Here is a 57671-nt window from a genome sequence, read left to right as displayed (position 1 = left end):
AAATGGCTCTTCCATTCATATCGAACAAGAAGTCTTCTTTTCGTTCCTCACTATACTCCCTAGGATGAATCATCGTTCCACCGCCACGAATTTCTGATAAATGCGCACCAGAGCTATATGTTTCCATATGGGAAGCAATAATAGAAGATGAATGATCGCCTTTTGTTATGACAACAGCTGCCGCACCGTCACCGAATAAAATACTGCTTTCATTTTGTCCCCAATTTAATCCAACAGAAGAAATTTCAGAAGAAATAATAACAACATTTTTGTATCTCCCGCATTCAATTGCGTATGAAATTGTATCAAGTGCTGTTATGAAACTTAAACATGTTGAATTGATATCAAAACATGGAATACCAGAATGCTGTAGCCCGAGCTGTTCTTGAATAAGTGATGCAGTAGAAGGAATCGCTTGTTGAATCGTTCCACTTCCGCAAATAATACAATCGATATCATCCCAAGTTAACTTCGCATCTTCTACAGCTTTTTTTGCAGCTTCTGCCCCCATATAAGAAGACGTTTCCCCATCAACAAAATATCTTGTTTTCACCCCAGCTTTTTTTAATGTCCAGCCTTCTGGTACATGTAGCATGCGATCTATTTCAAAAGATTCTACCTTTCGTTTTGGAAGATATGTGCCAATCCCTTTTATACTAATATATCTTTTCATTCTCTATCGCCTCTTAATCTTTTTATAAATTTAAAAATCCTTTACATCTAAACATTGCTGTGGATACATACAGAAAGTCTTTTTATAACATTCTGCTATCCCCTTATGTACTTCTAATCCTATTTTTCTTCAAAAAAGAGCAAGCTCTCTACTTGAGAACTTGCTCTTTTTGCATGAGAATTCTTCAAATACATACTCTAGAAAAAAACTTTTATATCAATTTAATTATATTATAACAATTATCCGAAAATATTTAATAGTATTTTTTGTAAATAAAAGTGAAAATGTAGTATAAATTTACGTGAGATGGTAGTTTATTGAGCAGCAAATATACACATATGGAGTGTACATACAACTCATTTCAACATCTTCTTTTCCCTTTTTGTTTCCACAAAAAAATGATTTCTATAATTAAATTGGCGGAGCTTTAAGTGATACTGCAAAAGACAAATATATTTACCATCACTAAACTTGATTTCCTTTTCTTTCATAAATACATCACTATGCCCTATAATACTTTCCATTCCTGCGATTTATATCTTCCGCTCCATACAGAGCCCTCTTTGGATTTATAATAATCAGAAAAACTGCAACTACTAAATAAAAAATCGCGTTATACATAATTAAATCGATTAAGTTTCCTTTTATAATACCAATAAAGAAATTAAAAAATTGATGAATGATGATTGGGATAATTAAATTCTGATTTAAATTATAAAATGCAGTCATGACGATTTTTATAGATATGATAGAGATCATAAAAAATAGAATATATTTAATTAGGTCCATGCCTACAAATCCTGTAGTAAACCAAATAGGTAGATGCCACATCCCCCACCAAAACCCTATAATTAGCGAAGCTTTTAGTGGTGAATGCCTCTTTTGAAGCTCAATTTGTGCAAAGCCTCTCCATCCTAGTTCTTCTCCTAATGGCCCCGCAAGAAAGTTTTTAGCAAAGAAATAGATTAGCATTCCCCATGAAGTGACAGTGAAAATAGAATCTACTTCACTATTTTTAGACACGACAAACAAAATCATTAAAAATATGAAAGTTTGAATCATACTCACAATAAGAATTATAGAAACTTTAAGTTTATTCTTGAACTTGTCTTTTACAAACTGTATAAAGCTCTGCCCTGGATAGATTTTTTTAAATAACACGGCAAAAGCAAAAGTTGAGGACCAAGACGATATACAAAACATTACATCAAAAACCCATGCTGGGAATCCTAGCATACTTATAGCTCCTACAAGCAAAAAAAGTGGCAGAAAAATGATATTGGTTAGTACAATAAAACTCGCTACTGGTTTTTTTAGTTTCTTTTCCCTATTCATGCGCAATCCCCATTTCAAACTAAGTATTTCGTAAACATAATAGTATTTATATTTACAGATACTCTCAGCTTAAACCTGGGGGTTACTCACAGGTCAATACATGTCAGCATTATTTTACAGGCGCATAAATTTCTAAAAATATACGCTCAAGTCCCTCTTCATATGTGGTAAGTAATATATTTATATACACTAGCCCCAAAAGTTCATGTCCTTGTTCTATTGCTGCTTTTCTTAAACTGGATTCCACATTATGATCAATACTTTTCCCACCAGTTGCCCATCTTCCATCTTCAATAACTGTATAAATACATTTTGGATGCGATAGAATTTCCCCTTCTAATTCTTTATCAAAGTCCTCTATCTTTCTTACAATTATAAATTTATCTTCTATAATACCTTCTTCGTTGAAATTTATAACTCTTCGTAAAGATGTTAAAGTAACTGCTTTTTTTAAACTATCCGTATTCTTTTTCAAAGATTCATATTCATCATACGCAGTAAAATGCTCTATTTCTCCGTTTACTTCTAAAGGTTTCATTTCTTTTATTACGTATTTCCCTAAAAATTTCTTTATTTTTTCACAATCTTCTTGTACATTTTGAACCTTTTTTAAAAGAAGCTTTTTATATTCTATCTCCTCTAAAACTTCTTGTTCTTTCTCTTCCAACAATGATTTTATTCCCTCTATACTCTTACTTTTTCTTAATTCCTGAATTTTTTTTATTTCGATATCCATTTCCCTATAGAAATTAACCGTTGTTATATCATATATATCAAAATGATTATATTTTCTATACCCATTCTCGATATTTTGCTTCGGCTTGACCAAATCTTTCTCCTCATAAAACTTCAAAGTATCTCTAGATACATCTAAAAATTTAGCAACTTGTCCAATTGTATACATTACGTTCTCCTTTATCATTGCTACTTCATCTTTTACATTCATACTGCATATTCTGTGAACTATCGAATTCTCCTTCCAACAGTCATATCTTTTTTCATAAAAAAAGACACAGAGATTTCTCCCCATGCCTACTAATTCCTACTTCTTCACCGCATGCACATAATGCACCGTCTCAAAAGCTTTTAAATAATCGTTTCGTCCTTCGAAATATAATTTATTTATGTCTTCTGGTGATAAATGCTCATAAATGAGTAAGCCCGCGTTCTCTAACAGTGCTTCCATTTCCGTATAAGAAAAACACGATTTCATCGTTTCCCCGCCTACTGCAGCCATTTTTACCATATTTTCAACTCGATTGGACAATCCTTTTTCCGTAAATAAGTTTTCATCCGGATAATCGAATACGATAGAGCTCCCCTCTGGAACCATCTCGAATAAATTTTCTATTAAACTAGAAAGCTCCTCCTTCGTTAAATAGTACGTAACACCTAATAGGCTAAAGAAAGTCTTTTTATTTTCAAATCCTTCATTTACTAATTTTTGCTTCGAGAAATCTTTAGTAAAATCCATCGAAATAAAATGAAGGTTGTTTGGAATTTCATACTCTATTTCTTTCACTCTTTGTATTTTAAACGCTTGCGTATAAGGGTGATCCACTTCAAATATTTCAATTTTATTTTCTAATTCTCGATGTCTAAAACTAAATGTGTCTAAGCCCGCACCGAGTATGATGTATTGCTTTGCGCCTAATGCAATTTCATGTAGTAATACTCTTTCACAATATGCTGCGCGTGCCAAAGGTGTTGGTGATAACTGTACTTGTGTAATCCATTTTAATATTTCTTGTGGATTATTTTGAAACTTTTGTGCAATGTCTGTATTGAAAAAATGTATTCCTTGAACCATATTCGTTTCAATATCATTACGTTCTTTTTGTGGAATAAAATCTTTAGCTACATAATCATCAAAGATTTTAGGACAATCAAATTCACTATGATATGCCCTGCTGAAAGCTGATACTAACGACGTTACACTTGCTTCACCTTTTTTCATGCACATACACTCCTTCATTTTCACAACAAAAATAGGGTTCCCCTGGCCAGGAGAACCCTATTATACACTTTATTTTTATATTGGTAAATTATAGCATAAATAAGTTTTTTTGTCAAGTTTTCAGCCTACTATCACTCCAATTCTTTGTATATTCTCTGGCAGGAAAATTGTCGATTCACACCGAATACCCCAAATGATAACAATACATATGGAGGCCAATATGAAACGATTAGTGATCATTACCGTAGGAAAAACACACAGCGGAAAAACTACATTTGCTAAAGAACTAGAAAAAAAGTTACCCCACTCTTTCGTTATGGATCAAGATAACCAAGCTGAATTCATTAACACGCATTATGAAAAATTACAGCCGGACGAAGGCCCAAATACATTTAAGCACGGTCTTTCGAAATTCATTGTTGATTATGCAAAAGAACATACAAATTTACACCTTATTATTTGCAACTCAAATAGAAGCCGAAACGGCCGGATGTATTTGCTAAATAAATTATTTCAGATAGAGAAATACGTACGCATACTCGTTCACTTTGACATTCCAGATGATGTACTTTACGAGAGAGTGGCTCGAAGCACGCGAAGTACCAATATTTTTAGAGGTAGTTATTCTAGTTTCAAAGAAGTTCTGAATCGCCAACAGGCCGAGTCACTTCACGAAGATGTCGTAGATCCTATAGAAAACGAAGCTGACTATTTGTTTGTAATTCGTAATAGCAAAGATGTAAACTCTATTATCGAAGAAATTATTCATCTAGCTAAAGATTTGTCCCCTACTCCAAAATAAGAGAATTTCATAATTACATAATCATAGATTATTATGCAAATACTTCCTCTAAGCGCCGAACATGGTATATAATGATAAGATAATCTACTTCTATATGCTCAACTCTACACAAAACAACTCATGCATATGAAAGAAAAGAGGTACAAAAATATGAAAACAAAACAAACAATCGCTGCGTCTACACTAGCTTTAGCAATGATTGCTGGCGCAAACTCTGCTCATGCGGAAGTAACTGATGCTACTCCTCAGCAAAGTACGGGAGATCGATTAGCTGAACTTAAGCAACATAGACAAGAGTTAGATGCGAAATTGCAGCAACACAAAGAAAACGTGGATCAAACATTGAATGAACTTAACCAAGTTAAGGAAAATGTTGATACGAAGGTTAATGAACTACATGAGCGTAAACAAGTTGCTGATGAAAAAATTAACGAAATGAAACAACGTAAACAAGAGTTAGATGCAAAACTTCAGCAAGACAAACAAATTGCCGAAGATAAAATCGCTGAAATTAAAGAGCATAAAAAACAAGTAGAAGACAAAGTTGCTGAAGTTAAAGAACATAAGCAAAATATCGATAATAAGGTTAATGAAATTAAAGAACATAAACAAACTGTCGATGAAAAAGTGAATGAAATTAAGCAACATAAAGAGAACATTGATCAAAAGGTTAATGAACTTAAGGAAGTTAAAAAACAAGTAGATGAAAAATTAGCTGAGTTAAAGAAAGCAAAACAAACTGCTGAGGACAAACTTGCTGAGCTAAAAGAAAATAAGCCGAATACTGGGAACACGTTAGAGGAACTTAAGAAAATTAAAGGCAATTTAGATAGTCTTTCCGCTAACTTAGAACTAGCTAAACAAGATGTAAAAAACAAACTAGCTGAATTACAAAAAGCTAGAGAAGATTTACTAAATAAAATTAACGAAATAAAACAAGCGAAACAAACTGTTTCAGACGATTTAACAAAGAAAAAACAAGACTTAGATATTAAAATCAACGACTTTAAACATACTGAGAAAAAAATTGATGACAAATTAGCTGAGGTACATACAACGAAGCAAAATGTAGATAACAAAATTAATGAAGTATCTCAATCGAAACAAACTGAAACAAAGACTGGTACTACAAATGCAAACAACAATGCTAGAGAACTTCCTAACGCTGGTAGTGAGCAATCAAATAATATGGCTTTAGGTATGTTATCTGTATTAGGTGGCGTTTTATTAGTAACACGAAATAAAATTAAAGCGTTATTCTCAAAATAAAGCACTTATACAAAAGACAACCGCACACTTGTGCGATTGTCTTTTTTCTTTATATTAACTTCCCATCTCGAAGTGTCAATATACGATCACATACATCAAGCATTCTTTCATCATGCGTAATCATAATTGCTGCTTTTTGACTTTCTTTCACTTCACGTTTCATCATTTCTACAACTTCACGTGCGCGTTTTGAGTCTAAGCTTGCAGTTGGTTCATCCGCTAATATTAAATCCGGGTTGTTCATGAACGCGCGAGCGATTGCTACCCTTTGTTTTTCCCCGCCAGATAGTTGATTTGGATAATGACTTTTTCTTTCTCCTAATCCAAATGCCGCTAATAAATGATCCGCACGCTTTTCTGAGTCTTGTTTACTTTCTTTTTTTAGCTTTGCAATGTAAAGCAATTGTTCCTTCACATTTAAATATGGAACGAGATTTGCGAACTGGAAAATGAAGCCGATTTTTTTCAAACGAATATCTGTCATTTCCTTTTCTGATAACTGCGTAATATTTTGCTCACGAATGTAAATATCCCCTTTTGACGGTGATAATAAAGCACCCGCGATTGATAATAATGTACTTTTCCCTGATCCAGAAGGACCAACGATTCCGATAAACTCTCCAGCTTTCACATCAAGCGACATCGGATGAAGGGCTGTTACTTCCGTATTCCCTTCTCCGTACACTTTACTTACTTTATCTAATTTCAATAATGAAGTCATTACATCCCGCCTCCAATTGCTTCTAATGCATCAACTTTTAATACTTGGTATAACGAAATAAGTGTTCCTAAAATACTAATTACGATAAAGATTGCTGCGTATTGTGCAATCATCGGTGTGGTTAATAAGAACGGCATACCCGCTGGTAAAATTTGTTCTAATCCTTGTACAAGAACAATACTAATTACCATCGCAACGACTGATAAGAATAACGCCTGCACGACTAAGCTATTTGCTAAATAAGAATTCTTTGTACCGATTGCTTTTAATACACCTAATTGCTGTGTTTTTTGCAGTGTAATGACGTAGAAGAATACACCGATTAGTAACGCAGCGATAACAAGTAAGAATGCAATGATCATCGTTAATGTTCCTTGCTCTTCTTTAAATCCTGGAATACTTTGCAGTACTTCTTTTTTGTCGATAACATGTGCATTTTTAATTTCTTTATCTGTATTCAGTGCAATTGCACTATAATCTTTTTGGTTTGGTTGTGAGATAGCGCTCCATACATCTTCATTTACATATACAACTGGTGTATGGCTAAACATTTGGTCTTTCGTAAATCCAACGATTGTAAATTCTTTCTTTGAAACAGGGTCGATAATTGTATCGCCAATATCGATTCCTTTTTCTTTAATTGATTCATCAGCAACCATTTCGTTATTTGCTGTACTTAATTTCTCACCTTTTACAATTTTCGGTTCTAAAAATGAATCACGTTCACTTGAGAAAATAGCAACATCCACTTTTTTCGAACTATCTTTCTTTTCATACGTCGAAACTTTCACACGAAACGGAACGGCCTCTTTCTCGCCTACTTGATTTACTACGTTATCTACATCGTCTTTCTTAATTTGTGAACGAAGTAATTTATTTTCCGCATCATCTGCTAAAACGAACTTATTTGCCTCCATATTTTGAATCGATGAAGCATTATCATATGATAGTCCATTTGCTAATCCTGAAATCACAAGGACTAAAAATGATAATAACACCATAATCAATCCGATTAATCCGTATCTTAATTTTGATTGTTTTAATTCACGCAGAGCTAAAAACATTTCGCTCGCTCCTTCCTCTTTCTTTCTATGCACTTATCATAAAAAAGAAATATGAACGGAATATGAACAGAAGATTACAGAGGAGAAGATTTAATTTTCGGAAAGTATTGAAAATAATCAGAATCCTTGATACAATTCAGTCAAATAATCTTGACCGAGTAATTTTATTTGAGGAGTTGATCATGTTGAAGCCCATGTTAACACTAACGACTTATAGCCAACTAAAAGCAATAAGCGATCCACTACGTGTCGAAATGATGATGCGTCTATGCGAACGTCCCTATACAGGACAACTACTATCTGAGAAATTCGGCATTTCAAGGGCGAAAATTCATTATCATTTAAAAGAATTAGAGAAGAATGGTTTTATAGAAATCGTTTATACAGAAGAGAAAAATGGTATCATTCAAAAATTTTATCAATCTGTCGCTAAAGGCTTCACCCCTGCCGCAGATCTATTACCTCATTTAGGAATGTTAAGCGAATCAGGTCGCCAAATCTTTTTACAAATGACAGAAAGAACGAAAAGCCATATTCTCGCTGCACCAGAAGAAGCTTTTACATTACGAAAAGTAAGCGAAGACCCAGCTGAGTGGAATTACGTTTCATCTTGCTGGGAGTTTGATGCTACGCCAGAACAATTTCAAGTGTGGGTGAAAAAGTTTTATGAATTAATGGCTGAATTAAATGAAATCACAAAAGACGCAGAGAACGATTCAAATAGTAAATCGTATTACATTTCTACTACTGCACTGCAAATCGATGAGCGATCAATGCAACGCTATGTGAAAAAAGAGGAAAAATCGTAATACGATTTTTTTTACACCAACGGTCAATTTTATTTTACCGAATAAATTTTTTATAAAGGAGTAGATTAAATGGATATATTGAAAAACCGGAATTTCCTCTTATTGTTTTTAGGGAGAATTTTTACAAACATAGGAGATAGTTTGTATTATGTAGCCGCGATGTGGCTCGTATATGAGCTGAGTGGTAATCCTTTTTATTCTGGATTAGCAGGTTTTCTTACGTTATTACCTTCTGCACTTCAATTTTTTACCGGTCCATTCGTTGATAGATGGTCAATTAAAAGCACCCTCGTCATCACACAAATTCTGCAATGCATCCTTATATTAATCATTCCTATTACACACTACTTCGATCTATTAACAGTTCAACTACTACTTATCATCATGCCCATCGTAGCCTTTATCGAACAATTCGCCTATCCCGCGCAATCAAAAGCTTTACCACTTCTACTGCATAAAACACAATTATTAAAAGGAAATTCACTCTTTTCATTTGCGTATCAAGGCATTGACTTAATTTGTACGACGCTTTCTGGCATATTAGTAGCACTACTTGGTGCCATTACTTTATATGTGGTCGATTCCTTAACATTCGCGATTACTGCCCTGTTGTTCTTTTCATTAAAAATGCCAAAGCAAGCAGAAACCAATACATCACTTTCAACTAAACAATATTTCTCTGATTTAAAAGAAGGTTTTTCGATCGTCTTCCGTTCATTAATGGGCGTATTCTTAATCGGTTCGGTTGTCGCTAATTTTTCTATCGGTATGACGATGGCAATACTCCCTTCTTTCGCTGATTCTTTAGGAGGCGTGAAATCATATGGCTTCTTCCTAGCTGCTATATCAGCAGGTAGTCTCATCGGTGCATTATTCAGTTCATGGGTTGGCAAACGTAATGTTGGCCGTGTCTCTATTATTAGCTTTGCAGCCGGTGCTATCTTTTGGTTTCTCTCTACGATCGTACCGTTTCAATGGCTGTCTATTCTCTTATTCGGTCTAGCTTGGATTCCAATTGGTGCGACCAACATATTATTTGCAACAATTAGCCAAATTGTAATTCCAAATCAATATATTGGACGGATCAATTCAGTCATGCGAAGTATGGGCACAATTGCTATGCCGTTCGGTTCTTTAATTGGCGGATACACCGCAAATGTATTTAGTAGTCAACTTATTTTCGCGCTCGCTAGCATCGGGATTTTATTCATTTCTCTCGTATGGCTACTTCATCCGAAATTACGTTCATTGCCGAAAGCTGATGAAATTACAGCGGATACTTTTGGGGTGCGGTTTAAAGAAGAGTGCGGGAAAGGTGCGGTTTTATAGCGGAACCAACATAACCCCGTTCTAAATTTGGGACGGGGTTAAACATACAGTTATTTAATTTTGGATGTAAGATACTTTACTAAAAATATAACAATAGCACCAACTAAAACGTTCAGTTAACGCTTTGATGGCCATGCCCCCTGCATTTTCCTTAATTGAATAATTTGTCCTGTATGGTAAGCATCATGAAGCATGATGTCCAGTAATTTCCCCTCTAGTGAATTTTGCTCAAGCTCTCTTTCGGAAATTGCACTTAATACCTGTCTTAAATTACGTTGAGCATCTTCAGAACGTTCAACGACTTGTTTCCATTCCATATCATCATTAGATTGCTTAGTAAGATAAAAGGTGTCATTACCGTCAAGATTATGTGTCCATTCACGGCCTTCCAAGTTTGCAGCAAGTCTCTCTTTGTAATAAATGAGATGATTAACGTTCTCCCAAATGGTATTCGTTGCATCACCAGATGGTTTCCACATAGCCTGTTCAGCTGTAAGCCCTTCTATAGCATGTTTAAACGGTGCATACCAACTCTCTTTATCGAATGTTGAATCTAGTACGTTTAATAACAAGTCAATTCGTTTCAAAGTAATTTCCTCCCTAAATAGTTAAAGTCTCAATGAAATCCTTATAACTCTGTAGAGATTCTACATGTTTAAATAAACTTCCTCCTGAGCTCACTCCACAAACTCGTCCGATTATGTAATGAAAATGACTCACATTTTTTCACTTTACACGTATACTAGAAACCAAAAAAAAGAGGCCCTTCCGAAGCAGCCTCTTCCATCTATTTCGGAAGCTCAACCTGAACGGTCGTCCCTTCCCCTTTCGTACTATACACTGAAACATTTCCATTATGCAGTTCCACAATCTTCTGCACAATCGATAATCCTAAACCACTACCTTCTACGTTTCTTGCTCTTGCTGTATCTACTTTGTAAAAACGTTCAAAAATACGATCCATTTCTTCTTGCTCCATACCGATTCCGTTGTCTGATATAGAGATCATCACACTTGATTCTAATTCTTCTACAACAAATTCAATTGTTCCACCATCGTTTGAAAACTTAATACTATTCGTGAAAACATTACTCCATACTTGATGAAGTAAGTTTTCATCACCTTGAATTGTAATATCCGGCACATCAAACTCAACAGCGATATCTTTCTCACGCCATTTCCATTCGAGCATAAAAATGACGTCTTTAATTTGTTTTTGTAAATCGAATTCTTTTATTTGTAATACTTTCTCTTCTTTATCTAAAGAAGCTAGCGTAAGTAACTGTTTACATAAACTAGACATTCGCTTACTTTCGTCCTCAATAATTTGTAAGTAATGGTTTCTTTCTTCCGCACTCATCTCTTCTGACTGTAACATTTTTGAGAACCCTTGTATGGAAGAAAGCGGCGATTGAAATTCATGAGAAACATTTGAAACGAATTCTTGTCTCATTTCATCTAGTTCCTTAATACTTTTCGTCATCTTTTGAAAGCTTGTAGATAACGTTCCTATTTCATCTTTTCGTTTTACGTCTAATTCGATTTCATATTCACCACTCGCAATTTTTTGCGTAGCCTTCGTAAATTTACGAATTGGACGCACGATATATCCTGCTGCAATCGCAATAAAAATAATACTTAATAAAACGATAAACCCAAGCAATACCGCTAAGAAAATTCGCATCTCGCCAAATTGGTTCTGAATGTCAGGACGAATAAATAAAGCGTACTGTTTATCACCGTGTTGCACTGGTACACCGACACTATTTATTAATTCATTATCGAAAAAACCTGTAATAAATAGGCGAGTCGGATATGTAGAAACGCCATTAAACGTTTCGCCATTCAATACTTTATGAACGGTATCATCACTTATTGTCGTCTTACGAAACGCATTACCGATACGTTTTCCATTCTTTTTGTCGTCGACAATATAAATTTCATATCCTAATTTCGCAATAGAATGCAAGTACGCCTCTTGATTTCCTTCACTTTGCTTTTCATATAATGACTTAACTTCTTTCGCATACGTTAAAATCTTTTCACTATTATACGGTTTCAACTTCACTTGATAATATACGTTCGTTAATAAAAAACCGATAATACTACTAAGAAGCATGATCCCAACTGTCATAAAAACAAATCTAGAATATAGTGATTTCATCTTATTTCAGCTCCAACTTATAACCGAGTCCGCGCACTGTCGTAATTTGAAAATCATCAGTTCGTTTTGAGAAACGATCTCTCAGTCGCTTCACATGAACGTCAACCGTTCGTTCATCTCCTTCAAAATCCATTCCCCATACTAATTCAATTAGCTCTTCTCTTGAAAATGTTCTTCCAGGATAACTAGCAAGTTGTGATAATAACTCAAATTCCTTTAACGGAAGTAAAATCGTTTGACCGTTACACTTCACTTCAACACCTTTACGATCAATTGTCGTTCCGTGAAGTGTAATAATGTCAGCACTCAGCATTTGATAACGACGCAATAGTGCTTTCATACGGAAAATGACTTCAGCTGGTTCAAATGGCTTTACAATATAATCGTCCGTACCAGAAATGAATCCTTTTTCTTTATCGACTAACTGATCCTTTGCTGTTAATAAAATAACAGGGATATCATGATACTTACGAATTTCTTCACATAACGTATAGCCATCAACGAACGGCATCATAATGTCTACTATCGCAAGATGAATGTTTTCCTTCTCTAATACTTCTTGCGCTACCTTCCCATCTTCCGCTTCAAAAACTTTAAACCCCTCTTTTTGTAAATGGTAATGTAGTAACTCTCTAATATGCTTATCATCATCAGCTAATAAAATATGTATCATCTTCATTAAACCCTCTCTCGTTCATCCTTCTACATCCTTACCTTAAGAAACAATTGGATTTTTTGCAAGAAAAAGAAAAACAAACCAACATTTTAAGATAAATAAAAAGAATCTATTTTGAAAAAAGATTATTCAAAATAGATTCTTACGTTTTAGTATTAAGATTATTTTAATGAAAAGTAATTTCTATGCTTTAGAAATATCAACGAATCCTTCTCCAAATACGTCACGAACATCGTGTATAGCGATGAACGCAGCCGGATCTGTAGTTTGAACAATCCGTTTTAGCTTCACTACTTCTTGCTTATTAATAACAACATAAAGAATTTCCTTCGGAGTTTTCGTGTAATAGCCATGACCTGAGTACACAGTAACCCCTCTGCCCATTAAGGTAGTTACCTTCCCGGCAATTTCATTCGGGTTATCAGAAATAATCGTAATGGCTTTCTTCGGATTTAAACCTTCAATTACAAACTCCATCACTTTCGTTGCTACATATAGCATAATAATTGTTATCATCAGTTTTTCTGCACCAATGATGAAATAAGATGAAAACGCAACAATTAAATCGAAGAACAGTAAACCATAGCTAATGCTCCATCCTAAATATTTATGCGTCATCCTTGCTAAGATAGTAGTACCTGCTGTTGTTCCGCCAACGCGAATAATAAGACCAATCCCGCATCCGATAAATATTCCACCGAAAATGGCATTTACGAGCATTTCATCAGAAGCAATCGTCCATCCTTCTGTTAAATGAAGAAATAGCGAGTTCGTAACTACAGCGATGATCGTATAAATTGTTGTGATCTTATTCAAAAATTTATAACCAGCTATTAACAATATCGCATTTAAAATTAAGTTAACTAAGCCTGGTGACCACTCAAATAAATAGTACGTAATAATCGTGATACCTGTTACCCCGCCCTCACCAAACTCGTTCGGAATAACAAACAAATTGACACCTAACGCAAAAAGAAATGCACCGATAATAATAAAAATAATGTCTGTCGTTCTTTTTTTCATACAGTACCTCACTTCTTATGTAAATATTTATTCTGTCATAAACTCTCACTATTATATCGTGGAATATTCAAATCGAACAGTGGTTTATTTTTATTTTAATATAGGATGATAAAACAACTTTATCCTATATCCACATGTAATTTAAAAAGTAAAACAACTGTATTTATTATGTACCACAAGTAAAGTTTTGATTTCACATGCAGTTGATGCTAAAAAAATGAATATGAACACTCACTCGCACAAACTTCGAATACAAAGCAAACAGGCGAAGCTATAGAATAGACTTCGCATCAAACATTTGATCCCAGAGATTTATATTCATACATTCCAGAAATAAATTTACTTATCTTTCTCCATATATTCTTTAATCTTTCGTTCTTCCCACTCTTTTCCGAATATCCCAACTGGAAAAGTTGTCAAACCATGTATAACGATACCGATCCCCCAACCTCCAAGTGGATATAAAAACCATAATTTACTTGAATCAGAGCTTATATTTATGAAAAAAAGCATTAAGTTAACTAGTATATACACCGTTAAATGAATATAAAACGCTTTTAAATTCTCCACCCTTTTTTTAGCTCGTAAATAATTCTCATCTCGCTCCATATATAAACACCTCTTTCATTATTGTATTTTTTAAATTCGCTCCGATTTAAACATCATATTCAAATCGGAAATCCCTTATTCTCAATAAAATACAAAACAAAAAAGTACCCATCAAATAATCATACACATGATCATTTGATGGATACTGCATGATACATTTGTTATTTACAGAAGTCTAATTAAGACCAAATCCAAACATCATCATTATTTTCAGCGTTGCTCTTTACCTCATGAACCTTTTCAATGTTGTCCGTTGTGTTCCAGTTAATAGAACTTCCGCCCCATCCTACATACTTCATATCAATTTTTACTTTCTCACCTGTATGAAATACTTGTCCCTTCGTTAAGAAAACATCAATAATATCTTTTTTCCCGTTTAGTGATGGATACTCAACTACAACATATGTAGTAGCACCATCTCCCTCATCTTCCATCGTTCCTATTTTTGATACTTCACCAATTACATAATCAGGAGAACCGTCTTCTTTCATATGCATGCCCAACTTGTTTGTTGTATTTTCAACTGCAGTTGCAACCATATATTCTGTAAAATTACGCATCATAGATCCAGTAGCTTTAACCTCATCCCCTACTTTCACATTTGAAAGGGTATCTATATACACACTTACAGGCTCCTCATATTGCTTAGATTTTACAACAATTACACCGTTATCTACTTCTATTACTCGTCCTTCTAACGTCGAGAAATTCGACTCAATAGAAGCCGCACTCGCTTTTGTTACTTCTAGTCCTGGTAAATTTGTTCCTGATAATGCTGCGATCCCTAAAGCACCTGCTAAAATTAATTTTTTCATACCCATTATGAAACATCTCCATTCATGATGATTTTATTTTTGATTGGATACGACCAACCTGTAACTATTATAGTTACAGGTTATACGAAATAGCAACCATCTTTCTTATGCAATGTTGCATACTGTACTTTTTAAATATACAGCAAGAGGGCTTTAATTTAATTCAAAGCTAAAATAACCTTATGACCACGGTATAAAGAAATTAAGAACTACTTTCGGTCCTAAGGTTAACGAATAGCTTTATAAAAACTCAATCAAAATCTATTCAACGAATTGAAAAATGAACCATGTCGAATTTTATTTTCATAAAATTCAAATTTCAAGGAGGTTTTACAAAATATTACACAGAATTATTCGTATATCGTAATATAATTGGTAATTTTTTACGATTCATTTCATTTTATCTACCACGTTTAGACAAAATGAAAAAACATAACAAAAGGAGAGATATAGATTGAAAAGAAAAATTAGTACAGCTGTTGTAGGTTTATCGGTATTTAGCTTCGGTCTTTTTGGTGTAAATATTGGGGATGGCGGCGTTGTAAAAGCTGAGCACGGTGAAACTTTTGCTCCGAAATTAGAAAGCCATGGGGACCACGGTGGCGCTCCTTCTTATGATCATGGCAGACCTCCTATTTCATCATACAATAAAGGGGACACTTGGGCTCCTTCTTATACAAATACTCATGGAGAAGGAATGGCTCCTAAACAAGAGAGTCACGCTGACTTCTTTGCTCCTAAGCTTGAGGGACATGGTGATTTCCCTGCTCCTAAACTAGAGACACATGCTGATTTAAGCTCGAAATTAGATTCACATGGCGACACTTGGGCCCCTTCTTATAATAGAGGCGACGGTGGCGCTCCTTCTTATACAAATACTCATGGAGAAGGAATGGCTCCTAAACAAGAGAGTCACGCTGACTTCTTTGCTCCTACGTTAGAAGCGCATGGTAATACTGGCGCTCCTGCTTTAAATGTTGGTGATACGCCGACTCCGAAACTTGAGAGCCATGCTGATACTCCTGCTCCGAAACTTGAAGGACATGGCGATTTTCCTGCTCCAAAATTAGATGCTCATGGGGATACTCCTGCTCCGAAGCTTGAAGGGCACGAACATTTCCCTACTCCTAAACAAGAAGCTCACGGTGAGACTATTTAACACAAAAATCCTAGCTACTGTAGCTAGGATTTTTACCTTCTTACCCTATTCACACCTCATGCCTACTTTCTCAACTTTTATTTTAGCATTGTGTATGTGACATCATTGTATTAAGATTCTATAGTCAATTGTGTCCTTTTCTTCATAAAAACACAAGGATTGACAGGTTTTACAAGCTTTGAAAATTCAGAATATTGTTTATCAAGAAAAAATTCCATATAATTACTTTTTAATATGTTACCATTATAGTTACAATTATATAGAAAAATATACAAGGGGGCTAATATGAACATTTCATTAACGGGACATACTTATACAACAAAACATTTAGAAGCTTGGTACCATGCAATCTTAACGCAAAACGTTAAGGAAGCACAAATTCAGTTTCAAGAAGCTAAAAAAGAACATGAAGAAATGCTTTTGAAAGACACAGAAACATTTCCACTTTATCACTTATATTACGCATTACTCCAGTTCCGACATACAGCTCTGACAGATGGACTATCAATCACGAAAGATAGTTTTCAAATCATAGAAGACCAGGAAAAACCAGAAGATAAACATTTATCTTATCTATATCATTATTATAAAGCGATTCATTTTGCAGCAATTAATCATTATCAAGAAGCAGAAGAATATTTCTTAAAAGCACAAGCACTTTTATCCGGACACAGTCAAATTGAACAAGCTGATTTCTATTACCGATACGCTGCTTATCATTGTCACCAACAACAACCAAGTTTTGCGATTGTAAATGCTTCTAAAGCATTAGAATTTTTTGAAACGCAACACGGATGTGAAAGAAATATTTCATCCTGTTTAAGTGTACTTGGTGCTTCTTATGTAGACGTAGGACATTTTGAACAAGCTGAGGAAAGCTATAACAAAGCGTTAGATATTCTCCAAAAATTAAATGAAGAATCATTACAACTGTATGTGCGCGGTAATCTAGGTCATCTATATGCTAGTCAGAATCTTTCTGAAGAAGCGATTCGTCACTTGACACAAGTTGTTGAAAAAATCCCATCTCACTACAAAGCTATATTCTTACTTGCACAAGAACATGAAAAATTAGGACTTATCGACAAAGCAAACCACTACATTAAAATAGGGAAACAACTTATTTCTGAACTTGGTAATGAAGAGCACAAACATCACTTTGCTATATTAGAAGCTTTTACGAATCAAACTGAATTAGACAAAATTGAACCGATTGTTTTAGAAGGAATTGAATACTTCAATAAAGAATCTTTATATATCTATGTTTCTGAGTATCTTGAAAAACTAGCTCTTGCGTTTTATAACAAACAACAACATGAAAAAGCAAGTTTATACTTCTTTAATAGTACAATAGCAAAAAAATCAAATGAAAGAGGGTTAAAGAAATGAAAAAAACAATTGGTAAAATCGCTTTAGGTATTGCATTTACGGGTATTGCTGCATTTGGCTTAAACGCAGGTTTCACAAATCAAGCTGGACATACTCACTTCCCGTCTCCACCAGCTCCTTCTTTTTCTGAGGGCCATACTGGCGGCGCTCCTGCATTAAACATCGGTGACACTGGTGGGGCTCCTAAACAAGAAGGGCATGCACATTTCCCTGCTCCAAAAGTTGAATCTCATGGCAATACTGGCGGCGCTCCTGCTAATTCTGAGCATGGTACAGGTTGGTAAGTTAACAAAATTAAAAACAATTTAGATTACGTTCCTATATGTTTACAAGAAAACTATTCGATGTTATGTGGTTTTCAAGTCTAAAAAATACACCTAGTAATTAGGTGTATTTTTATTTTACCTCTCTATATAATAATTAAAGAATACTCCCCTAAAAATCCCAACAAAAAAACCGAAGAAACTACCTATACTTCAGACACTTAAAGTACTACGAACGTTGCGATTTTTAGTGACACTCCGTATCCAATCTCACTTTCATCCCAAGTGCCTAAAGGCGATAGCTTTCTTGTTCAGGAAAAACTGTACCCTTTCCATTCATGATGATTTTATTTTTTGGATTGAATACGACCAACTTATAATCATTACAGTTACAGATTGCAGAAAATAGCAACCCTCTTTCTCATGCAATGTTGCATACTGTAATTTTCAAATGCAACTCAACACTAAGACTGAATTCTTGAATACCAGCAGGTAAACGGATGGATGATGCAGAAACTAATGTCATGCATCATGTTTTTTCAATGATACAGTTTGTATAATCGTAGTCCATTACATTATGTAGGAGCGGTGTTAACATGTTAATAAAACCAAAGAGGTTACAGGCAGGAGATATCGTAGCAACAGTAAGCCCTTCATGGGGAGGCGCAGGCGATTCTGAGATAAGATGGCGATATGAGCAAGGAGTAAAAAGATTAGAAGAAGATTTTGGTCTTACGGTTATTCCAATGCCAAATAGCTTAAAAGGTAGCGAATACCTTTATAACAACCCAGAGGCTCGTGCGGAAGATTTAATGACAGCATTTAAAAATACGCGCGTGAAAGCAATTATTGCGAATATTGGCGGTGAAGATAGCATTCGCTTACTTCCTTATATAGATTTTAATGTAATACGTGAAAACCCGAAAATTTTTATGGGATACTCTGACGTTACTATTTCACATTTATTTTGCCATAAAGCAGGGCTTTCCTCTTTATACGGTCCAGCCATTTTAACTGATTTTGCTGAAAATATAGAGATGGATCCATATACAATTGAAATGGTAAATCGAACTCTCTTTTCAAATGAGACAATTGGCGAGATTCAACCAGCTCATGAATGGACAAGTGAGCGTTTAGAATGGATAGAGGTAAATAAAGATACAAGGCGTACGATGCAACAAAACAATGGCTATGAACTACTTCAAGGCTCTACTACAGTACAAGGACGCTTAATTGGTGGTTGTATAGAAGTATTGGAATTTGCAAAAGGAACGGAGCTTTGGCCTGAGAAAAAATATTGGGAGAATCGTATCCTTTTCTTTGAAACTTCTGAAGACCATCCAGAACCAAGCTATATAAAGTATTGGTTACGAAATTATGCAGCACAAGGCATTCTGCAAAAAGCAAAGGGCATCATTTTTGGTAAACCAAAAGACGAAATGTATTATGAAGAATATAAACACGAAATACTGCAAGTAATGAAAGAACATAATTTAGAAGATTTGCCGATTCTTTATAATTTAAATTTTGGCCATACCGAGCCGAAGTTTATTTTACCTTACGGCGCGATGGCAGAAATTGATTGTGAAAATGTATCCTTTTCTATTTTAGAGAGTGGCGTGGAATAAATAAAAACACTCCTATGAGATATGACTGTGAATTGATACTTTTTAAAAGTATATAATTGGAGGGAGATTACGTTTATGGAAGTAACATTTACAGTAAGTAAATGGGATGAAAAACCAATCGATGATACTAGAAAAGATTTCCCTATTAATATTGCCCATGTTGAATATGATATTGATGGTGAATTAAAAGGAACAGCTTTTGTTGAATACTTATTATATTATTTAGACTCAAATATAAATGATGGTCACTTGGCTACTGCTAAAATTTCTGGATTTTTACACTTTGAAGGAATTTATAAGGGGCAACAAGGGACATTTACAGCTATAGAGCAAGGAATATTCGATAAAGGAAATTTAGATTCCCCAGGAACAATTATTAAAGCTACCGGTAACTTAGAAAATCTGAGAGGATCCTATCATTATCAGTTTACAGGTCAAACTAGTAAACTGATTTTAGAGTTTGAATTTTAGCAAAATATCCTATAATTTAGTGGAAAGGACATTTCTTGTAATACTAGGAATGTCCTTTTTGTTGACGGGCTTATTCATTACTTTTCCTATCAATTAAAGAATAATCCCCGAAAAACTCCCCTTCATAACTTCTTTTTCAAGTTGATTCCTACATATAAACATCGCAATAATTTTTGTACGATGTTTTTCATCGGGCTCAAATTGTTCAATGGTTACGTCACAACGAATAGTTACTATTAATTGGTAACTTTCGATCAAATGAAAATCGCCTCTTATAGAGCGCAGTTTTACTTATATTCATTCTTATGCAAATTCTGAAGCATATTCTTCGTATGTCTTTAATGTATTAAGCAATCGAGCTGATTCAATCATGATTTCGTTCGATGAATCAGTTACACAAATGACAATAAATCGATTATCATCTCTGTCTCCAAACAAGCCTTCTGATTCAAGTTCCATTAACACATTTAACGTTTCTTTCAACAGTGTATTTACTCGTATGTTAAAGTCATCTTCGACGATATCATGATATTTCTTGATAATTTTGTGCACTTCATCAAACATTTCAAAATCGTCCCATTCGCTCCACTCAACAGCTCCGTATCTATAATAATTGTATAAAGGGTCCGACTTATTAACTTTGATTAGTCTTTCTTTATTAGCCACTGGTCCAATGCTATTGACACAATCGTCTGTTAATATGGAGTACCCATATATTGTGTCAACACCGCACCTAGTTATAATTTCGTTATAATGACAACGAATTGCATTTTTCAACTCAACATAAAAACTTTCTTGCAGTTGCATTTTCATCGTATTTCCTCCGTTTTTTGTAGCGACCTGTCGTTACATATTTCAATCTTAACATGAAAATCAACATTAAACGTTAACTGAGCCAAAATGAGAAAAACCGAAACTAAAAATCATTTCGGTTTTTCAAAACTATAGAAGTCTATATTTATTTTAATGAGTGAACAAACAACCCGCTGCGAAGTTTCGGTTCAAACCACGTTGATTTTGGTGGCATAACTTCTCCAGCGTCTGCGATTGCTAATAAAGCTTCCATTGATGTCGGATATAATGAAAACGCTGCTTTATATGCACCGCTATTCACAAGGCGTTCTAATTCTTCTAATCCGCGGATTCCTCCGACAAAATCGATGCGTGAATCAGATCGCGGATCGTGTATTTCAAGTACTTGGCTTAATAAATGATCCTGCAGGATAGATACATCTAATCCTTTCACGAGATCATTCGCATCAAACGTTTCTTCTTTCACAGTAAGCTTATACCATTTCTCGTTTACATACATTCCAAATGATTTTGGCTCATTTGGTTTATACGGAGAAACAGGTGCTTCTTCTACATAAAAATATTGTGTGATTTGCTTTAAAAACTGTTCTTCTGATAATCCGTTTAAATCTTTTACAACTCGATTATAGTCCCAAATGGATAATTCATCGTGAGGGAATAAAACCGATAAGAAGAAATTAAACTCTTCTTCTCCTGTGTAATTCGGATATTGTTCTCTTCGCATGATCCCTACTTTTGCAGCTGATGCAGAGCGGTGATGTCCATCTGCAATGTACAGGTTAGGAATATCTTCAAATAAGTTTACTAAACTTGCAATTACTTCTTCATCAGCTATTTTCCAAGCAACGTGCCTAACGCCGTCTTCTGCTGTAAATGTATAGATTGGCGCATGCTCTTCTTTCCAGCTTGCAATGATACGTTTCACATCTTCTTTTGTACGATACGTTAAAAAGATAGGCCCCGTATTTGCATCACACACGTCTACGTGGCGAATACGATCTAGTTCTTTTTCATGACGCGTTCTTTCATGTTTTTTAATTGTATCATCTTCATACTCATCGATAGATGTACAAACGACAAGACCTGACTGCGTTCTTCCTTGCATCGTCAGTTCATAAATGTATAGTGCTGGCTCTTCATCTTGTATGAACACTTCTTCTCGTATTAATTGATTTAAATTTTCACCCGCTTTTTCATATACGCGATCATCGTACGGTGAAAGTGCTGGGTCTAAATCAATTTCTGCTTTATCAACGTGTAAGAAAGAATACGGATTTCCTTTTACAACTTCTCTTGCCTCTTCACTATTTAATACGTCATACGGTAAAGCTGCAACTTCCGCTGCTTTTTCTTCTACTGGACGAATGGCCCGAAACGGTCGGATTTTTGCCAAGTTTTCCTCTCTCCTTTACACAATCATTCGAACGGCTACAACACCTGTAATTTTGCTTATATTTTCCACAATGTTCTCTTTTATTATATCATCAATTCCGTTATCAATATCAATCATTGTATACGCCCAAGAATGTTTACTACGATTTATCATATCCGCAATATTAATATGATGTTCTGCTAAACATCCTGTAATTTGTCCTACCATGTTTGGAACGTTTTGATGCATAATCGTAATTCGTTTCTTTCCGATATACGGAAGTTCTACGTTTGGATAGTTGACTGAATTACGAATATTTCCTGTCTCTAAATATTCACGTAATTGACGTGCTGCCATAACTGCACAATTTTCTTCTGATTCAGATGTAGATGCACCAAGGTGAGGCGTCGCTGTTACATTTTTCATCTTTATCACATTTTCATTCGGGAAGTCTGTTACGTAATGCGTAATAACATCTTCTTCTAACGCTTTTTGAAGAACATTTTCATCTACAAGTTCTCCTCTAGAGAAATTGAATAAACGCATACCTTTTTTCATCTTCTCTACAGCGTGTTCACCAATAATTCCCTTCGTTTGATTCGTAAGAGGAATATGAAGTGTAATATAATCACATGTTGCGAAAATTTCATCTAAACTAAATGCTCTTTGCACATGTGTAGAAAGACGCCATGCAGTTTCAACTGAAATGTAAGGATCGTATCCGACAACGTCCATCCCTAAAGCTAACGCATCGTTCGCAACTAAAGCACCGATTGCGCCAAGGCCAATTACACCTAGACGTTTCCCTGCAATTTCTGATCCAACGAATTGTTTTTTTCCTGATTCAACAAGCTGCGGTACTTCTTCGCCCTCTAAATTTTTCGTCCAGCTTACTCCATTAATAATGTTACGTGAAGACATAATAAGGCTGGCGATAATAAGTTCCTTTACTGCATTGGCATTCGCTCCTGGTGTATTAAATACTACAATCCCTTTTTCTGTACAGCGCTCGACAGGAATATTATTTACACCAGCACCAGCTCTTGCAATCGCCTTTAAGTCTTTTGAAAATTCTTCTTGGTGTAAAGAATAGCTGCGAAGTAAAATACCATCTGGGTGGTCCATTCTATCCCCTACTTCATAATGATCTCCATCAAGTACTTGCAAACCTTTTTCCGCAATTTGATTTAACGTTTGAACACGAAACATATCCCCATCTCCCTATCTATTCTCAAGCTCAAATTCTTTCATATAATTTACTAATTGCTGTACACCGTGTACTGGCATCGCATTGTAAATACTAGCGCGCATACCACCGACTGAGCGATGTCCTTTTAGCGTAACAAGGCCGCGTTCTTTCGCCTTTTGTAAAAACTCATTGTTCAGCTCTTCTGACGGTGTTGTAAACGGAATATTCATAAGTGATCGATACGTAGGATCAACTGGTGAAGTAAACAATTTTGATTCATCTAAGAAATTGTAAAGAAGTGAAGATTTCATTCTATTCTGTTCTTCAATCGCAGATACCCCGCCCTGCTCTTTTAGCCACTCAAGTACAAGTTTCGTTACGTAAATACTAAAGGATGGCGGTGTATTATATAAGGAGTTATTTTTGCTGTAAGTTTCATAGTTTAACATCGTAGGACAAGAGCGATCTGCTCCCCCAATTAAATCTCTTTTTATAATAGCAATCGTTAAGCCCGCTGGCCCTAAATTCTTTTGCGCTCCCGCATATATAAGACCAAACTTCGTAACATCATATTGTTCTGATAAAATATTTGAGGACATATCCGCAACGAGCGGTACTCTATCTAAACGTGGAATGTCCATATATTTCGTACCCTCAATTGTATTGTTCGTTGTAATATGTACATAATCTAGTTTTTCATCGCTTCGTAAACCATTCAGTTTAGGAATTGTCGTAAACTTCTCATTTTCAGAAGAAGCAAGCACTTGTACTTCTCCTACTTTTTCAGCTTCTTGCATCGCCTTCTTAGACCATGAGCCAGTTAATACGTACCCTGCTTTTTTGTACGTATTCATTACATTTAACGGTATCATAGAGAATTGTAATGACGCACCACCTTGTAAAAACAGTACTTCATACTCATCCGGAATGTTCATTAATTCACGAATTAGGCTACTCGCTTCATCTATAATACTTTGAAAATAAGAAGATCGATGACTCATTTCCATAATAGACATGCCTGTCCCGTTATAATTTACAAGCTCCTTTTGCACTTTCTCTAAAACTGGCAAAGGGAGTATTGATGGTCCAGCTGAAAAATTATATACTCTCTCCATCCCCCTGATAACCTCCCTATTTCTTATTTTTATTAATTTTTAAACTTTCTGAATTATAACCTAAAATATAATACGTGGTCAATTTGTTTTCTATTATTACGGCGTAAGACGCAATGGAATCGCTTGCATATGCAAACTACTTTTTATAAACATACAAAAAAGTGTTAAGTACATAATCGTACTTAACACTCTAGTAATAAAGTATAATTGCTAATTGTCCGTGAAGAACCGATCAAAAATTTGATAAATAGCAGAAAGACCAATGAGCCAATAAATAGTGTCCACAAGCGCCGGCATAGAACCAAACCATTTCTCAACTACATTGTAATCTAACGCTACAAACAACCAATTCAAACCGCCAAGAATCACCAAAATTACTGTAAGGTAAGACAAAAATTTCATTATGATTGCCCCCTAGGTGATAAGATGGTGAAAGGCCTTTCACTAGAAATATATGTAGTAAAATTCAAAACTTACCTACTTTATAAAAATTATTTTCGGTACCAGCCGTTAATAACTGCCTCTGCTTCTTTACTATGTATTTGATACGCATGCGTACTATTATGAGAGCCAATAAACCAAATTGAAAAACCTTTAAAATACGGTTTCGTTTCTAATACATCTCGGTAAGCACGCCATCCGTTTAATTGTACGTCCTTTGAAAACACATTAGATACATCTGGATTCCACGGATTTTGTAGTCCAAGTTCACGCGCCGGAACGTTAAATCCACCAAAATAAACCGGTTTTCCTGTTGCATTATGTAATTGTTCCAACTGCTGCACAACATTTTGCCCACGATTATACACTGTCGTCGCAAATAAACTTTTCTTTACTTCTTCATATGTTGGATTTCTTTTTCCTGAAACTTCAAACCAACTATCGATACTTACAATATCCACCTTTTTTAAATACGGACGATTGATTTTCTCTTTAAACTTCGCTTCATAAGAAGGATCAAAGCTTGCTGTTAACCACCAATTCATTTGATACAAAACATTTCCTTTATACTGCTGACGGACGAAATCAATCGTATCGCTCCAATATCCTTCTGCATATTCCATATTCACAAAATTAGAAGCAATCTTGAGCCCGTACACATTGTATTTACTTGTAATCGAATGAAAGATGTCTTGTAGAATAACCGTTTTCCAATTCCAGAAGAAATCATTAATATTACTCGGATTCCATTCCGTTTCCCCAACATTTCCTTGCTGAATATATGGGAACGGTTCCACAATAACTTGAATATTACGCTTTAATAATTCTTGAATTAAAAGAATAGCCTGTTGCTTTTGCGCTTGATTAATTACCATGTTCGTAGAAGTTACATTCGGAATATCTACCTGAATCGGTACATTTACTGTATTTAAATTTAAGCGCTCTACATCAGCTAACACTTTCGCCACATTTCCAACTTCCCATACCGTTACATTTCCTGATTTGATTTTTCCAGATTGAACAGTATTTACATCTGCCTGTACATTTCCTTGAAAACAAAAAGAAAACAACATAATAAACACCCCTAAAAAACTTACTAAACTCTTATTTTTCTTCACAACTTTCCTCCTATAATTTTTGGCATTCTTGCTTATTCTATACAATGTTTCACATATATTCCACAAGAATGTTTAATGAAATTTCATCAATAAAAATGCTATTCACCCTTTATCCACACCTTATTCATACTAACCTCCTAAAAATAGTAAGGTAAATAAAAAAAGGAGCGTATTTCCGCTCCTTTTTTACCTTTATATGATTGAATTTATTGACTTCCTTCAGGCAACTTAATTGGATCAAATTTTTCAAATGAATCAATTTTTATACTCACAACTGTATCCAATTTTTCTTTATCCGCACTAGATTTCTTATCTGTATTACGTTCACTTACATTTATAATTGTACGCATCTCTTCAAATTTATAATCTTTCGTTATGATATATTCAACAGTGAACGCATCCATATTAAATCCGTCCGTTAATTTTTTCATATCTCCATTAATTTTCTGTAATGTATCTACTGCTTCTTTCCCCTTTAAGTCAAGTGTAAGCTTATATGTATCTCCCTCCTTCTTTGCTTTCATTTTTTTAGCTAAATCTTCCGGTAAATCTAACTCATTAAGTAAATTTTTACTTACCATTACGTCATCAACATTAAATTGATCATTAGGTATCGTAACTAACTCTCCTGTACCAGGGTCTTTCACTTGAACAGCGACCTTTCCATCTACTTCGTACGTTACAATATCTGTTCCACTTATTTTCATTTCCGCTCTAGAATTCTTTCGTTTCGGCTCCATTTGAATGTTCATTTTAATCTCTTCTGATTGGCTGTTCCCCTTCATTGACATAAGAGACGTTAAAGTGAGATATTCTTCTTGTTTTAATTTATCACCCGCTTTTTTAAAAATGTCTTTCGCTACTAACTCTTTTTCTTTTTGTACAGATGTAGTTTTAGGCCCACTTGTTTTTTCACTACTACAACCAGTTGTCAAACCTACTATTAACGCCAAACTAGATGCTACAATTATTTTCTTCATAATGATTCTCCCCGTCCTCTATTAAAAATAATTACACTTTATGTATAGTAAATGAAATGAATTAACACAAAACAGATACAATACTTATTTAACTTCTAAACTAAACCAGTTATTCCATCCATATACTAACGTAACTAACGCTCCTATAACACCAAAAACAACTATATTTATACCCATTGAAGAACCAAATACAACAGCCATTATTGACACAATCATGAATAAAATGGCGATACTATTAATCTTAATTTCTACTATATCGCCATCCTTTACTTTCTTTTCTTTACTCCCAAAAAAGAATTGTTTTACTTTTATATTTGCTTCATCTCCCTCAAAAGGAAGCGTATATTCTTCATTATTTTCAAGTTTCATTACTACTTCATTATCTACCTTTACAGCGACTCTTGCTGCTCCTCCCATCATTCCCGTTGCCCTTACTACTTTAATACTCATGCTAAATCCCCCCTGCTTCAACGCCTTGTGACTCTATTTTCCCTAGTAGCTCTTCATATTTTTGCATCTCTTCTTGCGCATTATTCCAGCTCTCACCGTAAATATGAGTTAACTTTCTTGCTGTTATTTCAATTATAAAAGAGCTATCTCCATTTTGAAGTAATACATACGTTCTTGTATCCTCTTTATATATTTTCATAGGAGTTGCTTTTTTTAACTTCTCCCCGGCTGGTTGTCCTACTTTTTCTAACATAACCGGTACATAACTTTTCTCTATAGCTCCCTCAATTGTACTTCCATTCCAATCACCTTTTCTTAATACGTATAATACAGTTACTACTTCTAACTTATCGAATGATTCTTTTGTATCTTTGAGAGCTTTATCTTGTTGCTCCACAATAATATCCTTCGTTTCTTGGCTAATTTTCGGTGTCGTATGCGTCGCATTTGTATTATTTAAGTTATACAATTTCCCAATTTTAAATATAAAGGAGATCGATAAAACAATAATTAAACAAATATACCATTTATTATATTTAGGTGATTCAATATCTGAATATGATTGAATCTTTTTATGTTCAACTGATGATAAAGCAGCCTCTTTCACTGCCGCAGCAACCTCTTGCTGCCCCTCATACACAGTTCCTTTACTCCAAAACCCTTCTAATTGTGCTTCTAGTTCCTCTTTTGATAGTTTCGCAGTCGGAATAGTAGTAGCCTCTTCTTTTTTAACTGTACTCTCCATATTGGAAATTTCACGATTTCGAATGATTTTATTTCTTTTCACATTGTATTCAGCATCAAAGGGGGTTCCTAATCCTACTTCTTTATGAATCCTTCCTTTTATAATAGATGAAATGCTATACATCATAAAAATAACTATATACACGGAACCGGCATACCAACCTGTTAAATATACAGGGAGGATTATCCAACCTAAAAGGCTTAAAATAACTAAAATATAATGCAATTTAAGATTCCTCTTACTTGCAAACGAAAATATTTTACAAAACTTAGAAAAAGCATTCCAAAATGTATACGTAAAACTTGCCATAAAAGCACAATACTTATTTTTCGTTCCGATTGTATCTCTATAAATTTTGTAGGCACCTTCATGATTCGGCTCTAATCGTATTGCAGTTTCAGCTAGCATTCTTGCTTTTTTAAAATTCCCTTTTTCTCTTGCTACATTTGCAAAAGAGACTAGATTTGTTACATTTTCCGGATTCAGCTCTAAAGCACGTTTTTCCGCCTTTATACCCTCTTCTATTCGTTTCGGATAATAACTCAAAAGAATAAAAGCATATCTTCCTACATACATATCATTTTCAGGTTCTAATTCTATCGCTTTGTTATAGTAAGTAATACCTTTATTTAGCGATTCGATATGTATTTTTGCCTCGCCCACATAAAAGTAATATACGCCTTCTTCCGGATAATTTTTTATCCCTATTTCTGCTATCTCTTTTAATCTCTCAAAATTTTCTTGCGCATAAAAAATATCTAACGCTGTTAACAAAACATTTTCATCTAAGTGATCTATTTTTAGTGCTTCTTCTAAATATTTACTCGCTTCATCAATTTGACGAAAACCAAAGTAGTACACATGACTTAAACAAATATAACCAGTAGCATCTTCTGGATTTTCTTTAATCATCCATTCCGCTTCTTCTTTTGCGAGCTCAATATCACCAAGCTTCAATAAGTGCGAAATTCTCCTAAGTTGCTCTTCCATCTATTCCTTTCCCCCAATCTAATATCATTTACTTCAATTGGTGTTCTTCCATATACTCTAATACTTTGTCAAAATCTTTATTTACATCACTAAACGTTGCATAATTTTTTGCGGTTGAGAACCAGTCTAAAGTTGTCGGTTGCCGTTTTTTCATTGCTGTTAATAAATCTTCATTAGATAAGGGTTGTAACTGTCCTGTTTCAAATGAACGCTGAATAGCTTCATTAATAGCGTCTTCCACTAAATATGTTAAATCTGCCCCTGAAAAATGCTCTGCATACTTCGAAACAAAATCTAACTGCAATTCCATTCTCGGTTTATCCTTTGTTTTCAACTCTAGTATTGTCAATCTTTCCTCGTTATTTGGTGGTGCCACAAAAACAAGTGAATTAAAACGGCCTGGTCGTCGTAACGCTGGATCAATATACCATGGTGTATTTGTTGCCCCAATTATATACACACCCTCATTAAAAGAATTGCTTCCGTCCATCTCCACTAGCAATTGATTAACTAACGTTCTTTGATGATGAGCCCCCATCTTCTGTCTATTCCCGCCATATGCGTCTAATTCATCTATAAATAAAATACAAGGCTTTGTTTTTCTTGCCTCTTCGAACACTTCATGTAAATTTTTCTCTGCTTCTCCTGACCACATCGAGAGTATTGCTTGCAGCTCTAAATGAATAAAATTAGCATTTATCTCGCCTGCAACTGCTCGCGCTAAAAATGTCTTACCACATCCAGGTGGCCCATAAAATAATAAACTGCCTCCTACTTTCTTACCAAAAGCCTGAAAATACTCCGGATTCTTAATCGGCATAATAAAGTCCATATTGATTTTCTTTTTAATATCTTCCATTCCGCCAACATCATCAAAAGTTATTTTACTCTCTTCCACTTCAACCATTTGATTTTTTTCTCTATCAAAAGAAATCACTTTAATTTTCTCTCGATATTTCTCCATGTCGTTCATTCTTGTATTTATCCCCCTATAAAACCCTTTAATTTAGAATACATGTATCCCTATTGCTGTAAAACCTTAAACAAAATATTCCAAAAAAAATTATAACAAAGTTCTACAGAATATTTTGTCAAATTTTGTCACATAACGAAAAAGAGACCCTTACCTATAGTAAGAGCCTCTTCTAACATTATTTCGGCTGTAAAGTTAACACCTTCCCCTCTATCCCCTCCGTATTCAGTGTAGTCGTATGATACGTTCCATTTACCCAATCATCTATTTGATCATGGTACCAATCGCTTCTAAAATGTCCCGATTGTCCTGGTCCTACGATATGATAACCGTTTGACATATCTTTCGTATCAATCACGAATCGCCAAGATGCTCCATGGTTTACAATACCGTTATCTCCGTAACTCGCTGCTTGAACGGTAACTTGGCTTCCGCCGATTGGAATTGGTTTTTCACGATTAAATGCAAGTAGTGCTAGCATACTAGATGATTTTGAAATTGGATGTGTGAACGCCAGTTGATGGTAATCGCCCCACTTCCACTCCGCAACATTCAGTCCATATTCCTTCTGTAGTTTCTTCATTACATTCTCGTACGAAGTATGCACAACTTTCGTGAAGCCTCCGTACTTCATAAACCAAGCGCCGTTTTCTCCCGCTACTTCTTTTCGAATCAATTCATCAACAACTTGTGACTTCCCTTCAAATAACTCCATCACATCTTTCGGTATTTCTTTTGAAAATAACGTATTCGAAATCTCTTTCATTAACAAATGGAATAGTAATGGTGCCGCTTCATCTTTACTATCGTAAAAATTCCACTTTGTTAATTGTTTTACGCCTTCTTTCTCTACTTCATTTAAAGATGCTTTATTTAACTCTTTTAAAAATATAGGAGCAAACTCTTTCCCATATAAATTTTTTTGATCCATCTGTAAATCTTCTAAATCTTTCACCGTATACTTTTCTTTCTCTTGTAAAAACTCTTGAATACGCATTTGCCTATATGGCTGCGCCCACGTATTACTAATATGGTACGGATAATTATCATCAACAATTTTATTATTCGCAGTTGAAATAAACCCTTGTTTTGGATTTATTACTTTTGGAAGCTGATCAAACGGGATATACCCTTCCCATTCATATTCATCTGTCCATCCCGGCACTGGTAAACTACCATCTCCTTTTTTACGCACTGGTATATTTCCATTCGCTTTATAAGCAATTGTGCCGTCGTTTGATGCAAACACAAAGTTTTGAGTTGGTGTATGAAAATCTTGAAGTGCAGTTTCAAACTCATTCCAATCTTTCGCCTTATTCATATTTAATACAGCCTTTAATTCAGCGGACGGTTCCAAAGCAGTCCATTTCAAAGCGAATACTGTTTTCGTTTTCTCTTTCCCTTTATCCGCAAACTCTGAAATGACTGGACCATGCCTCGTAACCGTCACGTTATACGGAATTGTTTTCCCGCCTTTTACTTTAATAGATTCATCAACAACAGTAGCTTTTTCCCACTTATCGTTATACAAAAATTCATTTTCATTATTAGGATTTCGCTTCTCAATATATAAATCTTGCACATCAGGACCTGTATTCGTAACACCCCATGCTATTTTGTCATTGTGTCCTAATATAACACCTGGCACACCAGCGAAAATAACGCCACTTACATTTAAATCTTTCGTTTCAAGTTTTGATTGATACCAAATAGAAGGCGTCGCAAGAGATAAATGAGGATCATCCGCTAAGATTGGCTTACCAGACGCACTCTTCTCACCGCTTATGACCCAGTTATTGCTACCATTAAACTCTGGGGGAATGATTGTTTTTGCAAAACTTTGTGCTACGTCCACATTTGTATTCTTCATTTCAGCTAGCAATCTAGGTGCATCTTTCGGATATGTAGGAAATAGCTCATTTGCTTGCTCTTTCGGTAAATTTTTCAGCGCCCAATATCGAAATGCCTGTCCGTGCCAATGTCCGCCTAAGTCAAACGCCATATACTTTCCAATCGTTAACGTATCAACAATAGACCATTCAGCAGGCTCATAACCTAATATAGTAAACTCAACTGGCAATTTCTTTTCCTCTTTCGCCTCGCGTATAAAAGCGTTCACCCCATCAGCAAATGACTGCAGGGAATATTTCGCTTCCCCGTCATATTGACTAACAGACGCTTCGGCTGCTCGTCGTAAACCGAGTGTTCGAAACAATTTATCTCGATCAACAGCTGCTTCCCCTACAACTTCACTCAACATCCCAGAAGCTTGCCTTCTACTTAAATCCATTTGAAACAAACGATCTTGCGCTTGTACATACCCTTGCGAAAAATATAAATCATGTGCATTTTCCGCTTTAATATGCGGTACCCCTTTACTATCCCGCTTTACCTGAACAGCATGTTGTAAATCCTCTAGCTTTATCGTCCCATCTATCTTTGGCACAGAACTAAGCGTATATATGTTCAAAAAAATCACTGTACAAATAACTAACAAAAGAACGACACTACTAGACCAAATAAAAATTCTCTTACCTCTAGTTCGTTTCTTCTTTATGAGAACTTCCATATAACCCCTCCTTTCTCAAACTATTCGCTTCTATTTAAGGAAGCACCTTTTAGAAAAGTTGAAAAACCCATACTTTCTCATACTATGGATCATACAAACTACATACCTCTCTCTTATGTACGCCTTCCTTTCTTTCACTGAAATCTACTCGCCCTTTCTTACACCAATTCCTCAAAATTCCCTTCACATAAGCGAGCATTCGCTTATTCTGTTCAAATGCAATTTTAAGCGCCTCTATTACTGTCTTTCCTGAAACTTTTTGTATCCACTCTTTCAATTCTTTCACGATATACGGAGATAGACTACTTATATGTTGTTCGTAAAACTGATAAACTTCACTATGCGACGTATCCTCTTCTGTCTCTTCTATCTCTTCTTCCTTCTCCTCAACAACTTCTTGTAAACTACTATTATCCTCTTCTTTCGGCATACCAAAATGCTGCAATAGCAATGGAATCTTCCATTCTTCTTCAAGACATGTACGTAAAAACGTATGTATGAACTCTTTATTTTTCACAGTCTTTAATTCCCGTAACACACACTTTTCTACATTCGTATTTAAAATAGGGTTATAGTGTAGCCAATTTAGTATGTATAACTCTTTCGTTTCCGCATCGTATAAAATCTTTCCATATGCAACAAACCTATTTAATAACTTCTCAACAGTTTCCATACTGTAGCCTGTTTCCAGTTCTGCCACACGCTTCGGTAATACGTAAATTCCACATTGCTTCGTTTTCGTACCAGTTAACAAATATATGTAAAAATAACGCTCCTCTGGCGTTAAATCTAATATGAATTCATCTTGCCAAAAGTTCACCTGCACATTACGGTACACCGCCATATGTTTACCCCCTCCTTTTATTCATAAAAAGACAGAATTCAACCCTTCAATATACATATAGGAATGAGCGCTTTGTTTTTGCATTTGAATTCCAAATTTTTTTAACTACTACAACGCCAGTTTTATTTTTTCGCGCTTTTTTGTTCTTGTAGTTGTTTTTGTTTTTGTTTTGTTTTTTCTTAGTGATTTATTACTTGGTAGGTGCTTATGAGGGGCTTAGAAGGGGCTTCATAGGGGCTAAAATAAAAAGGAGCTGTTCCAAATTTTCATTTTGGATAGCTCCTTTAACATCCTTATTACTTTTTCTTGCATCAGTACAAACTTTTACATACCATTCATTTATTTCTGCATAGAGTCTAACATCTTCACTAAAAAGGCAGCTGCCTCACCACGAGTTGTTGTACCTTTAAGATTAAACTTGTTATCTCCAACACCAGTAACTACCTGTAAGCTGTATAATCGCTGAACAGGCTGTTTGTATGCGATCAAATGTTGATCTGTAAAGTGTTCCATATTTCTTTGTAGTCATCGACGCACTATATTGAATAGCTCTTGGCTTTTCAACCGGCTTCATTTCGCGAGTAGAACCATCATTTCGACCGTCTACATGTTCAAAGACCCTTTCAATGTTTGAAATAGCTTCATCTTCCGCTACTTGACCTGTTTTCGCTTCTTTCATTTTATGTAACGCTTCTGTTTCATCATGTTTATGTTTATATTCTTCTAAGAGAATTTTCTCATTCTCTGATACTTCCGCTTCGTTAATTTGCATGTGATCTGGAGTTTCTAGATTGAAATTAGAATAACTTAACCCGCTCGTTCCACGTTCTCCTTGTGCGATACGAAGTTGATCAGTTTGAGGTTTTTTTACTCTCTTCTGCTGATATTGCTAAAGGAGCGCTCCCTAACATTACTAAACTTGTTGATAGTGCCATTACTCTTTTTTTCATGATTGTATTCATCGCTGTAATCGATACCTACACTGTTCGTGTAGTATCTCAACCTCCCTTTATATTCTCATTCGTGAAAAACTATAAATCTACTATGTATGTATAAAACTATGTTTATTCCACCCTTTAATAAATACTTTCATTTTATCCCCAGCAGGTGAATGATAGTTTCTATAAAATCCCTTAACAGACATTATTTTATAACCAATTGCAATTGCCGTCAAAAGCACTTCCCCTCATACACACTACTACTCTCAAAAATAGATGAGGATACCTTTTACTGATTTTCTTCAACAAGAAGAATCTTTATAATTTTTCATAACTACTATCATGGTAGTTATGTCGTTATAAGGAAAGATAATATTTAACTTAAAGACATCACCCTTCAATAAAACGCAGTGTACAATGAGAATGGTAATCGGTTAGATCTTTTGCAAACTGTTGATTCGGAAACCCTCTGTGAAGCAATCTCAAGCCGCCTGAAGTTAAGGATATATGATGATGTAACCGATAAAATAACATCCTGTTGGGATCAAGAGTATCATTCTTTAAATATCGATAATAATCCCCAAATCGAAACTGTAAAAAACTGTGCTCATGCTCAATATCAAAGAACTTTGCTCCTTCGATATCAATCAAATAAGGTTCTAGTTTGTCATTAATTAATACATGATCAGGGCCTAGTTCCCCATGTATAAATCCATATCGATTTCTTGGCTCAATTTTTGATTCAAGCTCGTACAATGTATCGAGTAGCTTGCTATGACTTGCCTTGATGCTGTCAATATGTTGGGATGCATAATCTAAATCTTTTTTTGCATGCTTCATTTGCAAGTGATGACATTTTTTCGTGTTGATTCCACTTTGATTCACTTTCCCATGAGTATTTCTCTCATTGGCATGCATGCCTGTCAGCATATCTCCTAACCGCTGAAACACTTTATCTTTTACATATGAATCGGAATTTTGAAAATACACTTCTGCCTTTTGTCCATTTACATATTCAACGAGAGCATAATCATAAGGATAACGGTTTCTTTCCTTATTCAGATCATATAGAATGGGGGTTTGAATTCCCTGTTGAATTAAATACTTGTTATTTAATTCAAATAAATCACTACTATAGGATTGTTCATGTATATCTCCGTTTGCTATTTCTTCTTGAAAATAATTCATGGTAAGATCCCACACATACAGAACGCTGGAAAATCCATTGCTGCAGTCAATCTTATAGACTACCTTTTGTGCACCGCCATGCATTTTCGTTACATTAGAAACCAAATAACTGGTACCAAATACCTTTTGCATATACTCCTGTAAATCAGATTGATCAAGGTGACAAGTGTTTCCCAATGAATAACACCCCTTTTATATAGTTTTGCTGTCAACCAAACTATATAAAAAATCCAACCCAAAATATAGACTGTTTATTTATAATTTGTTATGATGTTGAATGAGGTCTCGATAAAATTGTAATGTATAAATCCATTGGAACTCCAATGGATTTTTTTGATGAAATCATTCTTACTTCTCAAATAACACGCCACGTAAAACCTTATAATGGATTACAATGAATGAATCCATACGTTCTTCAACCCTTGTTCTTTTCGCTAACTTTACCTTTCTTTTTAATTGATCATTATTGCCCGTCAGTTTAAGTAAATAACCTTCACAATCTCAATGATATATTCAAACTCGAATAATCTAATGGCTTGAAAAATAGTTAAAATATTAAAACAAATAGTACGAATTTATGAGATAATACGTTAAAGGGGATGAACTGATTGTTACATACGATGGTTTATGATAAAGCGAAGTACCATTATGAAGGTAATTTTCCTGAGGACTTACCAATCGATCAAGCTTTTGTACATACTGGTATGTTTTTAGGATGGATAATTGAACATCATTTATGTAGTGAAGAATTTGAAGAAGAGTCTCAAGACGAAATTAACCAGTTTAAACTTAGACAAATGACTGGCACAGAAATTTATATGAATTGGGATGGCGTTTTGGCAGACGACATGTTAAATGATGAGGGCAACCAATTCGCCATGTATTACTTTAATAATGATGAGGAGTGGAAGTATATAATTGATTACTCAGACGTTTTTATAGATGAAGAAACTCTCTACCATGTGCAAGATACTTGGGAAAACTATTTCAAATTAAAAGAAGTTATTGATAATAGCTACAATTTTTGGAAAGACAACTTACAAAATAAGTAATTATAACAAGTCGATTTCTTATGTTAATAAGGAATCGACTTTCTTATTATCTAATTTGCTGATTAACACCTCACCCAAAGATCATTTTACTAACGATACTATTATTGATACCGAATTATCTATAACAGAACGTTCTGGACGTGATTTCATTAACACTGTTAATCCAATTAAGAATGTGACTAATGTTTGCGCTAATGCTTTAGCGTTCAAATCACTTTGAAGTTCTCTTGATCGAATTCCTTTCGTAATTAATTCTTGAAAAACAACTGCAAGATACATTTGATGTTCTCTAGTCAGTACTTCAAATTTTTCATTATGAGGAGCAAGTTCGACCATTGTGTTAATACAAAAACAACCTTTACTGAACTCTTTTTTATATTCCTCTTCCACTATATTTTCAAAAAACGTCCGAATTGCTTCTTTTACAGATTGTTCGTTTTGAAGTTTTGTTCGTATATTAGCCGCATGTAAATTTGTGTATCTCCTTAATGCCGCTTCAAATAATCCCTCTTTATCACCAAAGGCTGAATATAAACTAGGCTTTTGTATTTCCATTTTAGCAGTTAAATCGCTTAATGAGGTAGCTGCGTATCCCTTCTCCCAAAAGAGTTGCATAGCAGCATCCAAAGCTTTTTCTTCATCAAATTCGCGTAGTCGTGCCATTTAAAACAATCTCCTTTCTACATCTAGTTATTAAGATTACACATCACCATTTGTGTACCAATCAGTATAGTATATATCGTATTAAATTATAAACGATGTGTCAAAAAATCACATTAAATTCAAAATAAACTTGACATATATGTTTCTTCAAGATTATATTTCACTTATAAAATAACATACCGTTCGGTACGTTATTTTTAACAATACAAAAAGGAGCTGATTTTATGAATAGTAAAGAAAAAATGATGACCATTCGAAAACATACTCACACTCATATACATTCACCTGTTCATGCAACAATGTCTCGTTATATGACTCTATTATTCGCAATAGCTTGCGGAATGGCTGTAGCAAATATATATTTCGCTCATCCACTTCTTGATTCTTTATCAAATGAATTTAAGATTAGTCATTCAACTATCGGTATTGTAATTACTATTACTCAAGTTTGTTATGCACTTGGATTACTTTTATTCGTTCCACTTGGTGACTTATTAAACCAAAAGAAAATAATAATTGTCCAAATGCTTTTATCCGTTATCGCTTTAATTATAATTGGAGTCGCCCCCTCAACCATCGTACTTTTTATAGGTATGGCCTTAGTAGGAATTCTTGCAACTGTTACGCAAACACTTGTCGCATATGTATCAATTTTAGCTAATCCAGCAGAACGTGGACGCATAGTAGGTTTCGCTACAAGTGGCGTTGTAATAGGTATACTCCTTGCTCGTACATTTGCAGGCACATTAACAGATTTAGCTGGATGGCGATCCGTTTATCTCACCTCTGCTATCCTTTTACTCTGCGTAACTTTTTTGTTACACCGAAATTTACCTACTCTTGAACATAAAAAAGTGACAACTCTATCTTACCGAAAATTAATATACTCTGTTTTCTTATTATTTATAGAAGAACGACTTTTACGCATTCGCGGAATATTAGCATTGCTTATTTTCACTTCATTCAGTATTTTATGGACTTCTTTAGTATTGCCCCTAAGTGCTACACCACATAATCTTTCACATACAGCTATTGGTGCGTTCGGTCTTGCTGGAGTGGCGGGTGCATTAGCTGCTACTAAAGCTGGACAATTAGCTGATAAAGGTTTAGGCCAAAGAACAACTGGCATAGCCTTATTATTATTAGTACTTTCATGGCTCCTAATTAAATCTATTAACCACTCTCTATTGTTACTAGTTTTCGGCATTATCCTTCTAGATTTAGCTGTGCAAGCTGTACATGTCACCAATCAAAGTATACTGTTCACAGTGCGTCCCGAAGCAAGAAGTCGACTCACTGCCAGTTACATGATTTTTTATTCCATCGGTAGTGCAACAGGTGCCATTCTTTCAACAAACATATATGCAAAATATGGTTGGGATGGAGTATGCATATTAGGTGTATCTGTTAGTGCTTGTGCTCTTTTATTTTGGATAATAACCTTACGGCGATCATCACAGCTGAACGAAGAATAATTCACTTATGATTAATACGTGTTTTTCTACAAGACTATAAGATAGCATTTACTTTTTAACACAAATCAACGGCATTTTCATATAAAAAATGCCGTTGATTCACAATTTCATGATAAGGAATCCTATACTATCGAAATACATCTATTACGAATTCCCTTTAACGTTTTCAACAATCTCATTTATCGTATTTCGATCAAACTTATCACTAATTTCGTATGACTCACGATCTCCTACTAATTGTACGCCTACAATATCATTGCGGTCCTTACCATATTGTACTTCAATAATGGATCCACGCTCTATTTGTTTCCAAACGAGACTTGCTTCATCTTTATTATCTAAAATAATACAGTCCTCAATATTTTCATCAACCCCAATTAACTTGTTGTCATCTATAAACCCAACCTCGTATTGTTGACGCTCTTTCGCTTTGCTGCTTACTAATATACCTTTGCTACCATATGAATAATCCATATAGTCCTTCTTCTCAGATTGTACCGCTTTCGTCTCTTGTGCTTTAGTTTTTTCAGCGTTCCCACAACCCATGATAAGACTAATTGGCATCACCGTAGTTAGTACTACTCTAGTAAATTTCTTTATCATTTATAAGCAACTCCCCATACTTACATTTAAATTCCGTTTATCAATTTATTAAAAAATAACATGATATAAAATAGGCAAAGCCAACGATAAAATATTCGTTGCATTCCCACAATTTAATTAAGGACCAGGCCATTTAAACCTAGTCCTACATAACTTTACCTTTGCTTCACATACTTAATTGTATTGAATGAAGTCTCATTAAATAATCGTAAGTTTTCCCCATCATAATCTTGAACTTTATATGCTATTTTCTTTTTTTGAATTGTAACTTCTACACCGTCTACTAAACGTTTATTGAGATGTAAATAGATTGTAAAAGCTTCCTTATCATATTCCCAAGTTCCTTCAATATAATTCTTTTTATTTGGATACTCACCTTTACCATACGTTTCAAATGTCTTATCACCTTTTAGAATGAGTGACATAATGAAACCGTCTGTTCCTTTGAATCCCCAATTACCGATTAATTCCGTACCATCTTTCACATTCTTCATAACATTATCCGTATTAATTCCAGCTTTCTTATCTAACTCTTTCAAATCTTTCACAGATACTGTACCGTCACCGATTTTAATATCCCCTTCAAGATCTTTGAATGCCTTAAGCCAGTAAATATCTCCTTCTTTCACTAACTTTTCGGATTTCTCGATTAACTCTTTATCAGTTTTATCGCCTTTTTCTCTTTTTTCTTTTCGGGTGAATACTTCATTTATTAAAGAAAAAGACTCTCTAAAATAACCAATTGCTTTTTCAAAATCCTTTTGTTGATTTACATACTCTGCAGGGGGATCTATCGACTCGAATTTATCTAACATTTTATTTAATTCTTTCACACTATCTACTACATCTGATTTCTTTTTCTTACCGTCAAAAACCTCTCTTGTAATATTGTTATGCTCCGCAAACAACTTATCAAACTCTACCCCTAATTTATACACTTTATTAGGATAGTCTTCCTTTGAAACTTTTTCTTTCTTACTATTAGACTTCGATTCTTTTACTTTAGACTCTTCCGTTTTCTCCTGTTTAGAAGTGTTCGTTTTCTCAGACACTCCACAACCAAATAACAACATGACCGGAACTGCTACCCCTAGTAGTTTCTTTGCATTCATGACTGATTTCTCCTTCTACTTAAATAGATTACTCTTACTATACCCACCCTCTTTTTTATCTTGTAATTAAAGTTACAATCGCAATAACTCCTAAAATCGGTCCCCAATATTCCATTTTTATAAAAAATAGTGAATGCTTTTTGTTAAACATAACTTTTTCACCAGTTTCGGCATCTATATAAACTTTCCCATTTGGCTTATTAATATATCTTCCTAAATACCAAGACATAACCCCTGATATAATTAACATTACCGCCATTGGCCAACTATGGTCTTGAAAATATGTAGCGTCCCCCGTTATAGATCCAAAGATAACCTTACCCAAAAGAGTATTAATAATTACAATAATTGCGACTAAAAAACCCCAACCAGACCAAATAATCATCTATTTCTCCTCCTAAAGCGCACAACTTTGTACCTTATGTTAATTTGAACTGCAAACGAAAACATTAAAAAAAACGAATATTCAGACGTAAAACAATTATATTTATCTTACATTCGATTCTAACTTTAGTGTTCTAAATGCAAATGAACCAGACATAATTTGTAATATTGTTGGAATAAGTAAAAAGAATAATGACATAAATAACGTAACTATAGGAATCACAATCATACAAACTCCATAAACTTTATTATTAACCTTGTTTACTAAACATGATAAAATAAGCAACCCTATTTGAACCGTTAAAATAATAGAGTAATAAGCTAAAAGTTCATAATCAAAACCTTCCATAATATTAAACGCTACAACTATTAATAATATGGAAATAATAATTCCTATAATGCCACCAATTAAACCTAGTACGAATTCAAGCGTTCTTTTCAATTCAATCCCCCTTTTATGAGCCACTAACAACTTGTATATTTTTCCCATTCACCATCATACCAAATATTTATTGGAAAAACTATACATACTTTCATTCTTCCTTACCTTACAGCGACCTTCTTACCATTATAGATAGCTTGTAGCAGTTACAAAATCAAAGTCTTCAAAATTACTAACTGAATTGTCATATTGAAAGTTATAAATTAAAACGATAGAATTATAGGATTTATTTAATTTAACTACTCCCTTAATTCGAGATAGTATTTTATCATCATATGAGCATCCCGTTAATAACATAGAAATGTCATCACTTGCTTCTTCTAACACTTCCTTTTCAATAAAATCCTCATCTACATCAATCATATCTATATTAAAATCAACAAAAAATCTTGCTGGTATAGCGTCTCCTTCTTCATCATACGTAACATCCATATATGTATCCAATTGACCTTGCGTTTTCATATTACCTAACCATATTGAAACCATTCCATGTACTTCCATTAATAGCGTCCTCCATTATGAATATATATTCTCATTCAACTTACGCTTTACATACTCTGCAATTTCCATCTCCCCTCTTTCAACAGCAAAGGTATAAGCGTCCATTTCTTTCATATTATTACCAGAATATTTTATCGTTATATCTATCCCATTCATAACTAGCAATTTAACAATCTCAAAATGTCCACTATATATAGCAGCAAACAGAGGACTTCGATCCGGCTCACTAGTATCCATTTCAACTTGATGTTTAATAAAGTACTCTACAATATGTAAATGCCCTTTCGTAGCTGCTCTTTCAAGTACATTTGTAGAGAAAGTCCCACACTTTGCATGAATATTGATTCCTGAATTGATTAAGTACTCTATTATTTCTAAATTCCCATAGGCCGTCGCTACATGTAACCACGTACCAAATGGTGTGACATACGATAACATTTCTCGATCTTTGCCCAGCAAATCTCTTAACGTGTCCAATTGACCATTTTTTATAGACTCTCTAATCTTTTTCGCAAATTGAATCTTATCCATATTTTTACCGCCCACTTTTTTCTATATTATACCACCTTCTCAATAGGCTCTGTTTTCATTTACAATAAAATGCAATTTATTGTATTCAAAAATCAAACCAAGTTTCGATACCTTTAGAAAGTGGACATACCTCTTTAATACAATTAGTATTAACATTAGAAATATGAAAGACTTAACAAGGCTTTTACATGAAGGAAGGAAGTGCACAGCTATGGATTTTAAAACAGTTATGCAAGAACTTGAGGCTCTAGGTAAGGAACGAACGAAAAAAATATACATATCTAACGGCGCCCACGAGCCAGTTTTTGGCGTAGCTACAGGTGCCATGAAACCAATCGCTAAAAAAATAAAATTAAATCAAGAATTAGCTGAAGAGCTTTATGCCACAGGCAACTACGATGCTATGTACTTTGCAGGCATTATTGCCGACCCAAAAGCTATGAGTGAATCGGATTTTAATCGTTGGATAGATGGAGCTTATTTTTATATGCTATCTGATTATGTAGTAGCAGTAACTTTATCGGAGTCAAATCTTGCACAAGACGTTGCTGATCAATGGATTGCAAGTGGGGACGAGCTTAAAATGTCTGCCGGCTGGAGTTGCTACTGTTGGCTTTTAGGAAATCGCAAAGACAATGAATTTTCCGAAAGTAAAATTTCCGATATGCTTGAAATGGTGAAAGATACAATTCATCATTCGCCAGAACGAACAAAATCCGCTATGAATAATTTCCTAAACACAGTGGCAATTTCATATGTACCACTACACGAAAAAGCAGTCGAAATTGCAAAAGAAGTTGGTATAGTTGAAGTCAAACGTGATAATAAAAAAAGCAGTTTGCTACATGCTACAGAGAGTATTCAGAAAGAACTTGATAGAGGAAGACTAGGTTTCAAACGTAAGTATGTAAGATGTTAAACAAATTCGTATCTGGGTGTCAATTCGAGAAAGATTGACACCTTTTTCATTTAGGTATATAATCCCCACATTTACTTTTAACTTATATTAAAAAATAATATCCTGATAACCTACTTCCATTATCTTTTCATTTAATAAACGAACTCCTACACCATTTTCTATATCCCACGTACAATTAAATGTAATTCCAACCTCTCGTTCTTCCGTAATATCTGCATACGGGACAACAATACCATCTAAACTGATCATCTCTAGTATTTGATCAGTTGTTTCAACTAATGGATAATTTTCTCGCACTCCAATACCATATCCTAATTCACATCGCCTTTGTTTGTAATAGTCTAATATAGACTGTAATAAACTTATTTGTACCTCTTCCCAATTTTTTATTAATGATTGATACGCTACATACTGCCCTTCATCAAACCTCCCATCTTCTTCACCATCTATCATCAAATCAATCTCAGTTACATTGCCTATAAAAGTTATAGGCATACACTTAGCCCAAGCATAATTATATTCAATCTCTCCAAAAACTGAATCGTTCACTCTCATTTATCCGTCATTCCTCTCGCACTTATTACTAAGGTGTCCCTGCTTATTGTTAACTCCCATCAACACTTAACATTTGAAATATTCTTTCAAAAACATATAAAACGTTGGCCAACTCTCCTTTAATTCTCCATTTAAAAGTAATTCATCTCCACCTTCAAAATTTACTGAGTGAATCATTTCCTTCTACTCCTACAGGAATCTTATCTAGTCCCTTAATAACTCGTGATTAAGTCTTCGCCTTCATATCTAGGATCTTTCTCCACTTTACCATCTTTTGTTTTGATGACTTTTAGTCTACCTAACCACTCTGCTCCGTTATATGTCTCTTCACTTACCCATACATTATGCTTTTTACCGTCTACCTCAACTACTAATGTTGGGTGTGTAAATATGAATTCCTCCTCTACATGCCTACCTACTATTTCTGCATGTAATGATGTACCTTCTTCAACTAATTTACTATTTTGATACCCTTCGATAATAGGTAATCCAATAAATACAAAGAATATCAGCCCAAATACGGTCACTTTCTTCTTTGTACTCCATTTATTCTTTTCTTTCAATTCCTTCTGTCTCGCTTCTCTTTCTTCGCGTTCATCCAAACTCTCATTTAAAGCGTCTTCCCATGCCTTAATTTCCGCTTCGATTTCTGCTTCAGCTCTTGCTAATTTTTCTAGTTGTTCATCGGTTGCTACCATCTCATATGAGTTATCTCCAACCACACGAATTTCAGCACCATTTTCTTTTACTTTCCGCAAGTCTTTTTCTGTACAATCAAACTCTCGAATGATTTCCCCTTGTGTGTTTACAAGTCTAACGTAAATGTTTTTTTTCTCCTTCTTCTTAAACATCTAAACTCCCCCTTATTTGTTTCCTATCATAGATAACCCTACTGCAATTAAGAGAAAGAAAACGATAATAAGGAAAGTCTTCCCTTTGCTTAATTGTGTTGTACAACCTTCCAAGACAGCCCATATAAGAATTGGAAAAAGAAGAATACCTAGGAGAATATCGACCAACTTGTTGCTACTCTTCTTTAGTGGTTTTTCTTCTTCTACTATCGGTTTTATCCGAACAGCTTCTTTTCTTATTTGTTTCGGCTTCTTTTTCTTGCGTCTATGATTCACCCAACATACCCCTTTTAGAATAACTTTTTACAACTATAAAAATACCATCTATTATTATCTACACTTATTCACTAAAACTCCCTATTTCTTCTGTCCAAAAACATCCTTCCGTTAAAGCAACTGCATCAATTTTTCGAAGTGCATTAGAAATCCACTCCACCAAACCTTTAGGTATATTTTTTTCAATATAAGCCTTTATTCCATTGGCAGCCTTTACTTCTTTTATAAATTCCACATAGACAAGTAAAGATTCTGCAAACTTCTCTATCGTACTATTTATAAGAACGACTTTATTTTCATTGTCATAATCTATATATACGAGTTGTGATTTAGATTCATCAATACAGATTGGATTTCCACTACCAGTAAATCCAAAGTATATAAACTTATCATACATCGTACCTAATTCATTTTGTATCTCGCTCAACCTTATCCCGCCACCGTTATCCGCAGATTCAAATGTAAGAAATGGAGGAGCAGACTCGGGAAAACCTGCTTTAATTAAGAAGTCTTTCGTTTCTTTCGAGAATGAAAACGAGTGAAGGATTTTTTCATTATAATGAATTAAACCGTATATTTCTTCATTCCAATTCACTAAAAAATCTTGTGGTGAGATCATTTTATCCTCCTGCATATCATATTATTATCTCTGCTCCATTTTTAAATTACTTATCAACTCAACTAGGGAATTAGAAAGAAACTCCTTTTCTTCTGTTTCAAAGTTTTCTATTAATACTTCTCCTGTTTCATTGTCAAAAATAATAGCCTTATCTTCCGGAGAGATAAATCCTATCTGTATATACCTAAACTCTCCCCCTTCACTCTCCTCATACCGTTTCATTATTTGAATAAATTCTACTATAGATTAATAGGATTTCATATCCGATCTTCATACTAATAATAAAGTTATATAGCGATTCTTATTAATTTTTCACTACAAATCTCTTCAATTGATACTGCCTTATTTACAAGTATTCTCTCGATTAAAGTCAAATGCTGCTTCAATACCATTTTTTAGTAATTTTTGTAATAACGTATCTAATCCTGCTTCGAAATAACATTGAATTTCTTCTTTATATAACGGTAATAGGGTATAAAAATAAACCGGCCAGTCACCCTCTATTCTTTTACCATCTTCACGAAATTCCATTTTGAATGCCCCTGAACACTGTGGAATTGGTGGTACAATCATAACACCAGAAAATTCCGTCTCTTTACTATATGGATGAATTGACGCATTACAATCTTCCTTACCTTCATCTAATTGATTCGGAAATATAAGCCATTGCTCTAATCCATATTCCCTTGTCGTTTCTCCAAATTCTTGTAAAAGACGCAAAGGCCAACTGTATTTCGAACTCGCCAAAGCGGTTAATGAAACATCCCAATCCTTCGGTAGATGCATGACAAGTTCTGAATAACCACTATCTACACTTGATGGAGCTGGCATACGGAAATAGCTATTCCGATATGTTACTACTGTATGGTAATCAACTATTTTATTTGGTCCAACATCATATAATTCTACATCGGTAATCCTTTTTGTATTTGCTTCTATATGATTCGTAATCAGTCCATAATGCTGCTGAATATGTGATTTAAAATCTTCTATTGAGGTTGGACGTATCACTGGGTTAGTTTCTATTTTTTGTTCATGATTTTTCTCATCGGATTCCCATACTAATTGAAAATTAAACCCCTTTAGTTCACTTTCCACAACACTATCTTTAAATTCATCTGATACAAATGTTTGTACAGATACAATTGGAAAATCTCCGTATTTATGCTTTGTGTTCATTGTACAAAAAATATGTTCTCCTTTAATTTCATCTGCAATAAAAGCAAATTTATCGAATCCACCAAAATCATCAGGTTTTGCATTTTTATAATCAATACATGCCAATACGTTTAATACATGTATTGCATAGCATTCGTATACTTCATGAACAAGCGGAAGAACTTCAACTTTCCCTTTTATTAAATCAAATACTACTTCTATCGCTGCTTTTGTAAAAACAAGTGGTATTTCACTTAATAAATCAAATACTTCTCCTTTATTTGATAATTTCATTTACAATGGATTCCACGTATTAATTACTGATTGACCTTGAAAATAGTTATTAAAAATTTCTTGTCCTTCTTCATTCTCACACTCTAATTGATCAAACTGCGAATCTCCAATAATTTTCCATATTTTCATTATACTCCGCCTTTTACTCTATATAAAATACACATTTTCCCTGTCAACAACCATTTCTCATCTATTTTATCCTTTAATGCTTTTTATCGCCCACTGCTTATATGTATTTTTTATCTCACTATCTTCTTTACTATTTCTTTTTTACGATTTAACTTCTTCTAATCATGTAACTTATTTAAAAACTCCGTAAAATTATTAGCAATATAGAATACATTTTCTCTCGCTACTTCCTCTACTTCTTCAGCCGTAATTCCTTCACTTTCCATCAATATTCCCTTTTCCCATGTCCCTTCATGTTCCCAAAAGACGACAATTGGATCTTCTTCATGATTTTTATAATCAAAGCAAATTAAATTTCCTGCTGGATCAAATGCGAATGGAAATAATTCTTTAGGTAATGTATTAATAAAATCACTATATACATCAACTATATATTCATCACTATTTTCATTAAAAGATAATAAAGTACCAAAAATTCTTTCGTGATTATTCACATTAAATAATTCTGGCTCTACATTAGCACCATTATTTACAGCTACACATTTTATATAATCAATTGGAAATTTAAACCCTATTTTATTACTAATCTCTCTCACAAAATCTTCATTTACAGCTTCATCAGCAAATTGCCATTCTACTTTTCTCACCAAGTTCCATCACCCCATTATTATTTACTCTTAAATAATTTTACAAACTGCCCTATATGTTATCAAATAACATATTGTAATTTTTTATATTAATGGATTATCTTCTCGTTTAGAGCATCGGTTGATGAATGCTAATTCCTCTTTTGTCGGTGCAACTTTTTTGCTAATTACATCCCCATGTTTATCCCATTCTGTATAATGTAAGCAAATACCAAACTTAAATTCCCCTTCATATTTGAGTACTTCGCATTCATACCACTTTTTCCGTATCCCTCTTGTCTGTCCTTTTATCATGTAATCCGTAGTTTTCACTTTTCCGCTCTGATAAAACTTAACATAATTCCCTTCTTTAAAACCATCCCTATAGTAACAATAATACGCTAGGGTGCCATTGTCATATAACTCATATGCTAAACCAGTAAAAGGTTTCCCATTTTTTTCTTCTGGATTATCTAGCACTTCATCACTGGATGAGGTAAACCATAGTTCCTCATCAAAATTTATTCCATGCTCTAATACGTATTTTTTACTTAGTACATCCATCTTATTCTCCAATTTTATTCACCTCTAAACAACAATCAAATCTTTCCGTTATAGTAAAAATCACTCCTTAACAGAGTGCCATAGAATGGTTTTATATTCATCACATATATCGTTTTCTTATACGACTACATATCCATAAAAATACTTTTTACCAATCTTCCATTCTTTCTTTGTTAGAACATCGATATATGACATCAACTCTCTATTTTTTTCATTTGTTATTATCGTATCGTATTGAATTGGACATTTGATTCCACTCCAAATTGATAAAACGGAAGGTATAGTAACAACATTATAAGTAGTTCTATCTCTTAAAGAACTCATAACTTCCGAAACTAACTCCTTTGCCAAATCTCCAGGAAAAGATAGTCTATTACGATAATAGTATTCTTGCGTATCGTTATTTTCGATAAAACTAGAATAAGCTTCATTAAATTCTTCTAACGATACTTCATAATACTCGTCCTCAATTCCAAGCATCCATGAAAGTTCATTTCTTATAGCTTTTTCAACAAAGGTATCTTCCCACTCTTCTAGTAACGCTAAAAGATATGGTACTACATGATATGAAAGAGTTTCACCAGCACTTACTACAAAATTATGAACTCCATCCTCTGAAGTACTTGAAAGGAATTTCAAATTATTCGTTTCTAATAAATCATCGTGAGTAGCTACTGAACAAAATAGTCTAGTACATAAATGTAAAACAAGCTCATTTCGAGTACTATTCATAAGTTCAATTAGTAACCCCTTTACGGAGAAATCACCTAACTTTAACAATTCGTTAATTAAAATAAAGGATTCTGTCTCTGTTGCACTATCCCTTAAGTTAGACTTAAGAGTTTCAATTGTATGATTAGAAAATTTTCCATACCAAATATCTTTTTTTAAATGCTCTAAATCCATCATTCTCCCGCCTTTTATTGCTGCTTACATTTATACGAACCATTTTATATGGATAGTATTATTAATCATGTAACTTATTTAAAAACTCCGTAAAATTATTAGCAATATAGAATACATTTTCTCTCGCTACTTCCTCTACTTCTTCAGCCGTAATCCCTTCACTTTCCATCAATGTTCCCTTTTCCCATGCCCCTTCATGATCCCAAAAGACGACAATTGGATCTTCTTCATGATTTTTATAATCAAAGCAAATTAAATTTCCTGCTGGATCAAATGCGAATGGCACCAATTCATTTGGCAGAGTTGAAATATACTGGTTATATACTTTAACGATATATTCACTACTATCTACATCATAAGAAAGTAAAGTTCCAAATACCTTTGTTATCGTATCTATTTCAAATTTATAGGGTAATACAGCTGAACCATTATTATTTGTAGCACATTCTACATAGTCACTTGGAAATATATACCCTATCTCTTTTCCCACATTGTTTATATATTCTGTTGAAACTGGCTCATCCGGTACTGGCCATGTTAAGTCTTTTCTCATTTAACTTCACCTCCTAACAAATCACATCACGTTTATCCGAAATAACTAATTGCATCATCAACCAACCATGCAAGTCGTATGTCTTCTTTTGTAATCGTTTCATTGTTATGTAAGTCTTTCCACGCAATCAAATCAATTGACGCAGTCCACAAAATGTTGTCACCGCCTTTTGATGCACCGATTCCTAATGCCCCTGTGACAGCTGCTATTTCAATTACATTTTCTGAGAATCTATTTTCAAATCTACTTATTTCACTTGATTTACTCAATTTCGAATACATTCCTTTCATAGCCCACAGGCATAAGTACTTTGTGAGTTTTCCTGTTTTATTATAATTGGTCACGGTAACGCCTATATAGAATTATAGCTATAATTCTATATAGGCTTTTTTTTCACCTGGAATTTTAAATTTATTTACATCATATTCTTTAATTATATATACTTTTATAGCTTCAAAATCTTTACCAAAAGCAAGAAATGGATTTTTTAAGAAATATATTATTTCTTCGTCGTCATAAATTCGGGCTTTAATTATTTCTTTGTCCGAGTGAAACGATAAATTGACTCCTTTGTAAAAATATTCGTAGTATCCTTCTTCATCCTGCTCACTCTTATCTTCAAAAGGAACAGATTCAATATGATATATATTCCCATTTACATTTATTGATTTCATACAGCATCACTCCCTTTTCAAGAATATTCATAAGAAATTAAATAGTCTCTGTCAATCATACCAAAAATAAGGGATTTATTTTTAGAATTTATAAAAAATATAATTAGGATTAAATTAAAACCTTCGAAAAACCCTGTTTTAAAAATGGGAAAAGCGTTAACCTTTCTTTAGAATTAAAAGAAAGGTTGTTTTTATAATGTGCTTTTCAATTCATGATGAGCTGCCATTGTATTCCTAAGAGTTACAACGATATATGTTACCTGATGTTTTAGAGCAATTAGCTAAAAATATAAGATTTGTTAAACGAACTAGTAAGTATCAAGCAAAAGCTAACTGCTCGGTTCTCCAAGGGGGAACAAGGAGAAAATCTAATGTCATATATATTGTTGACGGAATATTTAGTTTTATTCACAAGGAATGACGTTTAACTCAATGCATAGCCAATGATCAAAGTTAGTGTTAAAAACACTGATAATAAAAGTGTTAGTAGAACTGTCGCTATGCTTCTAAGCATAGCAACCCAATTATCTATTTTAGAAAATCCTATCATACCAGCAAAAAAAGTTCCTATTGTTAAAACTAGTAAAAAAAATAAAGGATGGATAGGTAGCGAATTCATAATAAACAATTTCGTTTCAGATGAGGCTATCGAACCAATTTCAAGATATAAGAGAAATAGACCAATGCAAATAAAAGAAAAAATAAAGGACCACAGATTAATGTTATGTTTCATTGCTTTCTCCTATGTAATTAAAATATTTACATTTGATTTTACTGGAAAATTAAAGAAAAAGATAGCGATTATAAATTGAAATAAATTTTTAAACAAAATAATCCTTTTACGAAGAAAGGACCTGTTGTCTCCAACAGGCCCTTTCCTAAAATGGCAAAGAGTAACTCTTACCTTACTCTTCTGCTATATAATATACAAAACAAGTATAGATGTATAGAACAAGAAATTCCAGTATGGTTATTTAAATATACAAAATTAACGTGTTATAACAGAATTAAACATCAGGAATTAAATTACAAATGTTAGTTTATTAATGAATTCCAATGATAGGATCGAAAGTGATAAATAATAAATTAATATTATAATAATAAAATATGAAATATTGCATATTTTATTGAAGTAGAAATTTACAAGTAGGAAGAGAGGAATAACAATGGGACTAGGAAACCGTGGGATGGCATTTGAAATGCTTATCAATTTAGCAAACAAAATGTATCAAAGAGGGGGCGTGTCGCTTATTGACAAGTGTCCGACTCCTGTGAAGGTGTTATTTTCGAATTCCCACAGAAAAGTACGCTATTCTATGTAAATGACGTCCTACGTGAAAACACCGCATATCATTTTAAGAAAAGGTATTGAGAAAACGAAAAATCAACTCATCCGGCTGATACGCTATTTCCCCTGTACAAGGATTCTCCTACCACAGAAAGATAAAATTATCGAAGAGAATTATAAGCCTTACTTGACGAAACAAATGATAGGAAATTCATGATGAGATATACATATTCATTATTGAAATTAGTAATAATAAAATGTATTATTGAAAAGCACTATTTATAATTCAAGTAATCAAGGCTATGTATCCACAATAATTTGAACATTCGAAAATTATAATATTATCTAAAAATGAGGTGAGATTAATAGAAACAGTACATATTAAATGGTATGGATTGTATAGTTTAAATGATTTTTATAATAGAGAAGAAGCTTTTAAGAAGGGAATATTTGCAATCTCTAGAGTATATGCTAAGAATCAAACATTGATCTATATAGGAAAAACCAAAAGAAGCTTTATACAAAAGATAAGGGAACTTAATAAGGATTGGGCTTTTGATGAAAGCGAATTAAAGATCACATTAGGAATAATAGAGTTACCTAGTGGTGAAAGTTACTCTGAAAAAAAGGTAAAAGAGATAAAATCCCTTCTGATTTTACGACATACCCCAGTAGAAAACAACACATCTTTATTGTACCATAGAGGGCAGTTTAATTTGAAAATTATAAATAAGGGAAGAAGGGGCTTAATTGTTAAAAAGATTTCTACAGGAAATCTAATGTGGACGTAATTGGAATCATTTTTGAATAAAATTGAGGGTTTCTTACGAACAGGAGTTTATCAATTTTTAATGTATTAAAATATTTTTGAATAACATATGTCAGATGCTTGAAACAACACAAATTTTATTATGATATGAAATCTTGTATGAGAATTGTGATTTATTTCCATCGTTTAATAAAAATATTAAGAATTATAAGAATAATACATAAAGATTAGAAGAGAAAATAAACTCGGGGGTTTAAAAATGGGACAAGTAAGCAGGTTTCAAGAAAAACAACAAAATCGTCGTAAAAAGGTGGTTTTTAATATTGCATTTACTTTGGTATTAGTGACAGTTGGTATAGTGACATACCAGTTGTTTTCCCCTTCTGATACATCAAAGAAAGCAATTGCTCAAGAAAAGAATGCAACAAAGATAGAAGAGAAGAAACGTAAAGAGAAAGAAGCAACGCAGTTAGAAGAGAAGAAACGTAAAGAGAAAGAAGCAGTGCAGTTAGAAGAGAAGGAACGTGAGGAGAAAGAAGCAGCACTGTTAGAAGAGAAGGAACGTGAGGAGAAAGAAGCAATACTGCTAGAAAAGAAGAAACGTGAGGAGAAAGAAGCAGCACTGTTAGAAGAGAAACAAAAAGCAGAAAAATCGGTAAAAATGAACGAAAATGAAAATAAAGAGGGAGAAAAAACGGCATCTCAAGAAAAGGGTTCTCAAACTAATCCTTCTTGGAAGCCAATTGGTACAGTGCAAGGAGCAAAACCTGAAATGAAATTTAAAGAAGGAACAGTAGATTGGAGTGAGATGAAACAAGCAATTTCTTATGCTGTTGATGTTCCAGAGAGCCAATTAATTTTCGATTTTATTGGGAATAATGGTGATAAAAAAGCCTACGGTAATGTACGAGATAAGCAAAGTAATAAAAAATATAAGGTTAATATTGATTGGGTAGAGAATCAGGGGTGGAAACCAGCATCTGTTCAAGTGTTGAAATAAATAATAGAAATGTAATTATGTGTTTAAAAGTTTACTTTTGTAAAAACTCACAAAAGAGTCCGTATCAATCAGGACTCTTTTTGTTATGTTGACAGCATTAATTACTTGGACTCATTTGTTAGATCATGATGCGGACCAACTTTGATAATCAATAAAGTCTCATCTCGTGTGGGCGTTCATCTATTAACCAAAGAACAACAAAAAAACGATTACAGGATTAAGTTGTACAAGAAAATAGAAAGGAAAGAAATATTCTCCTCGTAGTAAACGACTTAATAGTATCAATCTTTATATGACCAACACTCCTGCACCTAGAGAAAACAATGAAAAGCTCAAGGAAAGAAAGCAACAAAGATAGAAGGGAAACAAAAAGCAGAAAAATCGGTAGTTACATGTGAATGATTTGAAAAATCTTCATTATAAATTTAGGCTAACTTCACATAGAGCACATATTAACATTTTATTATTTATATGTAATGAAAGGATAAATAAAGTGAATTGTATTTCTTTCTGTTTTTAAAAATTTAAAATTCCTTTATTTTTATATAAAGGTTTTGCATCAGAGTTTTAAATATTTTGAAAATAGATCAAAATAAAAGGGGAATGTCCTATGACAACATATACAAGTGAAATGAGAACAAGTTTAGTTTCAGAAGAAGATGTAGATATTTTAAAAATTATGGCGCATCCAATCCGCTTACAAATTGTAAATGAATTAAGTACGAGAAAAACGTGTAATGTAACACAATTAACAGAATTACTGAATATTCCACAATCGACAGTTTCACAACATTTATCAAAAATGAAGGGTAAAGTGTTACGAGCTGAGCGAAGAGGTTTAGAAATTTATTATCACATTAATAATTTAAAAGCGAGTAAGATTGTAAGTGTTTTAGGATATATAAATTAATGAAGTATTTTCATATAAAATAGCCACTGCTGGTGAGCAGGGGCTATTTTGTGTTGCTTTATGTATTCGTATTTAAAATTTTATAGTTTTTATGATTTACAATGGTTCGATCAAATTCAAAAGTACCACCGCTTCCTACAATCATATCCCATAATAATAGTTCCTCCTTTTTAGATAAGGGGGGATTAGAGCTCATTTCATGGACTATAACAGGTTCACTTTACCTTGTGTTTTTAAGGATGAATTGAGCGGGTCTCTGTAAAAATAGAAAAAACATCTTAATGCGCTTTTATTTAAAATTTTTTTGTGTCATTAGCCCATTTTACTACATAGCTTATTATAAATTGTTTTAGGAAGGGGTATAAGTAATGGCATATACTTTAAATGATATTTGTATCGATGTGTGTCTTATAGTTACGTTTACTCCGAGTGGTGGCGTAGAATCAATTGTAAGTGGTGGAGAAGAGTGTGGATCTAGTCCTAGTATAGTGATTAATTCTGATGGCTCAATTACTATTACATTACCATTAGTAGCTTGTTTAGCCCTCGTATTAAATGATGACTTAAGTGTTGGGACATCATTAACAAGCTTGTCTTTTAAAACTTCTTAAGTGAGGTACTAATTTTATCCCGCGTTAACGGACAGTAAAACTCCCACCTCAAAATTCAGTTGGAGCAAAGAAGTTAGGTGGGAGATCAGCTGTCCGTAAACGTTCGATTGGTGAGGGCTGATTAAAGTTTCACTTTATATGAAAGATTAGAGCTCTCCTTTTTGTAGGAGGGCTTTAATCTTTGTTTAAAAACTATATCATATACATGGACAGACTCATCATCTGAAATTTACCCGGATTCAATTTAGAATATGACAAAAGAGAACTTGCGTTAGAAGGCAAGCTCTCTTTAAAAGAAATAACGTAATTGAGATACTTATATAGTAACAATTATTTTCTTCTAATTCCATATGTCTTATGTTGAGAAATAAATTATAAGTGGCTTGATAAAGCTAAAATGAATTATTGACATAATATTTTGACGATAATATAATGAATCTCGAATTCAAGATAAGTTGTAAAGGATTGGTAATTGTGAGCGTGATTAACGATGAGAGCTTATCTTTAAAGTTATTTGTTATATTATCAATGGAATTACAGTCAATCACTAAACGTATTGAAAAGGATATAAAAATGTATGGACTTAATCCAATTGAATATGCAGTGCTTTAGCTACTATACAGTAAAGGCGATCGGCCTATACAAAAACTTGAAGACAAAACATTACTTGCAAGTAGTAGCATCACGTATGTAGTGGATAGGTTGGAAAAGAAGAGTTGAAAACCATGTCCTAAAGACCGCTGTGTCACGTATACGTCAATTACTTCAGAAGGTATTGAATTGGTGGATACTATTTTTCCTCAGCATAAAGAGGGGATTCGGCAAATATTTGGTAGTTTGGACTATATTGAGAAAAAATGATAATGAAACAGTTGAAAAAGTTAGGATATTACGCACAGAAATTGTAAGTTTGTAGAGGCTATTTCTGTTTAGTAATATCCTAATTAAATATAAATTAAATAAATAGGAGGAAAAATTAATAAGTGGTAGTAAATGTATTATAATACAAAATAAACAAATCATATAATTTCAATTAGTACAGTAGGGAATAAAGTTGTTATGTTAACGTATACATATCGTCCTTTTCATTATAAATCTTTCATAAAGCGGAGAGTGGGTATCAAGAATGGAATTACGTCATTTAGAGTATTTTATTCAAGTTTGTAATAATAATAGTTTTACTAAAGCTGCGGAAGTTCTAGGTATTTCACAGCCGACTTTAAGCCAACAAATCCGTGTGTTAGAAGGTGAACTTGATACACCCTTGTTTCATCGAGTTGGAAGAGGTATCAAAATGACAGAAGCGGGTAAGCTGCTATTTGATAAAGGAAAATTTATCATGCAACAATTTGATGACGTTTATAATGAAATTTTTGAATTAAAGGGGGTAAAAAGAGGTGTAATTACTATAGGAGGTTTATTAGAGGATCTCACTTATTTAACACCTTATATTATGAAGTTTCAACAACATTATCCTAACATCGTAGTAAAAATTATAGAATCTGAAGTTGCTGTAAATCAAATCGTTGATAAAAATATTGATATAGGCATCACGCGTAGTGCTCAAATTCCAGACACATTAACAAGCACCCTTTTGTATAGCGAAGAGCTTGTCCTTGTCATTCCAAAAAATCATCCTTTGAATGAAACATCATTTGTTTCTTTTCGAGAATTAGTAGGACTGAGTAGAATAATGGTTTCATGTAGTTGTCGTGAATCTATTAAAATATATTGTGAGAGTTTAGGGTTATCTTTATCTGAAGCAAATATAGAAACAAAATCTTCTATTTCTCTATTGAGCCTTGTATACAATGGACATGGGGTTGCCATAATACCTCTTTCACTGGTTAACTTTGTTAATAATGATACTTTGAGCATAGTTCGTATTATTGATCCAACACCAAGTCAAGATATTAATCTTATTCACTTTGATGATAAATTTTTAAGTTTTGCAGCACGTATCTTTATGCAGAAGTTAAAGGAACCTAAAAAAGTGTTAGTATAATAGAAATAATAATGATTATAGTGTGAGAATTAAAAATGATACATAATTCTTAGGATAATACCTAAATTACAGTCAAAGGGCAAGTAGATTTATATGTGTTGTGTAGTCGCTTCAAAAGTGAATACCATGGACTTTTACTTAAGGGAAAAAGGGCAGAATTTATAAGGAGAGAAGGCTGTTAAAAACAAGTCAAGTTAATCAATTAACTCTTCGGTCTTATCGCATAGTAATAGATTCCATTAGGGATATATTGCTATTTCTTTTTACATATCCTTATTGCATAAAGAAAACCACCGGCATTATGAAGTGAACCCGAATAG

Annotated in this window: 64 protein-coding genes and 7 pseudogenes (1 of these 71 running past the window's edge); 19 read left to right on the top strand and 52 right to left on the bottom strand. The window is 33.8% G+C overall.

Features of this window, described 5'->3' with window-relative positions:
* From DN394_RS21695 to DN394_RS21680, 4 genes are all read right to left on the bottom strand, one after another.
* Nucleotides 1–673, bottom strand: partial view of a beta-ketoacyl-ACP synthase III gene (locus tag DN394_RS21695; RefSeq protein ID WP_097994304.1) — the 5' portion only. 317 nt of this gene lie to the left of the window's left edge; the window shows 673 of its 990 coding nt (coding positions 1–673); it begins with the start codon at nucleotides 671–673; its stop codon lies beyond the left edge, outside the window.
* A gap of 501 nt (nucleotides 674–1174) precedes the next feature.
* Nucleotides 1175–2008, bottom strand: coding sequence for a CPBP family intramembrane glutamic endopeptidase (locus tag DN394_RS21690; RefSeq protein WP_001078405.1), 834 nt, complete (start codon nucleotides 2006–2008; stop codon nucleotides 1175–1177).
* Between the two features lie 109 nt (nucleotides 2009–2117).
* Nucleotides 2118–2912 carry a MerR family transcriptional regulator gene (locus DN394_RS21685; protein ID WP_098209273.1) on the bottom strand — a complete coding sequence of 265 codons (795 nt, stop codon included), beginning with the start codon at nucleotides 2910–2912 and terminating at the stop codon, nucleotides 2118–2120.
* 138 nt (nucleotides 2913–3050) lie between these two features.
* Complete coding sequence (locus DN394_RS21680; protein ID WP_141542891.1) at nucleotides 3051–3965, bottom strand: class I SAM-dependent methyltransferase; 915 nt, start codon at nucleotides 3963–3965, stop codon at nucleotides 3051–3053.
* 220 nt (nucleotides 3966–4185) lie between these two features.
* Here DN394_RS21680 and DN394_RS21675 point away from each other — a divergent pair, with 220 nt between their 5' ends.
* Entirely contained in the window at nucleotides 4186–4767 is a 582-nt protein-coding gene (locus DN394_RS21675; RefSeq protein ID WP_141545425.1) for an ATP-binding protein, read from the top strand.
* A gap of 150 nt (nucleotides 4768–4917) precedes the next feature.
* Nucleotides 4918–6036 (top strand): LPXTG cell wall anchor domain-containing protein, encoded by a 1119-nt coding sequence (locus DN394_RS21670; RefSeq protein WP_098209227.1) that lies wholly within the window; start codon nucleotides 4918–4920, stop codon nucleotides 6034–6036.
* Between the two features lie 49 nt (nucleotides 6037–6085).
* On the opposite strand, the gene DN394_RS21665 is transcribed toward DN394_RS21670, so the two are convergent.
* Together DN394_RS21665 and DN394_RS21660 are read right to left on the bottom strand one after the other, a co-directional pair.
* Nucleotides 6086–6757 carry an ABC transporter ATP-binding protein gene (locus tag DN394_RS21665; protein ID WP_097915113.1) on the bottom strand — a complete coding sequence of 224 codons (672 nt, stop codon included), beginning with the start codon at nucleotides 6755–6757 and terminating at the stop codon, nucleotides 6086–6088.
* Nucleotides 6757–7821 carry an ABC transporter permease gene (locus tag DN394_RS21660; RefSeq protein WP_097994305.1) on the bottom strand — a complete coding sequence of 355 codons (1065 nt, stop codon included), beginning with the start codon at nucleotides 7819–7821 and terminating at the stop codon, nucleotides 6757–6759. The genes DN394_RS21665 and DN394_RS21660 overlap by 1 nt, the downstream gene beginning before the upstream one ends.
* 182 nt (nucleotides 7822–8003) lie before the next feature.
* Here DN394_RS21660 and DN394_RS21655 point away from each other — a divergent pair, with 182 nt between their 5' ends.
* Together DN394_RS21655 and DN394_RS21650 are read left to right on the top strand one after the other, a co-directional pair.
* Nucleotides 8004–8630 (top strand): ArsR/SmtB family transcription factor, encoded by a 627-nt coding sequence (locus DN394_RS21655; protein ID WP_141475079.1) that lies wholly within the window; start codon nucleotides 8004–8006, stop codon nucleotides 8628–8630.
* A gap of 69 nt (nucleotides 8631–8699) precedes the next feature.
* On the top strand, nucleotides 8700–9959 hold the full coding sequence (locus tag DN394_RS21650) for an MFS transporter (RefSeq protein ID WP_097915109.1): 1260 nt from the start codon (nucleotides 8700–8702) through the stop codon (nucleotides 9957–9959).
* A 116-nt stretch (nucleotides 9960–10075) separates the two neighbouring features.
* On the opposite strand, the gene DN394_RS21645 is transcribed toward DN394_RS21650, so the two are convergent.
* From DN394_RS21645 to DN394_RS21620, 6 genes are all read right to left on the bottom strand, one after another.
* A complete protein-coding gene (locus tag DN394_RS21645) occupies nucleotides 10076–10546 on the bottom strand; it encodes a DinB family protein (protein ID WP_149294225.1) in 471 nt (156 codons plus the stop codon).
* Nucleotides 10547–10746: 200 nt separating this feature from the next.
* Nucleotides 10747–12123 carry a sensor histidine kinase gene (locus DN394_RS21640; RefSeq protein WP_149294224.1) on the bottom strand — a complete coding sequence of 459 codons (1377 nt, stop codon included), beginning with the start codon at nucleotides 12121–12123 and terminating at the stop codon, nucleotides 10747–10749.
* A gap of 1 nt (nucleotide 12124) precedes the next feature.
* Entirely contained in the window at nucleotides 12125–12802 is a 678-nt protein-coding gene (locus DN394_RS21635; protein WP_000781966.1) for a response regulator transcription factor, read from the bottom strand.
* Nucleotides 12803–12982: 180 nt separating this feature from the next.
* A complete protein-coding gene (locus DN394_RS21630) occupies nucleotides 12983–13822 on the bottom strand; it encodes a YitT family protein (RefSeq protein WP_000747488.1) in 840 nt (279 codons plus the stop codon).
* Between the two features lie 339 nt (nucleotides 13823–14161).
* Entirely contained in the window at nucleotides 14162–14431 is a 270-nt protein-coding gene (locus DN394_RS21625) for a 2TM domain-containing protein (protein ID WP_000438995.1), read from the bottom strand.
* Nucleotides 14432–14610: 179 nt separating this feature from the next.
* Entirely contained in the window at nucleotides 14611–15252 is a 642-nt protein-coding gene (locus DN394_RS21620; RefSeq protein ID WP_000525521.1) for a F0F1 ATP synthase subunit alpha, read from the bottom strand.
* Between the two features lie 448 nt (nucleotides 15253–15700).
* Between DN394_RS21620 and DN394_RS21615 the strand changes: the two genes are divergently transcribed.
* The 5 genes from DN394_RS21615 (at nucleotide 15701) to DN394_RS21595 (ending at nucleotide 20156) form a co-directional block, all read left to right on the top strand.
* Nucleotides 15701–16405, top strand: coding sequence for a hypothetical protein (locus tag DN394_RS21615; protein ID WP_074650849.1), 705 nt, complete (start codon nucleotides 15701–15703; stop codon nucleotides 16403–16405).
* Between the two features lie 285 nt (nucleotides 16406–16690).
* Nucleotides 16691–17794, top strand: coding sequence for a tetratricopeptide repeat protein (locus DN394_RS21610; protein WP_074650850.1), 1104 nt, complete (start codon nucleotides 16691–16693; stop codon nucleotides 17792–17794).
* The gene (locus tag DN394_RS21605; protein ID WP_000750944.1) at nucleotides 17791–18078 is read left to right on the top strand and encodes a hypothetical protein; all 288 of its coding nucleotides are present in this window, start codon (nucleotides 17791–17793) and stop codon (nucleotides 18076–18078) included. The genes DN394_RS21610 and DN394_RS21605 overlap by 4 nt, the downstream gene beginning before the upstream one ends.
* A 575-nt stretch (nucleotides 18079–18653) precedes the next feature.
* On the top strand, nucleotides 18654–19685 hold the full coding sequence (locus tag DN394_RS21600; protein WP_098705047.1) for a S66 family peptidase: 1032 nt from the start codon (nucleotides 18654–18656) through the stop codon (nucleotides 19683–19685).
* Nucleotides 19686–19760: 75 nt separating this feature from the next.
* On the top strand, nucleotides 19761–20156 hold the full coding sequence (locus tag DN394_RS21595) for a DUF3224 domain-containing protein (RefSeq protein WP_097915093.1): 396 nt from the start codon (nucleotides 19761–19763) through the stop codon (nucleotides 20154–20156).
* 93 nt (nucleotides 20157–20249) lie between these two features.
* Here DN394_RS21595 and DN394_RS29530 read toward each other — a convergent pair.
* From DN394_RS29530 to DN394_RS21515, 17 genes and pseudogenes are all read right to left on the bottom strand, one after another.
* Nucleotides 20250–20387, bottom strand: a pseudogene (locus DN394_RS29530) (enoyl-CoA hydratase); the annotation flags it as partial.
* 72 nt (nucleotides 20388–20459) lie between these two features.
* Nucleotides 20460–20969 (bottom strand): DUF4303 domain-containing protein, encoded by a 510-nt coding sequence (locus DN394_RS21590; RefSeq protein WP_088081056.1) that lies wholly within the window; start codon nucleotides 20967–20969, stop codon nucleotides 20460–20462.
* Between the two features lie 145 nt (nucleotides 20970–21114).
* Nucleotides 21115–22362 carry a DUF1015 domain-containing protein gene (locus tag DN394_RS21585; protein WP_149294223.1) on the bottom strand — a complete coding sequence of 416 codons (1248 nt, stop codon included), beginning with the start codon at nucleotides 22360–22362 and terminating at the stop codon, nucleotides 21115–21117.
* A gap of 15 nt (nucleotides 22363–22377) precedes the next feature.
* The gene (locus DN394_RS21580) at nucleotides 22378–23550 is read right to left on the bottom strand and encodes a 3-phosphoglycerate dehydrogenase family protein (RefSeq protein ID WP_149294222.1); all 1173 of its coding nucleotides are present in this window, start codon (nucleotides 23548–23550) and stop codon (nucleotides 22378–22380) included.
* A 12-nt stretch (nucleotides 23551–23562) separates the two neighbouring features.
* Nucleotides 23563–24645, bottom strand: coding sequence for a 3-phosphoserine/phosphohydroxythreonine transaminase (gene serC / locus DN394_RS21575; protein WP_064470881.1), 1083 nt, complete (start codon nucleotides 24643–24645; stop codon nucleotides 23563–23565).
* Between the two features lie 210 nt (nucleotides 24646–24855).
* On the bottom strand, nucleotides 24856–25047 hold the full coding sequence (locus DN394_RS21570) for a DUF378 domain-containing protein (RefSeq protein WP_000670803.1): 192 nt from the start codon (nucleotides 25045–25047) through the stop codon (nucleotides 24856–24858).
* Nucleotides 25048–25136: 89 nt separating this feature from the next.
* Nucleotides 25137–26204 (bottom strand): glycoside hydrolase family 113, encoded by a 1068-nt coding sequence (locus DN394_RS21565; RefSeq protein ID WP_098092612.1) that lies wholly within the window; start codon nucleotides 26202–26204, stop codon nucleotides 25137–25139.
* A gap of 206 nt (nucleotides 26205–26410) precedes the next feature.
* A complete protein-coding gene (locus tag DN394_RS21560) occupies nucleotides 26411–27184 on the bottom strand; it encodes a DUF6612 family protein (RefSeq protein ID WP_088081053.1) in 774 nt (257 codons plus the stop codon).
* An 84-nt stretch (nucleotides 27185–27268) separates the two neighbouring features.
* Complete coding sequence (locus DN394_RS21555) at nucleotides 27269–27634, bottom strand: hypothetical protein (RefSeq protein WP_098209234.1); 366 nt, start codon at nucleotides 27632–27634, stop codon at nucleotides 27269–27271.
* 1 nt (nucleotide 27635) lies between these two features.
* A complete protein-coding gene (locus tag DN394_RS21550; protein ID WP_149294221.1) occupies nucleotides 27636–29369 on the bottom strand; it encodes a tetratricopeptide repeat protein in 1734 nt (577 codons plus the stop codon).
* A gap of 28 nt (nucleotides 29370–29397) precedes the next feature.
* Nucleotides 29398–30342, bottom strand: a complete 945-nt coding sequence (locus DN394_RS21545) for an ATP-binding protein (RefSeq protein WP_016087178.1) — start codon at nucleotides 30340–30342, stop codon at nucleotides 29398–29400.
* A gap of 178 nt (nucleotides 30343–30520) precedes the next feature.
* Nucleotides 30521–32911 carry a penicillin acylase family protein gene (locus DN394_RS21540; protein ID WP_149294220.1) on the bottom strand — a complete coding sequence of 797 codons (2391 nt, stop codon included), beginning with the start codon at nucleotides 32909–32911 and terminating at the stop codon, nucleotides 30521–30523.
* Nucleotides 32912–32993: 82 nt separating this feature from the next.
* Nucleotides 32994–33755 carry a DnaD domain-containing protein gene (locus tag DN394_RS21535; RefSeq protein ID WP_149294219.1) on the bottom strand — a complete coding sequence of 254 codons (762 nt, stop codon included), beginning with the start codon at nucleotides 33753–33755 and terminating at the stop codon, nucleotides 32994–32996.
* Nucleotides 33756–34094: 339 nt separating this feature from the next.
* On the bottom strand, nucleotides 34095–34268 hold the full coding sequence (locus DN394_RS29865) for an S-layer homology domain-containing protein (protein WP_097915076.1): 174 nt from the start codon (nucleotides 34266–34268) through the stop codon (nucleotides 34095–34097).
* A pseudogene (locus DN394_RS21520) lies at nucleotides 34258–34717 on the bottom strand (S-layer homology domain-containing protein); the annotation flags it as partial. The pseudogene DN394_RS21520 and the gene DN394_RS29865, both read right to left, overlap by 11 nt.
* A gap of 80 nt (nucleotides 34718–34797) precedes the next feature.
* Nucleotides 34798–34929, bottom strand: a complete 132-nt coding sequence (locus DN394_RS29525) for a hypothetical protein (RefSeq protein WP_000123988.1) — start codon at nucleotides 34927–34929, stop codon at nucleotides 34798–34800.
* A gap of 154 nt (nucleotides 34930–35083) precedes the next feature.
* Entirely contained in the window at nucleotides 35084–36013 is a 930-nt protein-coding gene (locus DN394_RS21515; RefSeq protein ID WP_002008056.1) for a phosphotransferase, read from the bottom strand.
* 476 nt (nucleotides 36014–36489) lie between these two features.
* Between DN394_RS21515 and DN394_RS21510 the strand changes: the two genes are divergently transcribed.
* A complete protein-coding gene (locus tag DN394_RS21510; RefSeq protein WP_000903405.1) occupies nucleotides 36490–36933 on the top strand; it encodes a DUF7832 domain-containing protein in 444 nt (147 codons plus the stop codon).
* 81 nt (nucleotides 36934–37014) lie between these two features.
* On the opposite strand, the gene DN394_RS21505 is transcribed toward DN394_RS21510, so the two are convergent.
* Nucleotides 37015–37596, bottom strand: coding sequence for a TetR/AcrR family transcriptional regulator (locus DN394_RS21505; RefSeq protein WP_149294218.1), 582 nt, complete (start codon nucleotides 37594–37596; stop codon nucleotides 37015–37017).
* Nucleotides 37597–37820: 224 nt separating this feature from the next.
* Between DN394_RS21505 and DN394_RS21500 the strand changes: the two genes are divergently transcribed.
* Nucleotides 37821–39071, top strand: coding sequence for an MFS transporter (locus DN394_RS21500; RefSeq protein ID WP_149294217.1), 1251 nt, complete (start codon nucleotides 37821–37823; stop codon nucleotides 39069–39071).
* A gap of 144 nt (nucleotides 39072–39215) precedes the next feature.
* On the opposite strand, the gene DN394_RS21495 is transcribed toward DN394_RS21500, so the two are convergent.
* From DN394_RS21495 to DN394_RS21470, 6 genes are all read right to left on the bottom strand, one after another.
* The gene (locus DN394_RS21495) at nucleotides 39216–39674 is read right to left on the bottom strand and encodes a hypothetical protein (RefSeq protein ID WP_000591653.1); all 459 of its coding nucleotides are present in this window, start codon (nucleotides 39672–39674) and stop codon (nucleotides 39216–39218) included.
* A 155-nt stretch (nucleotides 39675–39829) separates the two neighbouring features.
* Nucleotides 39830–40786 carry a DUF3994 domain-containing protein gene (locus DN394_RS21490; protein WP_098705055.1) on the bottom strand — a complete coding sequence of 319 codons (957 nt, stop codon included), beginning with the start codon at nucleotides 40784–40786 and terminating at the stop codon, nucleotides 39830–39832.
* A 55-nt stretch (nucleotides 40787–40841) separates the two neighbouring features.
* Nucleotides 40842–41171, bottom strand: coding sequence for a hypothetical protein (locus DN394_RS21485; protein WP_000587858.1), 330 nt, complete (start codon nucleotides 41169–41171; stop codon nucleotides 40842–40844).
* A gap of 102 nt (nucleotides 41172–41273) precedes the next feature.
* Entirely contained in the window at nucleotides 41274–41612 is a 339-nt protein-coding gene (locus DN394_RS21480) for a DUF4064 domain-containing protein (protein ID WP_000831564.1), read from the bottom strand.
* Nucleotides 41613–41738: 126 nt separating this feature from the next.
* Nucleotides 41739–42113, bottom strand: a complete 375-nt coding sequence (locus tag DN394_RS21475; protein WP_000451801.1) for an immunity 22 family protein — start codon at nucleotides 42111–42113, stop codon at nucleotides 41739–41741.
* Between the two features lie 15 nt (nucleotides 42114–42128).
* Nucleotides 42129–42644, bottom strand: coding sequence for an ankyrin repeat domain-containing protein (locus DN394_RS21470; protein WP_002108079.1), 516 nt, complete (start codon nucleotides 42642–42644; stop codon nucleotides 42129–42131).
* 211 nt (nucleotides 42645–42855) lie between these two features.
* Here DN394_RS21470 and DN394_RS21465 point away from each other — a divergent pair, with 211 nt between their 5' ends.
* Entirely contained in the window at nucleotides 42856–43563 is a 708-nt protein-coding gene (locus DN394_RS21465; RefSeq protein ID WP_000346323.1) for a DNA alkylation repair protein, read from the top strand.
* 87 nt (nucleotides 43564–43650) lie between these two features.
* Here the strand turns inward: DN394_RS21465 and DN394_RS21460 are convergent, their stop codons facing one another.
* The 15 genes and pseudogenes from DN394_RS21460 to DN394_RS29510 all read right to left on the bottom strand — a co-directional run bounded on the left by DN394_RS21460 (nucleotide 43651) and on the right by DN394_RS29510 (nucleotide 51501).
* A complete protein-coding gene (locus DN394_RS21460) occupies nucleotides 43651–44118 on the bottom strand; it encodes a DUF6985 domain-containing protein (RefSeq protein WP_001265591.1) in 468 nt (155 codons plus the stop codon).
* Between the two features lie 66 nt (nucleotides 44119–44184).
* Nucleotides 44185–44298 (bottom strand): annotated as a pseudogene (locus tag DN394_RS29860) (SMI1/KNR4 family protein); the annotation flags it as partial.
* 32 nt (nucleotides 44299–44330) lie between these two features.
* On the bottom strand, nucleotides 44331–44969 hold the full coding sequence (locus tag DN394_RS21455; RefSeq protein ID WP_000473561.1) for a hypothetical protein: 639 nt from the start codon (nucleotides 44967–44969) through the stop codon (nucleotides 44331–44333).
* 12 nt (nucleotides 44970–44981) lie between these two features.
* Complete coding sequence (locus DN394_RS21450; RefSeq protein ID WP_001016550.1) at nucleotides 44982–45245, bottom strand: hypothetical protein; 264 nt, start codon at nucleotides 45243–45245, stop codon at nucleotides 44982–44984.
* A 64-nt stretch (nucleotides 45246–45309) separates the two neighbouring features.
* Entirely contained in the window at nucleotides 45310–45864 is a 555-nt protein-coding gene (locus DN394_RS21445; RefSeq protein WP_000625293.1) for an SUKH-4 family immunity protein, read from the bottom strand.
* A 24-nt stretch (nucleotides 45865–45888) separates the two neighbouring features.
* On the bottom strand, nucleotides 45889–46086 hold the full coding sequence (locus DN394_RS21440; RefSeq protein WP_000833060.1) for a SecY-interacting protein Syd: 198 nt from the start codon (nucleotides 46084–46086) through the stop codon (nucleotides 45889–45891).
* 120 nt (nucleotides 46087–46206) lie between these two features.
* Nucleotides 46207–47316, bottom strand: coding sequence for a suppressor of fused domain protein (locus DN394_RS29520; protein WP_000777727.1), 1110 nt, complete (start codon nucleotides 47314–47316; stop codon nucleotides 46207–46209).
* Entirely contained in the window at nucleotides 47317–47445 is a 129-nt protein-coding gene (locus DN394_RS29515) for a hypothetical protein (RefSeq protein WP_002108075.1), read from the bottom strand.
* A 158-nt stretch (nucleotides 47446–47603) separates the two neighbouring features.
* On the bottom strand, nucleotides 47604–48092 hold the full coding sequence (locus DN394_RS21430) for an SMI1/KNR4 family protein (protein WP_002108073.1): 489 nt from the start codon (nucleotides 48090–48092) through the stop codon (nucleotides 47604–47606).
* Nucleotides 48093–48176: 84 nt separating this feature from the next.
* Nucleotides 48177–48635 (bottom strand): toxin-antitoxin system YwqK family antitoxin, encoded by a 459-nt coding sequence (locus DN394_RS21425; RefSeq protein WP_002108072.1) that lies wholly within the window; start codon nucleotides 48633–48635, stop codon nucleotides 48177–48179.
* 117 nt (nucleotides 48636–48752) lie between these two features.
* The gene (imm47, locus tag DN394_RS21420) at nucleotides 48753–49541 is read right to left on the bottom strand and encodes an Imm47 family immunity protein (RefSeq protein ID WP_000362634.1); all 789 of its coding nucleotides are present in this window, start codon (nucleotides 49539–49541) and stop codon (nucleotides 48753–48755) included.
* A gap of 61 nt (nucleotides 49542–49602) precedes the next feature.
* Nucleotides 49603–50094 (bottom strand): SMI1/KNR4 family protein, encoded by a 492-nt coding sequence (locus DN394_RS21415; RefSeq protein WP_001224285.1) that lies wholly within the window; start codon nucleotides 50092–50094, stop codon nucleotides 49603–49605.
* Between the two features lie 50 nt (nucleotides 50095–50144).
* Nucleotides 50145–50384, bottom strand: a pseudogene (locus tag DN394_RS21410) (DUF7021 domain-containing protein); the annotation flags it as partial.
* Between the two features lie 78 nt (nucleotides 50385–50462).
* A complete protein-coding gene (locus DN394_RS21405) occupies nucleotides 50463–50768 on the bottom strand; it encodes a hypothetical protein (RefSeq protein ID WP_000836238.1) in 306 nt (101 codons plus the stop codon).
* A 424-nt stretch (nucleotides 50769–51192) separates the two neighbouring features.
* The gene (locus DN394_RS29510) at nucleotides 51193–51501 is read right to left on the bottom strand and encodes a hypothetical protein (protein ID WP_046959878.1); all 309 of its coding nucleotides are present in this window, start codon (nucleotides 51499–51501) and stop codon (nucleotides 51193–51195) included.
* A 433-nt stretch (nucleotides 51502–51934) separates the two neighbouring features.
* Between DN394_RS29510 and DN394_RS21395 the strand changes: the two are divergent.
* From DN394_RS21395 to DN394_RS21375, 4 genes and pseudogenes are all read left to right on the top strand, one after another.
* Nucleotides 51935–52069, top strand: a pseudogene (locus DN394_RS21395) (Holliday junction resolvase RecU); the annotation flags it as partial.
* Between the two features lie 343 nt (nucleotides 52070–52412).
* Complete coding sequence (locus DN394_RS21385) at nucleotides 52413–52847, top strand: hypothetical protein (protein ID WP_002007974.1); 435 nt, start codon at nucleotides 52413–52415, stop codon at nucleotides 52845–52847.
* A gap of 237 nt (nucleotides 52848–53084) precedes the next feature.
* Complete coding sequence (locus DN394_RS21380; RefSeq protein WP_046959876.1) at nucleotides 53085–53825, top strand: YrrS family protein; 741 nt, start codon at nucleotides 53085–53087, stop codon at nucleotides 53823–53825.
* Between the two features lie 610 nt (nucleotides 53826–54435).
* Complete coding sequence (locus DN394_RS21375; RefSeq protein ID WP_046959875.1) at nucleotides 54436–54735, top strand: ArsR/SmtB family transcription factor; 300 nt, start codon at nucleotides 54436–54438, stop codon at nucleotides 54733–54735.
* Nucleotides 54736–54793: 58 nt separating this feature from the next.
* Here DN394_RS21375 and DN394_RS21370 read toward each other — a convergent pair.
* Nucleotides 54794–54871 (bottom strand): annotated as a pseudogene (locus DN394_RS21370) (DUF2187 family protein); the annotation flags it as partial.
* 232 nt (nucleotides 54872–55103) lie between these two features.
* Here DN394_RS21370 and DN394_RS21365 point away from each other — a divergent pair.
* The 3 genes and pseudogenes from DN394_RS21365 (at nucleotide 55104) to DN394_RS21345 (ending at nucleotide 57351) form a co-directional block, all read left to right on the top strand.
* Nucleotides 55104–55346: a hypothetical protein gene (locus tag DN394_RS21365; protein ID WP_000332001.1), complete on the top strand. Its 243-nt coding sequence runs from the start codon at nucleotides 55104–55106 to the stop codon at nucleotides 55344–55346.
* A 474-nt stretch (nucleotides 55347–55820) separates the two neighbouring features.
* Nucleotides 55821–56254, top strand: a pseudogene (locus tag DN394_RS29500) (MarR family winged helix-turn-helix transcriptional regulator).
* A 218-nt stretch (nucleotides 56255–56472) separates the two neighbouring features.
* Nucleotides 56473–57351, top strand: coding sequence for a LysR family transcriptional regulator (locus tag DN394_RS21345; RefSeq protein WP_098208994.1), 879 nt, complete (start codon nucleotides 56473–56475; stop codon nucleotides 57349–57351).
* Nucleotides 57352–57671: the final 320 nt, after the last annotated feature.

This window comes from Bacillus sp. BB081 (assembly GCF_008368895.1).
Taxonomy (GTDB): Bacteria; Bacillota; Bacilli; order Bacillales; family Bacillaceae_G; genus Bacillus_A; species Bacillus_A wiedmannii.
This window is presented reverse-complemented; position numbering and strand designations above follow the sequence as displayed.

Excerpts from the sequence above, each read along its gene's own strand:
- DN394_RS29510 (WP_046959878.1), bottom strand. The coding sequence starts at position 51,501 with ATGAAACATAACATTAATCTGTGGTCCTTTATTTTTTCTTTTATTTGC.
- DN394_RS21375 (WP_046959875.1), top strand. The coding sequence starts at position 54,436 with ATGACAACATATACAAGTGAAATGAGAACAAGTTTAGTTTCAGAAGAA.
- DN394_RS21515 (WP_002008056.1), bottom strand. The coding sequence starts at position 36,013 with ATGCAAAAGGTATTTGGTACCAGTTATTTGGTTTCTAATGTAACGAAA.
- DN394_RS21640 (WP_149294224.1), bottom strand. The coding sequence starts at position 12,123 with ATGAAATCACTATATTCTAGATTTGTTTTTATGACAGTTGGGATCATG.
- DN394_RS21570 (WP_000670803.1), bottom strand. The coding sequence starts at position 25,047 with ATGAAATTTTTGTCTTACCTTACAGTAATTTTGGTGATTCTTGGCGGT.
- DN394_RS21440 (WP_000833060.1), bottom strand. The coding sequence starts at position 46,086 with ATGAAACGGTATGAGGAGAGTGAAGGGGGAGAGTTTAGGTATATACAG.
- DN394_RS21550 (WP_149294221.1), bottom strand. The coding sequence starts at position 29,369 with ATGGAAGAGCAACTTAGGAGAATTTCGCACTTATTGAAGCTTGGTGAT.
- DN394_RS21685 (WP_098209273.1), bottom strand. The coding sequence starts at position 2,912 with ATGTATACAATTGGACAAGTTGCTAAATTTTTAGATGTATCTAGAGAT.
- DN394_RS21555 (WP_098209234.1), bottom strand. The coding sequence starts at position 27,634 with ATGAGTATTAAAGTAGTAAGGGCAACGGGAATGATGGGAGGAGCAGCA.
- DN394_RS21635 (WP_000781966.1), bottom strand. The coding sequence starts at position 12,802 with ATGAAGATGATACATATTTTATTAGCTGATGATGATAAGCATATTAGA.
- DN394_RS21365 (WP_000332001.1), top strand. The coding sequence starts at position 55,104 with ATGGCATATACTTTAAATGATATTTGTATCGATGTGTGTCTTATAGTT.
- DN394_RS21535 (WP_149294219.1), bottom strand. The coding sequence starts at position 33,755 with ATGGCGGTGTACCGTAATGTGCAGGTGAACTTTTGGCAAGATGAATTC.
- DN394_RS21345 (WP_098208994.1), top strand. The coding sequence starts at position 56,473 with ATGGAATTACGTCATTTAGAGTATTTTATTCAAGTTTGTAATAATAAT.
- DN394_RS21490 (WP_098705055.1), bottom strand. The coding sequence starts at position 40,786 with ATGAATGCAAAGAAACTACTAGGGGTAGCAGTTCCGGTCATGTTGTTA.
- DN394_RS21460 (WP_001265591.1), bottom strand. The coding sequence starts at position 44,118 with ATGAGAGTGAACGATTCAGTTTTTGGAGAGATTGAATATAATTATGCT.
- DN394_RS29865 (WP_097915076.1), bottom strand. The coding sequence starts at position 34,268 with ATGGAACACTTTACAGATCAACATTTGATCGCATACAAACAGCCTGTT.
- DN394_RS21680 (WP_141542891.1), bottom strand. The coding sequence starts at position 3,965 with ATGAAAAAAGGTGAAGCAAGTGTAACGTCGTTAGTATCAGCTTTCAGC.
- DN394_RS21600 (WP_098705047.1), top strand. The coding sequence starts at position 18,654 with ATGTTAATAAAACCAAAGAGGTTACAGGCAGGAGATATCGTAGCAACA.
- DN394_RS21605 (WP_000750944.1), top strand. The coding sequence starts at position 17,791 with ATGAAAAAAACAATTGGTAAAATCGCTTTAGGTATTGCATTTACGGGT.
- DN394_RS21630 (WP_000747488.1), bottom strand. The coding sequence starts at position 13,822 with ATGAAAAAAAGAACGACAGACATTATTTTTATTATTATCGGTGCATTT.
- DN394_RS21380 (WP_046959876.1), top strand. The coding sequence starts at position 53,085 with ATGGGACAAGTAAGCAGGTTTCAAGAAAAACAACAAAATCGTCGTAAA.
- DN394_RS21455 (WP_000473561.1), bottom strand. The coding sequence starts at position 44,969 with ATGTTTAAGAAGAAGGAGAAAAAAAACATTTACGTTAGACTTGTAAAC.
- DN394_RS21660 (WP_097994305.1), bottom strand. The coding sequence starts at position 7,821 with ATGTTTTTAGCTCTGCGTGAATTAAAACAATCAAAATTAAGATACGGA.
- DN394_RS21475 (WP_000451801.1), bottom strand. The coding sequence starts at position 42,113 with ATGGAAGTACATGGAATGGTTTCAATATGGTTAGGTAATATGAAAACG.
- DN394_RS21610 (WP_074650850.1), top strand. The coding sequence starts at position 16,691 with ATGAACATTTCATTAACGGGACATACTTATACAACAAAACATTTAGAA.
- DN394_RS21625 (WP_000438995.1), bottom strand. The coding sequence starts at position 14,431 with ATGGAGCGAGATGAGAATTATTTACGAGCTAAAAAAAGGGTGGAGAAT.
- DN394_RS21465 (WP_000346323.1), top strand. The coding sequence starts at position 42,856 with ATGGATTTTAAAACAGTTATGCAAGAACTTGAGGCTCTAGGTAAGGAA.
- DN394_RS21445 (WP_000625293.1), bottom strand. The coding sequence starts at position 45,864 with ATGATCTCACCACAAGATTTTTTAGTGAATTGGAATGAAGAAATATAC.
- imm47 (WP_000362634.1), bottom strand. The coding sequence starts at position 49,541 with ATGGATTTAGAGCATTTAAAAAAAGATATTTGGTATGGAAAATTTTCT.
- DN394_RS21505 (WP_149294218.1), bottom strand. The coding sequence starts at position 37,596 with ATGGCACGACTACGCGAATTTGATGAAGAAAAAGCTTTGGATGCTGCT.
- DN394_RS21690 (WP_001078405.1), bottom strand. The coding sequence starts at position 2,008 with ATGAATAGGGAAAAGAAACTAAAAAAACCAGTAGCGAGTTTTATTGTA.
- DN394_RS21540 (WP_149294220.1), bottom strand. The coding sequence starts at position 32,911 with ATGGAAGTTCTCATAAAGAAGAAACGAACTAGAGGTAAGAGAATTTTT.
- DN394_RS29520 (WP_000777727.1), bottom strand. The coding sequence starts at position 47,316 with ATGAAATTATCAAATAAAGGAGAAGTATTTGATTTATTAAGTGAAATA.
- DN394_RS21495 (WP_000591653.1), bottom strand. The coding sequence starts at position 39,674 with ATGATAAAGAAATTTACTAGAGTAGTACTAACTACGGTGATGCCAATT.
- DN394_RS21470 (WP_002108079.1), bottom strand. The coding sequence starts at position 42,644 with ATGGATAAGATTCAATTTGCGAAAAAGATTAGAGAGTCTATAAAAAAT.
- DN394_RS21590 (WP_088081056.1), bottom strand. The coding sequence starts at position 20,969 with ATGAAAATGCAACTGCAAGAAAGTTTTTATGTTGAGTTGAAAAATGCA.
- DN394_RS21560 (WP_088081053.1), bottom strand. The coding sequence starts at position 27,184 with ATGAAGAAAATAATTGTAGCATCTAGTTTGGCGTTAATAGTAGGTTTG.
- DN394_RS21595 (WP_097915093.1), top strand. The coding sequence starts at position 19,761 with ATGGAAGTAACATTTACAGTAAGTAAATGGGATGAAAAACCAATCGAT.
- DN394_RS21650 (WP_097915109.1), top strand. The coding sequence starts at position 8,700 with ATGGATATATTGAAAAACCGGAATTTCCTCTTATTGTTTTTAGGGAGA.
- DN394_RS21665 (WP_097915113.1), bottom strand. The coding sequence starts at position 6,757 with ATGACTTCATTATTGAAATTAGATAAAGTAAGTAAAGTGTACGGAGAA.
- DN394_RS21425 (WP_002108072.1), bottom strand. The coding sequence starts at position 48,635 with ATGGATGTACTAAGTAAAAAATACGTATTAGAGCATGGAATAAATTTT.
- DN394_RS21545 (WP_016087178.1), bottom strand. The coding sequence starts at position 30,342 with ATGAACGACATGGAGAAATATCGAGAGAAAATTAAAGTGATTTCTTTT.
- DN394_RS21405 (WP_000836238.1), bottom strand. The coding sequence starts at position 50,768 with ATGAAATCAATAAATGTAAATGGGAATATATATCATATTGAATCTGTT.
- DN394_RS21670 (WP_098209227.1), top strand. The coding sequence starts at position 4,918 with ATGAAAACAAAACAAACAATCGCTGCGTCTACACTAGCTTTAGCAATG.
- DN394_RS29515 (WP_002108075.1), bottom strand. The coding sequence starts at position 47,445 with ATGAAAATATGGAAAATTATTGGAGATTCGCAGTTTGATCAATTAGAG.
- DN394_RS21655 (WP_141475079.1), top strand. The coding sequence starts at position 8,004 with ATGTTGAAGCCCATGTTAACACTAACGACTTATAGCCAACTAAAAGCA.
- DN394_RS21580 (WP_149294222.1), bottom strand. The coding sequence starts at position 23,550 with ATGTTTCGTGTTCAAACGTTAAATCAAATTGCGGAAAAAGGTTTGCAA.
- DN394_RS21675 (WP_141545425.1), top strand. The coding sequence starts at position 4,186 with ATGAAACGATTAGTGATCATTACCGTAGGAAAAACACACAGCGGAAAA.
- serC (WP_064470881.1), bottom strand. The coding sequence starts at position 24,645 with ATGGAGAGAGTATATAATTTTTCAGCTGGACCATCAATACTCCCTTTG.
- DN394_RS21620 (WP_000525521.1), bottom strand. The coding sequence starts at position 15,252 with ATGGGTATGAAAAAATTAATTTTAGCAGGTGCTTTAGGGATCGCAGCA.
- DN394_RS21485 (WP_000587858.1), bottom strand. The coding sequence starts at position 41,171 with ATGATTATTTGGTCTGGTTGGGGTTTTTTAGTCGCAATTATTGTAATT.
- DN394_RS21500 (WP_149294217.1), top strand. The coding sequence starts at position 37,821 with ATGAATAGTAAAGAAAAAATGATGACCATTCGAAAACATACTCACACT.
- DN394_RS21415 (WP_001224285.1), bottom strand. The coding sequence starts at position 50,094 with ATGAGAAAAGACTTAACATGGCCAGTACCGGATGAGCCAGTTTCAACA.